This window comes from Paenibacillus sp. O199 (assembly GCF_001636635.1).
Taxonomy (GTDB): domain Bacteria; phylum Bacillota; class Bacilli; order Paenibacillales; family Paenibacillaceae; genus Paenibacillus; species Paenibacillus marchantiae.
Genome location: NZ_LGRP01000008.1, coordinates 258,756 through 316,426 on the forward strand (window position 1 = coordinate 258,756; position 57,671 = coordinate 316,426).

Annotated in this window: 56 protein-coding genes and 1 pseudogene (1 of these 57 only partly in view); 48 read left to right on the forward strand and 9 right to left on the reverse strand. The window is 37.7% G+C overall.

All coding sequences use genetic code 11. The features are described from left to right. Positions 1-1,904 (forward strand): S-layer homology domain-containing protein (locus A6049_RS33750; RefSeq protein ID WP_205412018.1); only part of this gene is annotated, 1,904 nt, incomplete at its 5' end. A 116-nt stretch (positions 1,905-2,020) separates the two neighbouring features. Here A6049_RS33750 and A6049_RS33260 read toward each other — a convergent pair. The 3 genes from A6049_RS33260 to A6049_RS15090 form a co-directional block, all read right to left on the reverse strand. Further along, positions 2,021-2,197, reverse strand: coding sequence for a hypothetical protein (locus A6049_RS33260; RefSeq protein ID WP_161490592.1), 177 nt, complete (start codon positions 2,195-2,197; stop codon positions 2,021-2,023). Positions 2,198-2,227: 30 nt separating this feature from the next. After that, the gene (locus tag A6049_RS15085) at positions 2,228-3,064 is read right to left on the reverse strand and encodes a sulfurtransferase (protein ID WP_063565436.1); all 837 of its coding nucleotides are present in this window, start codon (positions 3,062-3,064) and stop codon (positions 2,228-2,230) included. Between the two features lie 100 nt (positions 3,065-3,164). After that, a complete protein-coding gene (locus A6049_RS15090) occupies positions 3,165-4,109 on the reverse strand; it encodes a DMT family transporter (RefSeq protein WP_063565437.1) in 945 nt (314 codons plus the stop codon). A 229-nt stretch (positions 4,110-4,338) separates the two neighbouring features. Between A6049_RS15090 and A6049_RS15095 the strand changes: the two genes are divergently transcribed. The 3 genes from A6049_RS15095 (at position 4,339) to A6049_RS15105 (ending at position 6,966) form a co-directional block, all read left to right on the forward strand. Then, positions 4,339-5,241 carry a polysaccharide deacetylase family protein gene (locus A6049_RS15095; protein WP_240321431.1) on the forward strand — a complete coding sequence of 301 codons (903 nt, stop codon included), beginning with the start codon at positions 4,339-4,341 and terminating at the stop codon, positions 5,239-5,241. A gap of 41 nt (positions 5,242-5,282) precedes the next feature. Then, the gene (locus A6049_RS15100) at positions 5,283-5,936 is read left to right on the forward strand and encodes a YkyA family protein (RefSeq protein ID WP_063565438.1); all 654 of its coding nucleotides are present in this window, start codon (positions 5,283-5,285) and stop codon (positions 5,934-5,936) included. A gap of 142 nt (positions 5,937-6,078) precedes the next feature. Beyond that, positions 6,079-6,966 (forward strand): hypothetical protein, encoded by an 888-nt coding sequence (locus tag A6049_RS15105; RefSeq protein ID WP_063565439.1) that lies wholly within the window; start codon positions 6,079-6,081, stop codon positions 6,964-6,966. 137 nt (positions 6,967-7,103) lie between these two features. Here the strand turns inward: A6049_RS15105 and A6049_RS15110 are convergent, their stop codons facing one another. Then, positions 7,104-8,276, reverse strand: a complete 1,173-nt coding sequence (locus A6049_RS15110; protein ID WP_063565440.1) for a mannitol-1-phosphate 5-dehydrogenase — start codon at positions 8,274-8,276, stop codon at positions 7,104-7,106. Positions 8,277-8,323: 47 nt separating this feature from the next. Beyond that, entirely contained in the window at positions 8,324-8,992 is a 669-nt protein-coding gene (locus A6049_RS15115; protein WP_063565441.1) for an HAD family hydrolase, read from the reverse strand. 406 nt (positions 8,993-9,398) lie between these two features. On the opposite strand from A6049_RS15115, the gene A6049_RS15125 reads away from it, so the two are divergent. The 6 genes and pseudogenes from A6049_RS15125 (at position 9,399) to A6049_RS15160 (ending at position 14,836) form a co-directional block, all read left to right on the forward strand. Beyond that, positions 9,399-10,322 (forward strand): ADP-ribosylglycohydrolase family protein, encoded by a 924-nt coding sequence (locus tag A6049_RS15125; protein WP_063565443.1) that lies wholly within the window; start codon positions 9,399-9,401, stop codon positions 10,320-10,322. 25 nt (positions 10,323-10,347) lie between these two features. Continuing rightward, complete coding sequence (locus tag A6049_RS15130; protein WP_063565444.1) at positions 10,348-11,598, forward strand: MFS transporter; 1,251 nt, start codon at positions 10,348-10,350, stop codon at positions 11,596-11,598. A gap of 59 nt (positions 11,599-11,657) precedes the next feature. Beyond that, on the forward strand, positions 11,658-12,824 hold the full coding sequence (locus A6049_RS15135; protein WP_063565445.1) for a DUF3298 and DUF4163 domain-containing protein: 1,167 nt from the start codon (positions 11,658-11,660) through the stop codon (positions 12,822-12,824). Between the two features lie 407 nt (positions 12,825-13,231). After that, complete coding sequence (locus A6049_RS15145) at positions 13,232-13,411, forward strand: hypothetical protein (protein WP_063565447.1); 180 nt, start codon at positions 13,232-13,234, stop codon at positions 13,409-13,411. Positions 13,412-13,541: 130 nt separating this feature from the next. Continuing rightward, a pseudogene (locus tag A6049_RS15150) lies at positions 13,542-13,742 on the forward strand (RNA polymerase subunit sigma-70); the annotation flags it as partial. Positions 13,743-14,572: 830 nt separating this feature from the next. Further along, positions 14,573-14,836 carry a hypothetical protein gene (locus tag A6049_RS15160; RefSeq protein ID WP_063565450.1) on the forward strand — a complete coding sequence of 88 codons (264 nt, stop codon included), beginning with the start codon at positions 14,573-14,575 and terminating at the stop codon, positions 14,834-14,836. Between the two features lie 519 nt (positions 14,837-15,355). Here A6049_RS15160 and A6049_RS15165 read toward each other — a convergent pair. Together A6049_RS15165 and A6049_RS15170 are read right to left on the reverse strand one after the other, a co-directional pair. After that, positions 15,356-16,198, reverse strand: a complete 843-nt coding sequence (locus A6049_RS15165; RefSeq protein WP_063565451.1) for a helix-turn-helix transcriptional regulator — start codon at positions 16,196-16,198, stop codon at positions 15,356-15,358. A 266-nt stretch (positions 16,199-16,464) separates the two neighbouring features. Beyond that, the gene (locus A6049_RS15170; RefSeq protein ID WP_063565452.1) at positions 16,465-16,683 is read right to left on the reverse strand and encodes a hypothetical protein; all 219 of its coding nucleotides are present in this window, start codon (positions 16,681-16,683) and stop codon (positions 16,465-16,467) included. Positions 16,684-16,840: 157 nt separating this feature from the next. On the opposite strand from A6049_RS15170, the gene A6049_RS15175 reads away from it, so the two are divergent. The 8 genes from A6049_RS15175 to A6049_RS15210 all read left to right on the forward strand — a co-directional run bounded on the left by A6049_RS15175 (position 16,841) and on the right by A6049_RS15210 (position 21,381). Next, positions 16,841-17,320: a hypothetical protein gene (locus A6049_RS15175; protein ID WP_063565453.1), complete on the forward strand. Its 480-nt coding sequence runs from the start codon at positions 16,841-16,843 to the stop codon at positions 17,318-17,320. A gap of 174 nt (positions 17,321-17,494) precedes the next feature. Next, complete coding sequence (locus A6049_RS15180; protein ID WP_063565454.1) at positions 17,495-18,571, forward strand: hypothetical protein; 1,077 nt, start codon at positions 17,495-17,497, stop codon at positions 18,569-18,571. Positions 18,572-18,698: 127 nt separating this feature from the next. Then, positions 18,699-18,896: a hypothetical protein gene (locus A6049_RS15185; protein WP_063565455.1), complete on the forward strand. Its 198-nt coding sequence runs from the start codon at positions 18,699-18,701 to the stop codon at positions 18,894-18,896. Continuing rightward, positions 18,883-19,167, forward strand: a complete 285-nt coding sequence (locus A6049_RS15190) for a hypothetical protein (protein WP_063565456.1) — start codon at positions 18,883-18,885, stop codon at positions 19,165-19,167. Before A6049_RS15185 ends, A6049_RS15190 begins: the two co-directional genes overlap by 14 nt. 67 nt (positions 19,168-19,234) lie before the next feature. Further along, positions 19,235-19,591: a hypothetical protein gene (locus tag A6049_RS15195; RefSeq protein WP_063565457.1), complete on the forward strand. Its 357-nt coding sequence runs from the start codon at positions 19,235-19,237 to the stop codon at positions 19,589-19,591. A 75-nt stretch (positions 19,592-19,666) separates the two neighbouring features. Then, on the forward strand, positions 19,667-20,047 hold the full coding sequence (locus A6049_RS15200) for a hypothetical protein (RefSeq protein ID WP_063565458.1): 381 nt from the start codon (positions 19,667-19,669) through the stop codon (positions 20,045-20,047). A 60-nt stretch (positions 20,048-20,107) separates the two neighbouring features. Next, positions 20,108-21,142: a tyrosine-type recombinase/integrase gene (locus A6049_RS15205; protein WP_063565459.1), complete on the forward strand. Its 1,035-nt coding sequence runs from the start codon at positions 20,108-20,110 to the stop codon at positions 21,140-21,142. Further along, positions 21,142-21,381: a hypothetical protein gene (locus A6049_RS15210; RefSeq protein WP_063565460.1), complete on the forward strand. Its 240-nt coding sequence runs from the start codon at positions 21,142-21,144 to the stop codon at positions 21,379-21,381. Before A6049_RS15205 ends, A6049_RS15210 begins: the two co-directional genes overlap by 1 nt. A 14-nt stretch (positions 21,382-21,395) precedes the next feature. Here A6049_RS15210 and A6049_RS15215 read toward each other — a convergent pair whose 3' ends face one another. Together A6049_RS15215 and A6049_RS33265 are read right to left on the reverse strand one after the other, a co-directional pair. Continuing rightward, positions 21,396-22,253, reverse strand: a complete 858-nt coding sequence (locus tag A6049_RS15215; RefSeq protein ID WP_063565461.1) for a hypothetical protein — start codon at positions 22,251-22,253, stop codon at positions 21,396-21,398. 103 nt (positions 22,254-22,356) lie between these two features. Further along, positions 22,357-22,506 carry a hypothetical protein gene (locus A6049_RS33265; RefSeq protein ID WP_161490595.1) on the reverse strand — a complete coding sequence of 50 codons (150 nt, stop codon included), beginning with the start codon at positions 22,504-22,506 and terminating at the stop codon, positions 22,357-22,359. 1,593 nt (positions 22,507-24,099) lie between these two features. Between A6049_RS33265 and A6049_RS15220 the strand changes: the two genes are divergently transcribed. The 30 genes from A6049_RS15220 to A6049_RS15365 all read left to right on the forward strand — a co-directional run. Beyond that, the gene (locus tag A6049_RS15220; protein ID WP_342671828.1) at positions 24,100-25,566 is read left to right on the forward strand and encodes a DEAD/DEAH box helicase family protein; all 1,467 of its coding nucleotides are present in this window, start codon (positions 24,100-24,102) and stop codon (positions 25,564-25,566) included. Between the two features lie 483 nt (positions 25,567-26,049). Beyond that, the gene (locus tag A6049_RS15225) at positions 26,050-28,734 is read left to right on the forward strand and encodes a hypothetical protein (RefSeq protein WP_063565463.1); all 2,685 of its coding nucleotides are present in this window, start codon (positions 26,050-26,052) and stop codon (positions 28,732-28,734) included. Between the two features lie 402 nt (positions 28,735-29,136). Next, the gene (locus tag A6049_RS15230; protein WP_063565464.1) at positions 29,137-29,937 is read left to right on the forward strand and encodes a hypothetical protein; all 801 of its coding nucleotides are present in this window, start codon (positions 29,137-29,139) and stop codon (positions 29,935-29,937) included. Then, positions 29,934-31,637 carry a terminase large subunit domain-containing protein gene (locus A6049_RS15235; protein ID WP_063565465.1) on the forward strand — a complete coding sequence of 568 codons (1,704 nt, stop codon included), beginning with the start codon at positions 29,934-29,936 and terminating at the stop codon, positions 31,635-31,637. The genes A6049_RS15230 and A6049_RS15235 overlap by 4 nt, the downstream gene beginning before the upstream one ends. Before the next feature lie 53 nt (positions 31,638-31,690). Next, entirely contained in the window at positions 31,691-33,187 is a 1,497-nt protein-coding gene (locus A6049_RS15240) for a phage portal family protein (RefSeq protein ID WP_095206111.1), read from the forward strand. Beyond that, a complete protein-coding gene (locus A6049_RS15245; RefSeq protein WP_063565467.1) occupies positions 33,188-34,186 on the forward strand; it encodes a hypothetical protein in 999 nt (332 codons plus the stop codon). It abuts the gene before it with no gap. A 17-nt stretch (positions 34,187-34,203) separates the two neighbouring features. Next, complete coding sequence (locus A6049_RS15250) at positions 34,204-34,686, forward strand: hypothetical protein (protein WP_063565468.1); 483 nt, start codon at positions 34,204-34,206, stop codon at positions 34,684-34,686. Positions 34,687-34,714: 28 nt separating this feature from the next. Beyond that, positions 34,715-35,833, forward strand: coding sequence for a hypothetical protein (locus A6049_RS15255; RefSeq protein ID WP_063565469.1), 1,119 nt, complete (start codon positions 34,715-34,717; stop codon positions 35,831-35,833). A gap of 64 nt (positions 35,834-35,897) precedes the next feature. After that, positions 35,898-36,365 carry a hypothetical protein gene (locus tag A6049_RS15260; RefSeq protein WP_063565470.1) on the forward strand — a complete coding sequence of 156 codons (468 nt, stop codon included), beginning with the start codon at positions 35,898-35,900 and terminating at the stop codon, positions 36,363-36,365. Positions 36,366-36,383: 18 nt separating this feature from the next. Beyond that, complete coding sequence (locus A6049_RS15265) at positions 36,384-36,773, forward strand: hypothetical protein (protein WP_063565471.1); 390 nt, start codon at positions 36,384-36,386, stop codon at positions 36,771-36,773. Between the two features lie 32 nt (positions 36,774-36,805). Beyond that, on the forward strand, positions 36,806-37,984 hold the full coding sequence (locus A6049_RS15270; RefSeq protein ID WP_063565472.1) for an Ig-like domain-containing protein: 1,179 nt from the start codon (positions 36,806-36,808) through the stop codon (positions 37,982-37,984). Between the two features lie 14 nt (positions 37,985-37,998). After that, positions 37,999-38,508, forward strand: a complete 510-nt coding sequence (locus tag A6049_RS15275) for a hypothetical protein (RefSeq protein ID WP_095206112.1) — start codon at positions 37,999-38,001, stop codon at positions 38,506-38,508. A gap of 2 nt (positions 38,509-38,510) precedes the next feature. Further along, the gene (locus A6049_RS15280; RefSeq protein WP_063565473.1) at positions 38,511-38,981 is read left to right on the forward strand and encodes a hypothetical protein; all 471 of its coding nucleotides are present in this window, start codon (positions 38,511-38,513) and stop codon (positions 38,979-38,981) included. Positions 38,982-38,992: 11 nt separating this feature from the next. Beyond that, a complete protein-coding gene (locus A6049_RS15285) occupies positions 38,993-39,712 on the forward strand; it encodes a polysaccharide deacetylase family protein (protein WP_145921927.1) in 720 nt (239 codons plus the stop codon). Between the two features lie 8 nt (positions 39,713-39,720). Further along, entirely contained in the window at positions 39,721-40,530 is an 810-nt protein-coding gene (locus A6049_RS15290) for a hypothetical protein (protein ID WP_063565475.1), read from the forward strand. A 67-nt stretch (positions 40,531-40,597) separates the two neighbouring features. Then, a complete protein-coding gene (locus A6049_RS15295; RefSeq protein ID WP_063565476.1) occupies positions 40,598-40,858 on the forward strand; it encodes a hypothetical protein in 261 nt (86 codons plus the stop codon). A 116-nt stretch (positions 40,859-40,974) separates the two neighbouring features. Then, positions 40,975-41,430: a hypothetical protein gene (locus tag A6049_RS15300; protein WP_145921928.1), complete on the forward strand. Its 456-nt coding sequence runs from the start codon at positions 40,975-40,977 to the stop codon at positions 41,428-41,430. A gap of 59 nt (positions 41,431-41,489) precedes the next feature. Then, on the forward strand, positions 41,490-48,131 hold the full coding sequence (locus A6049_RS34410; protein ID WP_063565478.1) for a phage tail tape measure protein: 6,642 nt from the start codon (positions 41,490-41,492) through the stop codon (positions 48,129-48,131). A gap of 44 nt (positions 48,132-48,175) precedes the next feature. Further along, positions 48,176-51,727 (forward strand): phage tail protein, encoded by a 3,552-nt coding sequence (locus A6049_RS15310; RefSeq protein ID WP_063565479.1) that lies wholly within the window; start codon positions 48,176-48,178, stop codon positions 51,725-51,727. Between the two features lie 74 nt (positions 51,728-51,801). Beyond that, positions 51,802-52,590, forward strand: a complete 789-nt coding sequence (locus tag A6049_RS15315) for a stalk domain-containing protein (protein WP_063565480.1) — start codon at positions 51,802-51,804, stop codon at positions 52,588-52,590. Between the two features lie 259 nt (positions 52,591-52,849). Then, positions 52,850-53,017, forward strand: coding sequence for a hypothetical protein (locus tag A6049_RS33270; RefSeq protein WP_161490597.1), 168 nt, complete (start codon positions 52,850-52,852; stop codon positions 53,015-53,017). Further along, positions 53,017-53,433, forward strand: a complete 417-nt coding sequence (locus tag A6049_RS15320; RefSeq protein ID WP_063565481.1) for a type II toxin-antitoxin system PemK/MazF family toxin — start codon at positions 53,017-53,019, stop codon at positions 53,431-53,433. Before A6049_RS33270 ends, A6049_RS15320 begins: the two co-directional genes overlap by 1 nt. 318 nt (positions 53,434-53,751) lie before the next feature. Next, positions 53,752-54,138, forward strand: a complete 387-nt coding sequence (locus A6049_RS15325) for a type II toxin-antitoxin system PemK/MazF family toxin (protein ID WP_095206113.1) — start codon at positions 53,752-53,754, stop codon at positions 54,136-54,138. Between the two features lie 411 nt (positions 54,139-54,549). After that, positions 54,550-54,999, forward strand: coding sequence for a YkyB family protein (locus tag A6049_RS15330; protein WP_063565482.1), 450 nt, complete (start codon positions 54,550-54,552; stop codon positions 54,997-54,999). A gap of 299 nt (positions 55,000-55,298) precedes the next feature. Beyond that, on the forward strand, positions 55,299-55,808 hold the full coding sequence (locus A6049_RS15340; RefSeq protein ID WP_063565484.1) for a hypothetical protein: 510 nt from the start codon (positions 55,299-55,301) through the stop codon (positions 55,806-55,808). Between the two features lie 47 nt (positions 55,809-55,855). Further along, positions 55,856-56,593: a hypothetical protein gene (locus tag A6049_RS15345; protein ID WP_063565485.1), complete on the forward strand. Its 738-nt coding sequence runs from the start codon at positions 55,856-55,858 to the stop codon at positions 56,591-56,593. 47 nt (positions 56,594-56,640) lie between these two features. Continuing rightward, the gene (locus A6049_RS15350) at positions 56,641-56,874 is read left to right on the forward strand and encodes a hypothetical protein (protein ID WP_063565486.1); all 234 of its coding nucleotides are present in this window, start codon (positions 56,641-56,643) and stop codon (positions 56,872-56,874) included. Between the two features lie 55 nt (positions 56,875-56,929). Continuing rightward, the gene (locus A6049_RS15355) at positions 56,930-57,190 is read left to right on the forward strand and encodes a hypothetical protein (protein WP_063565487.1); all 261 of its coding nucleotides are present in this window, start codon (positions 56,930-56,932) and stop codon (positions 57,188-57,190) included. A 44-nt stretch (positions 57,191-57,234) separates the two neighbouring features. Continuing rightward, positions 57,235-57,477 (forward strand): hypothetical protein, encoded by a 243-nt coding sequence (locus A6049_RS15360; protein WP_063565488.1) that lies wholly within the window; start codon positions 57,235-57,237, stop codon positions 57,475-57,477. Between the two features lie 25 nt (positions 57,478-57,502). After that, positions 57,503-57,671, forward strand: the 5' portion of a protein-coding gene (locus A6049_RS15365; RefSeq protein ID WP_063565489.1) for a hypothetical protein. 242 nt of this gene lie beyond the right edge of the window; 169 of the gene's 411 nt are visible here — the first part of the coding sequence; the start codon lies at positions 57,503-57,505; the stop codon falls past the right edge of the window.

Below are 57,671 nucleotides of genomic sequence, written 5' to 3' on the forward strand. Positions count from 1 at the left end.
CAGCGATTACACCAGCAACCAATGCGATTTTTGAAGTCTATGAGGCGAATGGAATAGACTTAGCTACCACATTAGAGACGGGGAACAAAGTCATTGTTACAGCACAGGATACAACTACGAAGACTACGTACACCGTAACGATGCAAGCAGGTGCTCCAGCGGTACATTTGTCACCTGGGACAAACGGTGGCACAACGCTTTTGGATGGTGTTACTGATGCGATGGAATACAAAGTGAATAGCGAGAATTACGTTACCATTGCAACAGGCGATACCTCAGTGGATAACATTAGCGTACAAGCAGGAGATACAATCACTGTACGTACAGCAGCTACACTGGATACACTGCCATCCGTGGAACAAGTGTTGACTGTTGATTTAACAGACATCAAGCCCAAAAGCACAGAGTCCACGTTAACTTCGACCATTGGATTGGTGAGCACAGGTGGCACACCGAATGAAACGATCACGAATATTGCTTACGGAACAACTTTAGCCACGTTTAAGGCAGCAATCACACTCGCAGCTGGTGCAACATTTGAAGTCTATGAGGCGGACGGAATCAATCCAGCGGTCACCTTAGCGACAGGAGATAAGGTCATTGTTACAGCACAGGATACAACCACGAAGACCACGTACACTTTAACGATGCAAGAAGATCCACCAGCTTCAGTATATTTATCACCAGGAACCAACGTGGATACAACGCGTTTGAATGGTGTTACGGATGCGATGGAGTACAACGTAAATTACGAGAGTTATGTTGCCATTGCAACGGATGATACTTCAGTAGATAACATTAGTGTACAAGCAGGGGATGAGATCATTGTACGTACAGCGGCCACACTGGATACACCGGCATCTGCTGAGCAAGTATTGACGGTTGATCCAGCGGACATAAAGGTCAAGAGCAGAGTTTCCACGTTAACCTCAACCATTGGAACGGTGAGCACAGGTGGCACATTGAATGAAACGATTACGAACATTCCATACGGAACAACGTTAGCTGCGTTGAAGGTAGCGATTACACCAGCAGCCGATGCGACATTTGAAGTATATGAGGCGGACGGAATCAATCCAGCGGTTACATTAGCAACGGGGAACAAGGTTATTGTTACGGCACAGGATACAACCACGAAGACTATTTATGTCGTGAGAGTGGAATCAGCAACGACACCAACGACACCAACGACACCAACAACACCAACAACACCAACAACACCAGCACCAACGGTACCAACGCCGACACCTACTGAACCAACGCCAGTAACAACAGAACCAGCGCCAACACTTGTCGTAAGTAAACTTATTTACAGTGACAAAGTGGATAAAAAAGTAGTAGCTGAAATTAAACTAAAGGCTGAATTAGCAAGTCCAACATCCTTTAGCGATGTGAAAATGACTTCTTGGAGTTATGCTGACATTGATTACGCTACACGAGCTGGAATCATAAAAGGGTATAAAGACGGTTCATTCCGAGGTGAGAGCAAAGTAACACGTGGGGAATTTGCTCAAATGCTCGTAAAAGCACTGGGACTCACAGCTACAGGCGATGAAGTGGTTACAGATGCAACGGGTCATTTTGCTGAAAATGCGATTCGAGCCCTGCTAGAAAAAGGAATCATGACTGGATATGCAGATGGAAGTTTTGGACCTAATCGTAACATTACACGAGCAGAAATCGCAGCACTACTAGCTAGAGTACTTGAAGTAACCCTGCTAGATACCAACTCAAAATTTGAAGATATCGAGGGTAACTGGGCAAAAGATCAAATTAACGCATTAGGTAATGCCGGAATTATTAATGGCAAGAAGGCACAGGAATTCACGCCGAATGCCAATGCTACCCGAGCAGAATCAGTCGCGATGATCGTGCGACTTCTTAAGCTGGTAACTACGGAATAAACAGTAAAGAAATATGATCGTCTTTTAGCAAAAACAATTTAAAAGAATTTAATAAGAACGCAGCCCGTTTAATAAGGCTGCGTTCTTTTAATGTACGGCTGGCAGGGTCACCATTTCTACAGTGATAGCTTGACCCAGCTCTGGTCGCTATCGATGGCTTCCTTTTGAATAATCGGTGATGCTTTTAAACCAAACTTGCCATAAATAATGTCTCTACCCCTACCCAAGCTGCCGTAGGCATAAAATTCTTTGGCACTTCCCGAATCAAAGATCGAAACAGTGCGATCAACCACCGCTTGTCCTTTTTGTCACTTTCCTATACGTTATACCTCTCCAGTCGCCACCGGATTCCCTTCATAACTAATCCAGTCACTCCAGCTTCCAGAATACAACTTCACATTTGAGTATCCCGCTTCTTCGAGCGCAATCACATTCGGGCATGCGGAGACACCGGAACCGCAATACACGATAATTGCACCATCCTTGTCCAGCTTGCTGAAACGTTCTTCTAACACCCCAGTATCTGTCCAACGTCCATCCCAATCCAACACATCTTTCCAAAAATAATTCACCGCACCCGGAATATGTCCGGCCTTGGCATCAATCGGTTCCTCCAGACCCGCATAGCGGCGAGCATCACGGGAGTCGATTAGTACAGCTGGGCCGTCAGCAGATGCTTGCTGCACATCCTCAACACTCGCCAACAGTCCTGACTGCACATTCACCTCAAACGAAGCTGGAATCTGAACCGGCACATCCGTAGTCACTGGAAACTTGGCATTCTGCCAGGCAGAGAAGCCTTCGTCCATGATATACACCTGTTCATGTCCCAGATAACGAAGTAACCACCACAGCCGCGATGCGTTCATGCCGCCTTGGTCATCGTAGGCAATAATGCGTGCATTCGAGCCGATGCCAGCTTTGGAGAGACGACTTGCCAGTTCAGTCGGATCTGGAAGCGGGTGACGCCCTCCGTGCGTAGATACAGGAGCGGACAGATCCTTTTCCAAATCGAGATAAACGGCACCTGGAATATGTCCAGCCTCATAAGCTTGTCTTCCGGCATCCGGTTGACCGAGCAGGAATCGGCAATCGGCAATGACGACATCTGGTTCATACATTCTGGCGAGCAGCCAGCGCATGGATACAATATTTTTCATGAAAACACACCGCCTTATATGTAGTGGGATGGATTCAACCGGAATCTGCGTGATGCAGGTCCCAGTTGTTTTTTTACAAATATCCTAATACAAACGCAAGTTACACCGCTGTAGGTTCGACTGGTCCTTTTCCAGCTACAGGAGCATCTGAGAGGATGGGCTGTGGTTTGGTTTTGCCATACCGAATGAAGATCCATACCCCGAAAATAATGACAACCCCGGCAGACAACTGAAGCCCGTTGAGGGATTCACCGAGTAGCATCCAGGCCAGTAGAGAGGAAAATACAGGTTCCCCCAGTACCCCCATTGATACCGTCGTAGCATTCATATATTGAAGCAGCCAGTTGAAGAGATAATGTCCAAAGATCGTTGGCACGATTGCGAGCAACAGGAAAATTCCCCACTCAGAAGCTGCATAACCACCAAACGGGTGACCATTAACCAGATTATATACCGCAAGCGTACAGGCAGCTACGAAAAATACCCAGAAGTTATAGGAGAATGCACTCAGTCCGGCACGTAAAAACTGTCCTAGCAGCATGTGTACCGCCACAGCGATCGTTCCGAGTAAAGAAAGAATATCCCCTCGCAGCGCTGTGCCTGCCAACTGGAAATCTCCAGCTCCAATAGCGATCGATCCAAGCAGGGCAACGCCCATACCGATGATCATCATACGGTTGATTTTGGCTTTGAACAGCCAGACGGAACCCGCAAGAATTAATATAGGCTCCAAAGCGAGAATGACCGTTGAACTGGCTACACTCGTAAGCCTAAGCGATCCCATCCAGAGCAGGAAGTGTAGCGCCAGCATCACGCCGGATGCGAGAAGTAAAGCCCACTGTCTAAAGTTTAAACGCATCATCTCATGCCGGTATTTCCAGACAAAAGGCAGCATTAGCAGATTGGTGAGGAACAATCGGTACATCGCAATGACGGCGACGTCCGCTGTGGACCAACGTACAAAGATGGAAGAAAACGAAATGGCAATAATGCCGACAAAGAATAGCAGATAGATCGACCTGCCGGCACGGTTCAAGCTAGTCATGGATGTAGCTCCTTCTTGAAGTCAAATGGTGTAAATCAATTTATTATACAGGAGAATGCATCTGCAGGAAAAGTATAAGAGAAGAAATAGATAAGTAGATTGTAACCGGGCTTGTAACTATTCTGTCATTCTCCAGGGCCATTTTTCTATTAATCTTCTATATAGAGACATGAAACGATATAATGTACCAATAATCGGGAAAAAATGAAAGTAAGGAAGTGGCCTGGAAGTGAGAGTTCAACAACAGAGAGCGGGAGAGAGTGGCGGCATTCCGCATAGAACAAGCCGAACCAAGACGCATGGAAGAAGAAAAATCCGGTATGGGAGACTGAGTGCTGCGCTGGCGCTTCTGGCACTGCTCATTATCGGTTTAACATATGCATTCATTGGCATGACGCACTGGATCAAGGATTATGTAGCACCTCCGCCAGTAGCTGCGATTGAACAGCCAACCAAGCTTGGCATGATTGACATGACACCGGAGTCCAAAGAGGAACCTGCGCGGTTCCAGGGTCAGGTGCGCAAGCTGGCTTACATAACGTTTGATGATGGACCAAGTGTATATACCGATCAACTGCTGGATATTTTGAAACAGCATGAGGCAAAGGCAACCTTTTTCATGATTGGACGTCAGTTGAATCAACACAAGGAAGCAGTGGAGCGGCTTGTCAAAGAGGGCAGTTATCCTGGGCTTCACAGCATGACACATAACTATAACAAATTGTATAAGAGCGGAAGCTCCTCTAACTTTGTGAAGGAGTTCAAGAAGGAGCAGAAGATGGTCAAGGATCTGATCGGTTTTACGCCGCATCTGATTCGTGCTCCGTATGGCAGTAGCCCACAGATCGGAGAAGACTTCAGGGGCGACATTGCTGCGGCCGGATTCAAACTGTGGGATTGGACCACCGACTCCCTCGACTGGAATCTTCCAGGTCAGCCGGACAAAATCGTGGAGCGGGTTAGCAGCAGTGTGCATCGGGATAAGGAAGTGATTCTGATGCATGAGCGCGAGCAAACGGTACAGGCACTGCCACGCATTTTGAAGCTGCTTGAAGATCGGGGTTATGAGTTTGAGGTCTACGATCCGAATGCTCATTGGGTATCCAATTTTAGCGCAGACACCCGCCTGTAAGAATAACAACATAGCAGTTGTAAGAGAGGAGGCACCCCGAGGTGCTTAGAAGAAAAAAGATAGCTCTGGCCGGGGTCAGCATATTGCTGGCTCTGCTTGTCAGTGCTTGCGGAAAGCCGCAGGAACCTGCGGCAAATCAAGTTAATCAACTGATTCTTACCGATCAGGAGATGAACCAGAGCCTGAAGGAACTTGTTCATCATGAACGGGAAGACATGGAATTATACGGATCGATACTGAGTAAAGGAAAGAACAAAAACAGTAATCTGGAGGCCTTGCTCGATCAGGCAGACGGACATATTGCCGAGCGAAGAACACTGCTGGAACAAGCTGAAGCGGTGATGAGCCGGACTAAAGAACAGATGGAAGAGCTGCGAACTTCGTTGGATCAGTTATCCTTTGAGAAGGAAGAGAACCTGGCTCAAGCCCACACGGTATTGGATCAGTATGAGCAAAGAGCTGCGTCATTTGAAGCGTTTGTTGCCTCCTACAGGCAGAGCCTTGATGCGGACGAGCAGTTATATGGATTGATGAGAGGCAGTGTGGAGCCCAATCTGGTCAAAATCAAACGTGCGATTCGGGAACGGAACAGCCAATATGCCAAAGTTGCCGAGTTAAGACAGCAGTTTAACAAGCAGACAAAAGCTTTTAACGGAGCCAACGCGAAACTTGTGCAAATGGAGCAAGCTGGCTGACTATTCATGGTGTCAAAGAAGCATTGAACACTTTCGATGATTGAGCGACGGGTCAGCCGTGTAAGTAATACTAAGCTGTCAAGTTAACAAGTCAGGCAACATGGACAAACATCATTGCGTATAAGCTAACGGAGGTGTTCATATGCGAAATACTATGAATATTAGTGCATCATTACTTGTTTTGGTTATGGGATTCTCGCTTGTGGCCTGCGGCAACAGTAGCCCTACTGCTCAGCCACCCGCGAATAATACAGAAGAACAGACACCGGCACCAGGGAAGCAGCCTGAGAAAAGTGCTGTGATTGAAGCCGAAGGCATTTTGACCGGATGGGCAGATCCGCACACGGTTGAAATTCGTGTGAAAGAGGAACCGATGTCTTTCCAGGTGGGTGAAGATCTGCAGAAGTCTTTGGATGACATTGACGACGAAGATTCCGTTCAATTCAAATATGTAGAGAAAGCCATCGAAGGCGATACAACGATCAAACAGTTGGTGCTTACGGAAATCGCCAAGGTCGAGTCCGATGACGATAACGGTACGAATGCAGGTGGTAATGTTACATCTGATCGTGCCAAAACATCTGAGCTGGAAGTGGCTGTGGAAGGCATGACCGAAAAGCGCCCGGTTACACTGGCTCAAGGCAAAGGATACTCATTATATGTGTTTGAACCGATGGTTTACGATGCGGATGATCATGAATTGACCATGAAGATTGATCCGGATTACGAGGTAGAGATTGACAAGCTGCCTTCGGATTATAACCTGAAGGAACTGAAAGTGGATGCGAAGAAAGAGCTGTCAGAAACCGGAGCGGTCAAGCAATTAAGTGAGGAAAAGCTTAGCAACGGCCCGATGAAAGAGGCAAAATTGTTCATGATGTCTCAAAACAATAAGAAAACAGAGTATTTCATCGTAAAAGAGCTGGATGGCAATGGCTTCGCTTTCCATATCCATGCACCGGTTGGCGAACCTTCAGAGGGCTTCCTGCCTATGGTTTATGCCTCCATCAATTCCATCATGAACGAGTAAGCGTGCTTCGATATTAAATAGGCATGCCGTGAGTTTGAAAAGCCGGAAGGAACGATGCGATAAGCATAGGTTCCTCCCGGCTTTTTGTTCGTATGTCTATTCAGTTTGCGGGATCAAACTCTTTGACCTATTGTTAATCAGGTTAAAATGGTTGATTCCTGTCGCCCTTTGAGCTCTTCATAACGGGCAACGGCATGCTGATGGACGGGATGTTCGTCGGGAATTCCCATGCGCTCACGAATGAAGGCAGAGACGCCATCTTCGCGAATCAGGTGTTGGAGTTTTATGGCTTCCTCGTCATGTTCATGATTGAACAGCATCGCGGCTGCCATAGCGGAAGTTAAATGAGGAATTTCAATTCCGAATTCGCAGGCCTGCATCGCTGGGCGAACAAGCCGGTCATAAGGCGATAACTTGCGAAGGGGCGAACGTCCGACCCGTGTTACCTGATCCGTCAGGTTCGGATTGGCAAAACGTTCGAGAATCGTATCGATATATTTGTTGTGTTTCTGTGGATTAAAACCGTGCTTGGCGATGAGCATGGCTCCGGTTTCTTCCATCACTTTGCGTACCTTGGCACGAAGAGGTGCATGACTCATAGCTTGCCGGATCGTCTTAAATCCTTCAAGATATCCGAAGTATGCGGCAACGCAGTGACCGGTATTTACCGTAAACATTTTGCGCTCAATATAAGGTTCAAGAGAGTCCACGTAGTGCACACCTTCAATTTCCTTAAATCCTTCCAGCAGTGCAGGGCGATGAACGACCCATTCATAGAAAGGCTCAACGGTAACTTGTAGCGGGTCTTTATGATCCTGAGCGGGGACGATGCGGTCAACCGCTGCATTGGGGAATGAGACATAACGTTCTGCTTTTTCACGGGTTGCTTCATCCAGAAACGGATAAACCCGTTTTTTAAGCCGAGTGCTGCCTCCGATGGCATTTTCACAAGCGATAATATGAAGTGGTGCAGAATTATTATTTTTCATACGCAGATAGATGCCTTTGGCGATCGGTTCAGCGATATCTTCCAGCGCCGATACACCGACGGCTGTTGTGATCAGATCTGCTGAAGCAATCACTTCAGCAACGCGATCCTGTTCGCCGACACTAATGGCGGTTACGTTATTCACAATCGTTGTATCCTGATCCGCATTTGCGAGGGTAATGGGATATTCCTGCCTCTTTTGAAGCATGGCGATTTTCTTCGGGTTACGTGCGACAAAGCAGACTTCATAATCGGAAGCGGACAACATATGACCGATAAATCCGCGGCCAATATTGCCCGCACCAAAATGTACAGCTTTCATGTGTGAACTCCCCCTTTAAAGTTTGAAATGCGAAATTCGTTTAGTCCTTAGACCGTAGTGACGAGTGGTTTCGAAATCAAATCGTTAAATTCGAGGTCGGTCAGGCATGACAGCCGTTGGTGAGGCATATCGAAATCAAGTGTCCCGGTAATGGTATTCGAGATGACTACGCAGTGAATACCAGCCGCAGCAGCTGCACGCGCGCCGTTAGGTGAATCCTCAATCGCTACGGCTTCGTCTGCAGTTACTCCAAGGGCTTCAAGTGCTTGATTGTACAATGCAGGATCAGGCTTCACATGGGCAACATCATCTGCGGTGCGAATGACGTCAAAGTAATCTTTCAGCTTGAGCTGTTCCAGATGCTGTTCAACCCACTCTCGTTTGGAGCTTGAAGCGACAGCAAGTTTCAATCCAGCTTTGCGTGCAGCTTCAAGGTAGTTCTGGATACCGGGTCTTACCTGTTCTTTGTTCATTAAGGCTGCATGATGCAGCTGAACGGATTCCTTGAACGCTTCCCGATCGATCGGAAGATTCAAATCTGTGATGAGGTACTCATAAGGATTAAATGTTTTCAGACTGGTACCGATGCATTGCGAGTACATCTCCAGGGTTAAGTCTACGCCGTGTTCCTTGTAGGCATCACGAAAAGCAACATACCATGCTGTCTCCGTATCAATAATCGTTCCATCGAAATCAAAAATCAGTGCCTTAATCATAAATTTGTTCCTCCTGTTTCAGAATTAGTTTTGGGATAAAGCTAAATGAATTTCTCTGCAAATACACACCGTAATCTTTTAACTTGCGGTACATTAGTTGACGTGAAAGCAAAGTTATAAATATTAATTTGGGAAAAAACAGGTGTATAAGCTAATAAAACCGTAACATAGGACAAACGGAAGGGTCAAGCGCGTTATGATTGTTTACATGGAAAATTTGCACATGGATGAGATGTTTTCAGAAAATGATAAAAGTGGAAAAGCGTTATACCCTTTGCGTGTAAGCGGTGTACTGAAAAACCTGTATTTTCAGTGTGAACCTATTAAAATTCTTTACGCCATATCAAGCCATATGGGAGAATGGAAGAAGTTATTTGAGAGTTAAATCGCGGAGGAGGGATCGACGATGCTGCATAAGGATCGTTTCCAAGGTTGTTTCATTGGGCTTGCCGCGGGAGATGCACTGGGAACCACAGTGGAATTCAGCAGTCCCGGCACATTTGAGCCTGTTACCGATATTGTGGGCGGCGGGGTATTCGATCTGGCGCCTGGACAGTGGACGGATGATACGTCGATGGCCCTGTGTCTGGCAGAAAGCTTGGTGAGAAAAGAGAACTTTGATCCCGGGGACCAGATGCGCAGATATACGAATTGGTATCAGGTGGGTTATATGAGCAGTACGGGAACCTGCTTTGATATTGGCGGGGCTACTCGGAGTGCCCTTGAACGGTTTGCAGCAACCGGTGAAGCGTATAGTGGTTCAACTAACCCGATGACTGCTGGGAATGGATCAATTATGCGGCTCGCACCTGTAGCTATGGCATATGCCAACCAGCCGGATCAAGCAGTGCGGTATGCTGGGTTGAGTTCCAGAACGACACATGCTGCTGTTGAAAGTGTAGAAGCATGTGAAGTACTGGCGGCAATATTGGTTGCAGGACTGCGCGGAGCGGACAAGGATGTCATGTTAAGGCCTGATACCTGCCGTCAGTGGAGGGAAGAGAAATCTTTTTCGCCAGCCATTGAAGAAATTGTCCAAGGATCATACCGGGATAAAGTACCGCCTGATATTCAGGGAAGCGGCTATGTTGTTCGTTCACTTGAAGCAGCGTTATGGGCATTCCATCGATCATCGACCTTCGAAGAGGGTGCGCTGCTCGCAGTGAATTTGGGTGATGATGCGGACACCACGGGAGCGGTATATGGGCAAATCGCCGGAGCGTATTATGGATTAAGCGGCATTCCGGCACACTGGCGAGAGAAGCTGGCCATGCAGGATACGCTGGGCGAATTGTCAGAGGCATTGTGGTCAAAGGCGGAAGCTAGATAGAAGAGACAGGAGAAGAGAACATCATATGCGTAAGACAGATTCATCTCAAACGGAATCGCAAGTTACGAAATCTGCTAAACGAGGGGCGTTTCCTTTATCCCTTTTATGTCTGACGGTAGGGGCTTTTGCCATTGGCATGACAGAGTTTATTATTATGGGCCTTCTGCCCAATGTAGCGACGGATTTGAATGTGAGTATCCCCCAAGCAGGGCAGTTAATTACGGGCTACGCGCTTGGTGTGGCGGTGGGTGCGCCTATACTAACCGTGTTCACGCACAAGATTCCCCAGAAAAAACTGCTGGTACTGCTGATGTGTATTTTTATCATCGGTAATGCATTGTCTGTTATTGCACCAACTTACGGGCTGCTCATCTCGGCACGTATTCTAACGGCATTTGCCCACGGTACGTTTCTGGGTGTAGGCTCGCTGATGGCAACACGATTGGTTGCACCGGAGAGAAGGGCAGGGGCAGTATCCGTAGTCCTGGCTGGATTAACGATTGCCAACATTATCGGTGTGCCGTTTGGTACCTTCATTGGGCAGCAGCTAGGATGGCGGTCATCGTTTGGAGCTATTACCATTCTGGGCATCATCTCATTGATTGGTATCATTCGTTTCATTCCGGTGATTCAGCAGGGACCGCCAGCAAACCTTGGCCAGCAATTCCGGAATCTGGTTCGCCCCCAAGTGTTATTAATATTGCTGATTGGTGCGCTGGGCTGTGGAAGTCTGTTCGCTGTATTCACCTATATAACACCAATGCTTGTCGATATTAGTGGTTTTGCTGAGCAGAGCGTGACCTGGATTCTGGTGCTGTTCGGTGTCGGCGTTACATTGGGTAATATGCTTGGTGGTCGTCTGGCAGACTGGAAGCTGATGCCTTCCTTGATGGTTAACTTCGGTATATTGGCAGTTCTGTTGGCGGCCTTAACGTTGACGCTGGATAATCCGTATCTCGCGGTAATCACCATCTTCTGCTGGGGCATTGCGGCTTTTGGTATTATGCCAAGCCTACAAATTCGAATTATGAATATGACTCGCGAAGCACCGCTGCTGGCGACAACGTCGAGTCACTCAGCCTTTAATCTGGGCAACGCAGGTGGTGCCTATTTGGGCGGGTTTGCAATTACGCATACGGGGCTCATCTCGGTACCGTTGTATGCAGCAGTTATTGCAGCACTTGGACTTGTGGGATTATTCGTTAGCGTGACAATGGAACGCAAAACGAGGGTACCGGAAATCGCCGATGCTGTAGAGCCGGCACCAGTGAATTAAATATAGACAGGTAGATGCAGCCTTCACTCCGCATTAACGTGTGGGATGGAGGCTGTTCTATGGAAGGATTACAGTTTCAACTAGAAAAAGACAAACCAGCCAAGTTACAGTATTATTGGTATATCATAATAATTAGAAGGAAGGATTTCAATTTGAACAAAACATTTGCTATGTTAATAAGCTTCTTATTGGTGTTTCTATTTATAATCCCAATAAGTGATGCGAATGCAGCCGGGTCGAGCACAGTAACGACAAAAATTTACTCGTATAAAGGGCAAAAGTATGTTCAAATTATTGGCGGCGAACAAAAGGTAATTGATAAAATAAATAAAACACTCAAAATCCATGCCGTAAATGCCGCTATACAGAATACATATCTAAAAAAACAGCAAGATTACTTTTACTGGAATACCACTGCACAGACTAAATACAATCAAAACAACCTACTATCTATTGTATATACAGATTATAATTTCAGAGGCGGCGCGCACGGGTATGAAGAAGTAACGACTTATAATTATGATCTAACAACAGGAAAACGCCTCTACTTGAACCAGGTGGTTCAAACCAATAAACAAGCTGTTAATCTAGCTGAGGGTATTGAATCAGACCTAAAGAGTAATGAGAATGTTTTCCCGGAAAGTTTTTATAACTTTCCCTTGTCGAATACATCTAGCTTTTACTACCAAAACACAGGAATTGTCATGGTATTTAACCCATACGAAGTTGGGCCTTATGCAGCGGGATTTATAGAAGTAAAAGTTCCTTTCTCTAAAATTCAGTCTGAACTGAGCAGACCATTTTTTGATTTAAATAAAAACTCCATTCAAGAGTTGAAGAGTGGGAGAATACCGGGGTTTGAAAATATAAGTTTTGGACAAACGAAAGCAGAAGTATCAAAAGCGCTGAAAAGTTCAGATCGTGAACCCTATTATGAACCGGAAATGGGAGGACTTTTCTGGATATTTGAAGGGGTAGAGTATGCTTCCTTTAATTTTGGGGAGGGAGACACAGACCGTCTTAACCATATTTATTTGAGTTGGAAAACTCTCCCTATGAAAACCTTCAGTGACATTGAGAAGATATTGGGAAAAGGTCAAAAGGGTGTGAACCCTGATATTCAAGAAGAATATTTACTCTCCTATCGTTTTGGGGATACCCGGGTCCATTTCGCCTCCAATTCAACCGAGGGAATCATTCATGGCATAACAATCTCACATTACTAGAAAAAGATGCTGATTTTGTACTCTCCAAGTGTCGGGGCGGAAACATTGTACCATAGAAAGTCGCTAATCTAGCGGCTTTTTTACTTTCGTTGTAAGAGCTGCTATTTATTATTTCCAGTTTCCACTCGAACCTGAAAGGATCGTTACTGTGAGAAAAATAATTAATTATATTCTGATCTTGCTGATCATTTGGGTAGCGCTATTGTATCCTATTCGTTCTGCATGGTTTGAAGGTGTAAATCAGATTCCTGAAGATCTTCATGGTATTTATTTACTTTTCTTGTTCTTTGGATATCTTATTTTTTCATCTGGTATGGGGCTTATGCTTTACAAGATGTGTTTTAAACGAAAAGAATAGTAGTTACAGTAGGTGAGATCATTCATTTTTCCAAGGAGAAGGTGACAACTTGTACTACTACAAAGGTGCGTTCAGAGAAACGGACAATTTTATTTATTTCAAAAGCGATGTTCAATTAGCCGAGAATGATGTCGTGATATTTGGTGAGAAGAAGTATTTTATCGATAGTGTCGAGAAAGAATTCCTCATCCTTCAAAAGGTGGGCTCCATCGTTTCAGTGAGTGTATGAAATCTTCGCGGAAACATTTCCTTTTTCAAGTGTACGTGCACTTCTGGGCACACGCCTACATACAATAAATCGACCCTGTTCCCACATGTGCTCAGGCCAGATCGTTGTAAAACTGCAGGAGGTGTCATCTGTGCCCGGATTGTTTACCGCAATTGCCCTGTTCATTAAAGAGTTAACGTTACTCGTCTCGTATGTCAAAAATAATGCATTTCCCCAGCCACTGGCTGAGGATGATGAAGCCAAACATTTACGCCTTATGGCTGAAGGCAACGCACATTCACGTAATTTGCTTATCGAACACAATCTGCGCCTCGTCGCGCATATCGTCAAAATGATGTAAACTCGAAACAAGGTACAGTAGAAAGCGGATCAACCCTTATTCTTAAAGGGAATTTGAAGCTTGAGGAGTTAATTAGAGGATCAACTAAGCCTAGAAAAGTCATTGAGAAAACTTCTTTGGTGTCATTGGTGTAAGTAATTAGATAACTTCCAGTATGTTGTTGTAAATTGGAATCTCAACATTATGACATGGTATAATATCCCTATAAATATCAAGGAGATGAACAACATACGCACAATTAGATTGGACGCAATCAAATATCTATTTATACTTGGAACCGCGGCATTAGCAATTTTACTCTACAAGTACATCCCAAGTTTCAGCGAAATCAATCTTACAATCTGGAACGGACTAGCTGATCTTGTTGAGTCAACTTGGAGAAACTTAATGATTGAGTTTGGTTACATACAACCTGACTTCTCAAATACAGCCCCTTAGAGGGCTTTTTTATTTGTGCTTAACATTGACTATGTGGTTTCAATCCACACCGTCTTATATAAATTATCCATAAGCAATCAGGGGGGGGTTATCTTATGGTCGAAGTGGACCATATGATAAACGTTTCCTTCCAAAGAGAATCGTTCACTCTAGGACACAATGTCCCATAGATCATTCCGAGGACATGCTCGATATGGTTTAACACGGCGTTAAACGGTTGTACAATGCGCACAACGCAAGTTCACCATGAACGTCAGTCTTAAAATTGGACACAACGTCCAACCAAAGGGTGTAGGTTCAACCTACTACCCTAAACAGTTACCCTCAGTTTGAGGGCTACTGTGATATAATATAGCTCATCACTGACATAAGGAATGAAATCAATGCACTCTGAAGACAGCATGTTTGAGCAGATAATGAAGTTGAAACGTACTCGTGCAATAAAGGGTAGAAAGCCCAAAGTAGCACACAAACCAATTATCCCAAAGGGAGTAGCTGAAAAGGAATTAATCGAACTGAACTTACGTTACTCCCGCTTAGTAAAAGAAGCTGAGAACCGCGCAATACCACTTGAGCGCGTATTAGCGATTAGGAAGGAATTAACCGAAATTAGACGGTTGAAAAGGGATAGAGATTCAATTGAATAGGTATATGGGTTCTGCGTATTGAAGGATGCTATAAATACAGGCTTTTTACAATATGTCAAAACCCTCATTTACCTTTAGCAGCCATCCAAACTGCCACAATTAACAGTATAAGAGCCGTAACAAGTACAGCATACACATACTTCAAATCCACTCCAAACCTCTCCAGAATGAATCCTACTAAGGCTAATAAGTCACCAGCTAAAAGAACATACGATCCCTTTTTCATATTACAACTCCAATTTATTACATGTATTGTAATGTTATCTTAGATTATGTATGCTAGAGTTAGTTGTTACCCATAGGGTAACAGAATGTATACATAGAAAATGGCTCCTCAATTTTTGAGGAACCACATGTAGTATTATGTTGGACAACAGGGGATGACAAGATGAAAAGAGTAAAAATACGAACTATATTGATTAACAGCTTAATTGTTATTGCAGCAATCGCTGTATTATATTTTAAGATATTTATCCTGCCATGGTAAATGGAAAAAGACCCCAAAAGGGTCTTATTTTTTTAGTATGGAGGTTTCTTCATCTTGGCTCTGTGTTCAGCTTCTTTAATAATAGTATCCATATTTTCCATTATAACTTTCATGGTAATATCTTTAAATTGATTTTTAAACTCTTCACGGTTTGTATCAATAACCAAATCTTTGTTACTATTTTCAACTTTATAGCCCGCATGACCTTTTCCTGTCATTAACCATTCTAGGGATATATCAAAGTATTCAGAGAAGCCAATCATGAAAGAAGCTTCTGGATCTTCATGACCGTCTTCTATTGATTGGATATAAAGTGGAGGAAACTTTCTATGCGTTAAATAGTTTTTGTGTTTAATTATTCCAGTCATCTCATTTGAAAGTCTGTTTATAGACACACCATACAACACTCTAACTAATGTGATCCTCTCTCCAATGGTTTCATTTATCGTTTTTGAAACAGTTTCCCATTCTTTAATTGGTTCATGTAAGGTAAAATCCTTCAAAGAGTCAAAATATTCATCAGAGTTAGTATCTGTTGCGGTATAAGGCTCTGTAGCATCAATGCTTGCCTGAAGAGCATTCATTAGTTCAGTCACATTTAACTCTGAGTGTTTATTTTCTACAAATTCCCCGTATCCTGCTTTGATCATCAGTAGATTATAAGGATAATTATAAGCAGCAGCTAACTTTTTAAGTTGCTCTGGTGATGGTTTTATTGGATTTTTTGATGATGAATGTATACCATTCTCGAAATTACTTATTGAAGGATAGCTTATTCCTGATTCTTCTCCAGCTTTCCTAACACTCCAACTTTTTGCAAGCCTTAATTCACGCAGAAGTTCTCCTAACTCATTATTAGATGACGATGTTTCCATATAATAAACCTCCGTTAACGATAGTTAGAAAAATGTTAACAATGTGCTTGACTTAAATAACATCTCTGTTTTATAGTACTATTATAGCCTGTTAGCAAATTTATAACAACTATTAACAACTAGAGATTTAATACATATTATTCTTCAATTCATCACGATTCGACATATTTCGTCCCTTTAATCGACAAAATCCCACCTCTAAACCATAGAGGAGGGACTATACTTACGTTATACGATTCATTGGTAGAGTTGTTAAGTATCAAAAGCTATTGTTCATTATCTTTGACAACTACGCTGAATCCTAAATGTTCAGCAATACGCAAAAAATCTTTGAGTCGAAGAGATTCATTTGTTATTGCAGCTCGAAGAGTTGTATCTTTTATACCTAACTCAGTTGCTAATGCTCCTACACTGGAACGAGATCGTGCGGCAAGCATCTGTCTAACAGAGTTAGTTGCTTGATCTGAATGTAGTTTAAATTCCACTTGAACACCCCCATCATTATAATAGTACAAAAAAGGGGTGCAAGTAAATCATTTGTTAAAACGATAAATATATTGTTGACTCGATAATATAATTGTCGTATAATAAGATTATCAAGTAAAGCACAACACAAACCACACTTAAAGGAGACTAATACATATGACACTCATGAACAACAAACCATCTATCTCACAAGCAGAGGAGCAAGCTACAATGACAACTCCTTCCCAATTAACTTGGACGTTTGAAGAACTCTTCACAGATTGCAATATAAACAAAAAGGCTATTCAGTTGATTGCTGACATTAAATCAATATTGGTCACTGAAGAACTCCGCTATGAGTTCATGATGCGTGTTCCATTTGATCCGACAGGGCATCAGGTATTTAATCTTGTGCATAAAATGAGGGAAGAACAGCTTCTTATCAACCCGATGCCTGATGAATCCTTCCTCGACATGTACCTACTAAATCCACTCCAAGCATTGCGAGAATACTTTAAAGAAAGCGTTGTTCTTGTACATTTGGAGCGTATCAGGGAATGGAACATCGACATTAGAGAGATAGTCAAGTTGAAACAAAATGACAACACTATTCATCTGAATTGTGCATTGCAGAAAATTCATGTAACAACGTTTTAAGTTAATCATATATATTGCTCTCTCTGTAAATACCATCTCCCCAGATGAAGAAAGAGCAATATATATGAACTCATTGAGTATAGCACATTTAATTCCGATGCAATATGTATCATAAATTCATATAACAACAACGCTGAACTGTGACCAAAAATAAACCACTTAAGAGGTGCAAAGATGAAGAGTAACAAATTTAATGCTTTTGTGAGTACTGATTATGATAAGTATGGCTATTTAATTTCAAATCAAGACAATAATCAAGTACTTGCTTTCAATTTTAGCGAAATCCACAATAACATTAAAAACCATGAAAGAAAACACTATGCTTCTTTAAAAGCAATTTTAGCTGTAATGAACAAAATGCTTGCTATGAGTATTGATAATGCTAAAATCACTGTTGATAATAAGCTAGTTGTAGATTTATTAGGCAATAATCTTGACATCAAGCCTTTCTCTCTAAACTTCAAAAAGTGCCTACAAAAGATCAAAAATACAGCAATATTCTTCAATTCAATTCAATTTGAATTCAGATATGACAACCCACTTAAAAAAATTGTTTCTGGTACAAGCATTACTCAAACGACAAGCTCGGATATTGTCTCAGAGAAATGGAAGGAAGCCAACGGAATAGTTTTAACTAAAAAGGTAGTAGTACCTCATTATCCTGATGAGCATACTATTATTCCAAATGACTCACTTCGTGTTTATACAGGTGGAGATGTAAATAGGTTCCAGTTAATCATACGAGATGATTCTGAACAAAATGTCTACTCTGAATTTGAAAGGATCAAATTTGAGAAAGGTTTCATGACAGAGGCTCAAAGTATTCAGATGGGCATTTTACAGACATCTCTAAGAAGATTGATTGCAAATAACTTTAGCAAAGTTATAATCTATTTTTCTGATGAATCAATGATAAAGCAAATATATGGAAACGCAAAAGTTGATCAATATATCCTACCTTATATTGAAGAAGTAAGGAATTTGCTTAAACAGTTTGCTCATGCTGAAATTATATTTTTCAGAAAAAAGAACAGCCCGGCATATGACTTTTCTGATTTTGATAATGCAGAGCATATTGTAACAAGAGGTGAAGATAAAAAAATTGAATATTTCGTTCCAATTCTTGATGACAACACTAAAACCAAACCAAGAGAAGAGACACTCAAATCTATCAATATATTGTCTGAGCTTAACAATATGATGGTTAATTTCATTAACAAATTTAAGAGAGCGTCAAATCCTATGAAATGACACTTTCATTGCCACTTTTGGCAACGTATCAACATTGTACTGGAATGAGCAACATTGTATTCGGATAATTCACTTAACAACGATTTAAATAGTTTCCCCCTTTGAAGGGGAAAAGAGGAGGATAACCATGAACAAACTTTTAATACTACTTAACAATGTCATCCTGTCCATCCTTGAGCTAATGATCAAGTATTTGCCACCATCAATCCACAATATGATGGTCCCAACTATGATTACTGATTCCCTTGTTGCACTAGCTGAAAAATTAGTAATAGTAACCAACAACTCTAATGTAGAAAAGGAGGTCGAACATGGAAGAGCCTGAAGAGTATTATGAAGCTCATGAACGTGTGAAGCAAGCGATGTATCAATATGAGAACGAGAATCCTGAAGTGGAATATCTATGTGCTACTGAATATGAACTAGAACAGGGAAAAGTCCTCATTAAGTATATGAGAGACAAATATTACCTTGTAGTGATTAGATGCTATTCATGGGTACACGATTTCAATGATCAGATTGACATATCAAAGTTCAGCATATCTGATTTCAATGTGTTTTCTAAAATGATTGATGAAAAGAAATTAAAATTGTAACTGATCACTAAAGAAAACTCAACGGCGAATCACCTGTGACATGAATCTGAGACAGGAGAATAACAATATGAATGTAAGCGAGTTGTACAAGTTGGATTACAGGAACTTACCAGCAGATGAAAAGTCAGCATGGAACTATGACCACTATCGGCGTACTCGTGCAGCCATTGATAAATATTTTGTTTCCTATGGATTGGATATAGCCTTGATTGTCGGAATGATGGAGAGGGCTAAAGAAAATGATATAAGGTATGACACCATGATTCGTGTGATTGATGCTAAATTGCTACCGCCTTATAGTCAAGAATTGAGTGAGATAGAATCATTGTTTGCAGATTTATTTGATGAGGTACTTAGACCACTACCACCCGAATTTGAAGACGAACAGAAGAATAGGAGGATTGTTAACATTGGACATTTTTAAAGGTAAATTATCCTATATTGCATATGCTCTCATGGTTGTTGGACTCTCTTATCAATTTTTCTTTGGAATTATAAAATGATGACTATAAACAATATAACACCCAGTAGGAATCTGTTCGAAAATATAGAAAAGTTGAATATAACAGCCGTTCCCGGTATATCAAAAAAAGATGTGAAAATATCCGTTGATTACAGTTCTCTCGGAAACAGAATGCATGAAGAGCTGTTAGCATCCGAAGATAAACTAGAATCAAAATATAGAGAGTTGATAAAGAAATTATCAAGTAGAGATGACTCTGCCGATCACAGAATGAGGTTAAAGGAAAGATTGACCTTTGTTCGTAGATTAAAAAAGAGAGTCAGAAAACTAATGGATATCGTCTTTACAACAAATAAAATTAATAAACTACATTTCGATAAACTGATGATTGACATTGATATCTGTATTAAGAATTAAAATAAGTATTGTTTAAGAATAAAATAATATTAAAATGGATAATAGAAAGGAGTAATACATATGAGTACATTGTTTAATGTTACTGGCCTTCATCATGATTCTGTCTCATCGGATATACGAAGGTTTATCAACTCATTTACTAGTAAACACACTCAACGAACATATGAACGTAATATCTGTACATTCATGATGTGGTACGCTAATAAAATGCCAGAGCAACTTGTCCCAGAAGATTTGCCAATAAAGAATGCTCAATTTGTTGAGTATCAAACACATCTTAGAAATCATGCTTTAGAGTATGAAAATACAACCATCAATAATATGGTTGACGCAATACGCAGTTTATATGTATTTTTGCAGAAAAACGAATACAATGTTAAGTCGATTAACCTTGATATAAAATCTCTTATAGAGAACCCTCAACATGCAGGATCTTTGTTTCCAGATGAAGCTGAAAATATGGCTCAACTTGTAGTTAAACAGCGCAAGGGAGTAGAGAAGGCAGCGCTAATCCGAATGGCCTATACTACATCACTACGTAAATCATCCTTGCTTGATATTTGTTTTAAAGATATCACGTACAATGACCAGTATGGATATTATGAATTTAATGTGTTAGTTAAAGGTGGAAAGAAGATCCCTGTTAGTATTCCCACTTGGTTATATGAAGAGTTACTTACCATCAAGGAACAGGATTATTATAAGCAATATACAGATGATAAGGTATTTCATCTTAGAAACAAAGCGATACAAGCCATGATGGATTCTTTACGTGTAGAAATGAATATACCAAAAGAACGAAACATTGTATTCCACAGTTTCCGTAACGTTGTTGTTAAAGTTGGCTCTATTCAAGAAGCCAAAGAACAGCTAGGACACAGCAATATTGCTACAACAGATAAGTTCTATAAGCATATGAATATGGATCTATCTAATAGACCGAGTATGAGAATGCACAACAAGATACCAGACAATGTATTTCATTCATTGTCAAAAGAGGAATTGATATCGCTAATATTGAATGATGAAGCAGGGACGATAATGAGAATGAAATTGAAGGCAGATGAGATTGTCAAACAGAAAGAGGTGTTATAGTGGATATTAAAGTATCTAGTGCAACAGTAACGAGTAAATTTACAAATGGATTCAGTGTTGATTTTACATTGCAAGGCGATATTACAGTACATAGTGGAAGATTATATGAGAAGCATGGAGCCAAAGGGACATATGAGATGGCAGTGTATTTGACTGAAGCAATGAGGAAGTATACGAATGAGCCGCATAGTGAAGTCACAGATGAAATTGCAGCACAGATAGTAAAATTGATTGGATAATAAAAAAAGAGGACTCATTTTGAGTCCTTTTTTGTTTGTGTTTTATGTTTAGACTTATCTGAATCCGATTTTTCTTTGCTAACTCGGAGCTGTTCTTTTTGTACCTCTAACATCTCTCTACTGATCTCAACCTGTTCCTTGCTGTGTTGCTCTATAACAGCATTATGTCGCTTGGTTTCGTCCACTAGATCATCGGTTGGATCTGGTATCAACCAATTAGGTACATAGATTTGAAATAATAGTACGAGAATATACATGAATATATTTATACTAGTTTTATTGAAACCTGTTTTACTAAAATCAATTTCTGCTCCAACCTGAGAAGATAATACTTCCTCCATACTGTCTAGTATTGGTTGAAAGTGAGCCTTAGTTTCTGGGTCATTCTCTATTTCGTTTTCGATATTTTTGATATCTGAGGAAATATCTTCAGGAATGGTATCTATAAATGTTTGTATGGAATTATAATCAATGTTTGAAAATGCGTTAATCATTGCCTTATACGAAGGTGAATCATAGAAAGTTTGAGCTGTATATTTTAAAACATCCCCAAGTTTCTGTAACTCGTGCATTGTGCTCAAATAAGAAGGTGAGGATGTTACTTTAGAAAGTTCCATTAATGATTTAGAGAGTGGCTCATACTTAGACATATCTAATCCTATTGAAGAAACAGCCAACATAGAATTTGATAATCTATCCAAAGCCCTTAGACGATGAGAATTATTAACCATATTAATCTGTTCCACCATCTTAGTTACCGAAGATGTATGAAGTGCCCTTGCAGCCTTTGAAATTGCACTTATTTGTTCGCCCCTTAGAACAGACATACTTTTACTAAGTTCTTTTAATTTCTCATAATCATTATTCGTCATGTAACACCTTCCTTAGTTTATTCGTATATTACAGTATACCACACACTACCATAAAGAAATAAGCCCACATGAAGTGAGCCGAAGGTTATGTATACTTGAGATTCTATTTTCGTTTAGCATATATAAAGCCAGAAACTAAAGCATACAGCCCAACCAATGATACAATAACAGTTGCAGTTGTATTGGTTAAGAATACTGAAGTACCTAAGAAGATGGCAGCAATAGACAGTCTCAATGATGCTTCCTTATTCATTTGTTAACACTCCTCACATTAGAATTACCTTCACACATTGACTATAGTCAACAACTATTATATACTTTACTCAATTACTTTATAGGTTAAGGGAAAGTGGAGAGGTGTTTGTTTCCTCTCCGTCATAGTCATCAGGCTTGGGTGAGCCTGTCCATCATTTGCGCTTACGTTTCTGAGAAAAACGTTTGCGCTTTTTTTGTTTGGCTTTCTTCTTACGATCAGCTATGTATTGCTTGATATCGTGATACACTAGCCGTAAGAATGTTAGGATAGATACGATGATTGCTATCTTTTGCCAAGGGTCCATGGTCTCAACTCCTTCCCTTAACCTATCTTTATTATACTATTATTTTATCATTATTGCAACCATATCTTTATTCTTAAAAGTGTTTTATTTGTTGTTATGTGAAACAAAGTTAGAATAGGAAGTGATGAGATGGCTAGGTTAGATAGCTACTATACTGATGGTGATACACTTGTTATGCACATGCACATTAAGACAAGAAACAAGTTGAGATATGATGTTGTAGTACCAGAATACATACACAGCAATTGAAAATGGATTTGAAGAAAATGAAATCATAATTCGAAATGAGAAGTTGAAACCAGAATATGTGGAATCGGAATTGGCAAACTGTATTCAAGAATCGATATTATCAATTTCAACAGAGGAAAAAATGATTGAGAATTTCGATTTAGAAGAACATGTAAACAGCATACTGGACTGGTTATAGTGTAGATAGGATGGATCAGGTGAGTAGTAACCAAGCTGGTTAGTGCTGACTGCTGAGAGTTAAGCCATCAGTAGAGGATAGAGTAGTAATCAAGTTGACCACCACTGCATGTATAGTTGAATAGAGTATAAGATTATACAAGATATAAGTTTAGAATGAGTCTAAATTGAATACTTCCCCTCCGATTTTACTGTTACCCTTTGGCTGAGTCCACTGTATTATAACAGTTAAAAACAGCTTCAAAATTTCGATTACCTGCCAATTATTTTCCAATTTTAAAATAGATTCTGGATCATTAATGTGGTTCAGCTCACAGTATGTCTATGCCCATCCAATACACTCTAAAGACTATACAAGGTATCTTATGTGCACTTTAGAAACAGGGTAGGGGGGTATTAAAAATCCAAAAAGGTGTCAAAATTTCCAGAATATCCTCTAGCACTTCCACTCCGAGACTCAGAATTATTCATCACCTCAAATTTGCCCTAGTTTTACCTCACTCCAGTCGCAATTCCAGTCGCTAAACTCCTTATATATCAACACTTTTTCCACTCTGATTATCACCAAATTTCACTCATTTTCCCCTAAAATTGCACTAAAACAGCTCAAAAACATTGATATAACAGCCCTTTCACGACTCTACTCACCTCATTTTATCCATATATCCTTTATTGGCTTGGTTTCTTGCACTTTTAACCTCAATTTACGACTGGAATTTTCTCTTCCTTTATATAAGAATAAAAATACAGATTGACATATGTTATTTTATTACTTATAATGGGGTTACGGTGATCATACCGAATACAAAAAGGAGGATAAAGTTATTGCTCGCAAAAAGAAGCTCACAGTAACAGACATTATAGGTAACGAAGTTGAACAATGGCAGCAAGGCGAGATTGTCACGATTGAAGCTGGTACAGGAGTAGGTAAGTCATACTTCATCAAGAACACTTTATATGAGAAGGCAAAGCGTGAGGGAACGAAGATACTTTTTCTACTTAATCGCACACGACTCAAGGATCAGTTTAATGAAGAAATACAGAAAGATGGTAAGAGCGATATAATTGACATCTTCACTTATCAGAAAGTTGAGAATAGGCTAGGCAGAGAGAATAACGCTACGCTGAAAGATGAATATGGATATATTGTGTGTGATGAGTTTCATTACTTCCTTACTGAGTCAATTTACAATTCAAGAACCGAAGATTCGTTTAAACTGATAATGTCACATTCGAACAAAACAAGAATTTTCATGTCAGCTACAGCAGATATCACGATAGACTTTTTCAAATTTAAAGATATAGAGTATAGAAGTTATTATGTTCCTCATGATTACAGTCACATTAAAGAATTACTATTCTATAGAGATGAAAAAGTATTGGAAAAATATCTGAGCAAAGTTCGAAAAGGTTATAAAGCGATTGCCTTCTTTACACAGGCAACTAAAGCATATGAACTACATAAGCGCTTTGAAGACTCAATGTTCGTTTGTGCAGAAGGAAATGCAGAGTTCAAAAAGTATATCAACAAAGATCAAATTAGATTGATGCTTACAGAAGAAACTTTTAATGAGAAATATCTATTTACCACTTCTACGCTGGACAACGGAATTAATCTACGTGATCAACAATTAAAATACATAGTATGTGATATTCAAGATGTTGATGTGCTTATTCAGTGTTTAGGTAGAAAACGTATCATTGATACAAAAGACAAAGTTACTGTAGTAATTAAGAATATTACCGATAAAGAGATTGGTCAAAAAATAAAAGCTAAAAATCAGATCATAAACCCAACTCAATATTTATTGGAAAATGGATCAATGAAATACATAGAGAAATACCCTAGATATTATAGCAATCCTTTGGTATACGATAAATTAAACAAAGATAAAACAGGATATGATAAAGCTGTTAATGAGTTGAGGTTTTTCAAAGAATGTTCAGATAAGAAGAACTTGGAGCTATTACTAGAAAATCAGGATGGATATCTAAATCACATAAAAACAAAATTACAAAAGGAGAATTTTATTATGTTGGATGAAAAGTATGAGAAGGCTACATTAGAAGATTATTTGGATGAGCGCATTGGTCATAGACTCTATAAAGAAGAACAGATGAAGTTAGCAAAAAAAATTAATTTAACTGATGGGAGAAGTAGGCTTCAAAAAAGCTGTAACTCGTTTAATACATATTTTTATGATAACTGTCTTCCATATACAATTAAGGATAAGAATATTGATCAAAGAAGAGTCTTAGGGGACGGAAGCAACAATCCCAACTATAAAAAGTCGTACTGGTTAATAGCAAAGTTTTCAGTTAATTGATCAAATTTTTTAAATGGTCTAATCAAAAAATCCCTTGATACATAAGGATTTATGACTGTTTTGTGAGTTATTTTATTGGAATTATTCTTATTATAATAAAGAAAACTAGCACAATATAGAAATGAGAAAGTGTTGATACATCAATGTTTCTTGAACATCTGATACATTACATGAGTTAATTTATTGGATAAATTTTAACACAACTGAATCGGAAGGTGAATTGGCGTAGCCAAGAGGAAACGCGATAGGTCGGTAAATACCGATTACGAGCGATAGCGAAGTGGTTTTTATCGAGATGGTATCGTTTCCTGATTTACTAATTGAATTATCCACTCAGTAATAGGTGGCGAGATCCATTCCGTTTCACTCCATGGCTGTCGCTCACCTTCATCCACAACTTACGTTGTGTCTGTCATTTAGATTTAATTTTTACTATATAAAATAATACTGGAGGTTTTAATTATTAGTCTTGATAAACAGTTCATGATTTACTCTTTTGACACTAAAGATTTCTATAATAAAGAAGAGAAGAATATTTCAGGTGGGATGGGACAGCTCAGACAACTTATCACGCAATTAGAATCACAAAAAGAATTCTATGAAATGTCTAGAGAGGATCAGTTCAAATTTTTAAATAGTCTTGAGCAAGATATGAATAAGTCACTTAAAAGCGGATATAAACCTAAAAAGTACATTTATCATTACTACATAGATGAATATGATTATAAAGAAATCTCGAAAAATCTTACATATTATAAGAAAATGAAAGAAGTTTTAAAAAAACAATTCAAACAAAAACTAGCGATGAACTCTTCGACGAGAGTATTGAGAGATGATGCTATAAAAGATTACAATTTGATTAGTGTATTTGATTCTGTTCTGACAAGGACTTTAGGTTTAAATCAAAAAGAAATCTCAAAAGATATAATCATCGTGGAGACAAAATACTTTGAAGTGTTGGACAGTTTAATTGAGAATGGGTTTATGTATCAAGACAAAAAATACATATGCTACACCGCATCTGCTGGTCAGATCCGAGCAAAAAAAACTGTCTTTATTAGAGAAGATTTGTATAAACTGCACCAGAACAGCTTAATGTGTGGTTTGCTTTGGGAAGATATCAACAAAATTGGCGGGATTAATGTTAACAAGTACCTTGCATATCTTGCTTTATCAAACTCAGCTACGGACGAATGGAAAGGTTTTGATATTGACAAAGTAATTGTAGTAGATGATTTCGCATCTCTCGTTAATTGTGAAGTAGACTATATTGACCACGAAACATTTGAAATTGAGCGTAAATATATGGATGTTCCAATTGAACATACTGATGGTTGTGGGATGATGCTACCCAAAGTCAGCCGGAAAGCGTTCATGTTTCGTGCTCCATGGATGAAAGGATTGATTGTGCCATTCCCATTTGATAAATTTATTCGAGAAAAGAATAGAGAAATTGGATCGGGTCTATATGGTAAGGTAAAAGACATCTATGGTAAAGAGTATCATCTTTTAAAAGATGGAATAGAAATGATTTTAACCAAGAGTCAATTTAAGAATTGGAAGTATTATAAAAGTTGGGATGATTACAAGACGAAGTTTAAGATGTACAACTGTCAAGTTGGAATCTGTAATTTAGAAGAAGATCACCCTAAGAATGCTAAACTAAATTATCAAATGCTCCAGACCTTGACTGATATGACTGAAGAAGAATTGATTAGCATAAGCAAAAAGACTGTCGATAAAATTAAATCGATTGGCTCTGATAAGGATACAATGTTAGAGGTTCTAGGAGTTACAAACCAAAATACAAATAAGAATAACTATCAGCAAGCACTAGAGATTTATCCTGAACTACTCAAAGACGTACATAGTAAAGAGACTCTAAAAAAAGTTAAAAAGAGTATCATTCAGAAAGCAAAGGGAGGAAAATTACACATAGATGGTAAGTATACGTTTATCTCACCTGATCTATATGCATTCTGCGAATTTCTAATTTTAGGGGATAAGAATCCCAAAGGGCTGCTTCAAAATGGGGAAGTATTTTGTTCAATCTACGGGGACAAAACTAAACTAGACTGTCTAAGAAGTCCTCACTTGTATCGAGAACATGCAGTTCGTATTAATAAAATTGAGAAAGAAATGACACGCTGGTTTATCACTAAGAGTGCGTACACAAGTTGCCATGATCCAATCAGTAAACTTCTTCAATTTGATGTTGATGGAGATAAATCATTGGTCTGTCGTGATGAATTAATTGTTGAGATTGCGGAACGAAATATGAAAGGTGTTGTACCATTATATTATGAAATGAAAAAGGCAGAGCCAGAGCTTTTAAATAGTAGAACGATATATAGGGGACTTGAAGCAGCTTACAAGAATGGGAACATTGGAAAGACAAGCAATAACATATCTAAGGTTTGGAATAGTGAGAAAGTAGATATAGATATGATTAAGATTCTTGTTTGTGAGAATAATTTTGTTATTGATTACGCTAAAACGCTATACATGCCAACTATTCCAGATGAAATTGACAAAAGGAAGAAGGAAATCACGAATCAAAAAGTTCCTCATTTCTTTAAGTATGCAAAAGATAAGAAAGTAAATGAAGTACAATTGAAAAATGGAAGTATTGTAAATATGCTTGATCATGTAATTCCAACTACACGATTAAACTTCAAGGCCACAGATTTAGGTAGGTTTAACTACAAAGTTCTTACAAGTGGAAAAATACATAAAGAAAATGCTTTACGAGATGAAATCATCAAGGTTTACACCGAAAGAGATTTAAAGAAGTATAAAATGGATTCCGATCAAGCAAATGGAGATTGGACAGGGGATAACCTACCAATATACCAAATCATTAGAAATGAAATCATTAGTGTTGGTCTAGATGCGGAATACATAGTGGATGTGTTAGTTGAATATTTATATGAACACAAGCAAAGCAGCTATAAAACAACATTGTGGTCGTGCTTTGGAACTGAAATACTTGAAAACATCAAAAAGAATATTAAGGATATCTCGGTACAATGTGAACGATGTGGTGAACGAACAGAACTTAGAGGAAAAAAAAGTCTATACTGCACTGATTGTTCAGACATTATAAAAAGAGAGAAGGCAAAAGCAAGAAAAGAACGATTCAACAATAAAAATAAGAACGCTTCTTAAAAACTCTGTAACGCTTGATACATAAGGGTTTAAGGCTACTTTTAACCACTAAAAATAATAAAATAACACACGAAACCCTTATGTATCAACGGTTTTTCAGCTTTTCCTTAATGGTGTTTAAGGGAATAAGAAAGGCTACTTTACAAAAAAACAAAGCATGAGTAATATTCCCTACCTTTTTTATTCATGAATTTTGCAATTAGTAACAACCCGCCTAGCATAGCGGATCTTTTGTTAATTTTAGACATGTATCAATAATTGCTTTAGATTTACTCAAACATCGAGCCAACTATCTCTCCTCCAAGAATAGTTGGCTCACCTTATTTCTATTGTTAGTTGAATGTTTTCTACTGAACACTGACCTAACAATAGAATCATTACTGAAGAAAAGGTGATCCTATAATGAGAGAACAAGAAGATAAATTAAATCCTATAAAAATGACATGCATCAGTTGCAGGAAGCCATGGACAGTAAGCACAAAAACGTATTATGAGCACAACAACCAGTTAGTTGGTACTAAATACTATCCTCTTTGCAAGACATGTATTGGTGACTACCTCGGAGAAAAAGATAATGAGAAATATATTAGTCGTGTGAAAGAAATTCTGCAACATCTTAATCGCCCATGGATTTATGAGCAATGGGTAAAGAGTAATTCTGATTGGGGTAGGTATGTACGACACGTATCTTCTTTGAACAATGGACATAAAACATTTATGGAGAGTGAGTTTGAGACTGAAAAAATTCAACACTCTGTTACAACATTTGAGATTGAAGAAGATGCAAGAAGATTTTGGCGTGGTTACTCAGATGAAGAGATTGATGAGTTGGAATATCTATTCTCTAATCTTACAGATGGGTACGAATCAGAAAGTTTAATACAAGAAACGTTATTGAAACAGATTGCAGTAACTCAAATGAAGGCTAATCACTCAACAAATACAAAAGAGTATACAGATCTGATTAGTACATTAAGTAAATTGATGAATGACGCTAACATAAAGCCTACTCAAAAGAGCAACACAAATCAATCTGAAGAGATTTTTGGTGCTTGGATTAAAAAGATTGAAGACGAAGAACCTATTCCCGAACCGTTAGAAGAGTTTAAGGACGTTGACAAAGTAAAGAAATATCTTAACAAATACTTTATCAATCATTTTGCTAAATTGTTTGGGCTGAAAGATGTGAAGAGTAAAGAATGAGAAAAAATAAACGAAGTAATAAATCCGAAGTCACAAAAGAGAAAGTCAAACTATGGGCTTCATTTTATAGAGAGAATCCACACAGATTCGTTCTAGATTACTTGGGTATAAGGTTGAAATTATTCCAATTCATCTTATTCTATATGATGAACGCTTCTACATACTTTATGTATCTTGCAGCAAGGGGACAAGGGAAGTCTTGGATTATTTCTCTCTACGCCTGTGTCAGATGTATATTGTATCCCGGTACTCAGGTAGTAATTGGTTCTGGTACAAAGGGACAGGCAAGCCTAATCATAAAATCATACATAGTAAAAATGAGAAATTCTAGTCCTAACTTAAACAGAGAAATCAGACTTATCAATAGTGGTAAAGATGAAACTAAAGTTTATTTCCATAATGGATCTACAATAGAAGCAGTAACATCAAATGATAACTCTAGGGGATATCGTGCAAACATTCTAATCCTTGAAGAATTTCGAATGATAAAAAAAGATATCCTTAATACGGTTCTTAGAAAGTTCAAGGCAACACCCAGACAACCGAAGTATTTGGAGAATCCAAAGTATCAACACCTACAAGAAGAAAATAAGGAAATTTACATAAGTTCTGCATGGTATAAGAATCATTGGTCGTGGGATAGAGCCAAAGCATTTCAAACAGCTATGTTGAAAGGTAAGAGCTATTTTGTATGTGGATTGCCTTATCAATTGTCTGTTGATGAAGGACTATATCTGCAATCTGCGGTTGACGAAGAGAAACAGGAAGATGACTTTGATCCTGTAAAATGGCTAATGGAGATGGATTGTATATTCTTTGGAGAATCGGAGAAGGCGTACTTCAAAATTAACGATTTTGAGGAGTGTAGAACTTCAAAGGTTAAGCCATTCTATCCAACGACAACAGAAGATTATGTAAGCAATAAACGAGTTCTTTACAAGAGAGCCAAAGACGAGGTAAGACTTATTGGTGTTGACGTAGCAATGATGGGCGGCAACGAAAACGATAATACAATCTTTACTTGTTACCGTCTAATTCCTAAAGATTCTTATTATGAACGACAAATTGTATACATAGAATCAATAAATGGACAACACTCTCAGGTGCAAGCTATTCGCTTGAAGCGATTGTATGAAGATTTTGAAGCAGACTATGTAATCATAGATACTCATGGTAATGGATTGTCACTGTATGATGACTGCGCAAGATCACTCTACGATGAAGAACGAGATGTTGAATATCCAGCATGGAGCGCCATGAATAATGAAGAGATGAGAGATAGAGCACTTGATAAAAATGCATTGCAACTTGTCTATTCATTGAAACCCACACTTCAGTTAAACCATGAGATACATGTGAGTTTTAGAAGCGCACTAGAAAAAAAGAAACTTCAACTAATGGTTAATGAAATACACGGTAAAGAATTCTTAGAAGAAAAATATGATTTCGAAAATAAAACCACAGAAGAACAGGCTAAATTGCTCTATCCATATTATCAGACTTCAATGTTAATCAATGAGTCTGTGAGTTTGGAGTCTGAGATTAGAAACGGATTTGTGAAGTTGTCCGAGACTGGATCAAATCGAAAAGACAGATATTCTAGTGCAGCATTTGCGAACTACTACGCTGATGAGATGGAGAGAGAAAGATTCTCTAATGACACAGATTCTGATTACGAGTTTGTGTTTTTATATAACTAGTGAAAGGAGTGAGTTAACTGACTGAATCAGAGAAGAGTTATGAATTTAATTCAATGTATTCCATCGACTGGATTGATACGGGAAAGAGACAATTCAGAGCATCAATTGATGCTTTAAATACTTGGATGAGAAATCATCAAGCATACAATAAAGAGATTAGAGATTTGTCAGATACCTTGTACAATAGTTGTGGTGCATATGGTCGAGTGGTGGATTACATTACTGCAATGCCAACCTTAGACAAAATTGTTTATGGTAAAAATACACGACACAGGAACTATAAATTGAATAAACAAAAATTCGAAGAGTCTCTTGAAAAAATTGATCATATAGGACTAACAAGAGACATTTTAAGAAAGCTTGCAAAAGATGGGGTGTATTTTGGATACTTTGAAACCGATTCGCCCACTCAATTAAAAGGCTCGTTTTCTGATTATGAATTGGACCAATTAACAGAAATCAATAGCGCAGAAATGAACTGTGCTGTAATAAGTTTACCAACAGACTACTGTCGTATTGCGTCTATTGAAAACTCTTCATTTGTAGTTGCGTTCGACATGAGATATTTTGATCAATTCTTATCTAATGGACTTTCTCATAAATTGAAAGGGTTCCCCAAAGAAATTAGAGAAAAGTACAAAAAGTACACTTCAGACAAGAGTAAAAACTGGTTTGCTTTAGATAGTTCGAAAACAATAGCGCTCAAGGTTAGAGCAGATTTATCTGAAAGATGGGGAAGGCCAATTGGCTTAGGGGCGTTTGTTGATATCTGTTTTGAGCAGGATTATGTGGCTGTTAAACGTAACACCCTCGAAGAGTCCAATGGTGCAATCATCTATCAGACATATCCTGAAGGTAAAGAGAAGGGAATTTCAAGCCTTTCATCTAAACAGCAAGTGGGACAACATGATCACATTCGCTCTTCATTGTTTGACAGGAAACGAACAAGCGGTATAGGCTTTATTTCCGTTGCAGCAGGAACAGAATTGAAACAGTTGAAAATTGATCACAGTATACTTACTGCAATTAAAGATGACGACTTAATGAAGAAAATTTCTAACAATTTAGGTGTAGCCAGTTCGCTTTTAACAGGTGAAGGTTCAAACTTCTCAAGTCAAGAAAACAACCTGAATTTGATTGCTTCTGAACTATTCACTTGGCTTAGTCAAATTGAACGTGAGTTTAATAAAGTTATTAATGCCAACATTGTTAAAGACAGAGAATGTAAGATATACATAGATTATCTTGATATTACTCATCACAATAGAGAAAAAGTTAAGAATACAGCCAGAGAACTTTACACGAATGGTAAAGGTTCCTTTAAAGCTTGGGTTGTTGCCGCTGGCTTTAATTTAGATTCTTATATTGGTCTAATGGACGAAGAACTTGAAGAAGGCTTCGAAGAAAAATACCCCGTACATCAAACCTCATATACTCAATCCTCAACGGAAGATAAAAAACCATCTGAAGATAATCCAACAAACGAAAATACTATTAAGACAAAATCAAATAACGCTAATAACAATCCTTCACCCAAAGGAGGTGAATAATTGAGTTACAAGGCTATTATTGAATTAAATACAAAAGATAAAGTAACAGGACGTACATATATTAAATGGGTTGTTCATGAAATTCACCCTGATACCAGTCAGTACAATTTGAACGGCATCACTTGGAAAGAGCAATATGTGTTGAACAATATTGATTCTGTTAGAGGTATGCCTATTTGTGTCGAGTTTTTAGATTATGACAAATCAGAGCCATTCGGACACGGAATGACTGATGTCACTGATAAAGAAGTCAAATTCGAAAATAGTCAAGTTGTAGGTGTTACAGAGAATGGATGGATTGACACCATTGAAGTCAATGGAAGAACCATCAAGGCATTGATTGCTGAAGGCTACATTTATGATCAGAGATATCCAAACTTTGTATCATGGTTAAAGGCAAAAATGTATGATGATGATTTCCCTGAAACTTCTGTTGAAATCTGCGGAAAAACATCTGATGGTCATCCAAAAATAGTTTATGAATCTGGAGATATACCAAAAGGTAGGGTTCCTATGATTTATGACTACACAGGCGATGCAATTCTTGGAATAAAGCCTAGTGATGATAGTGCGGTATTATTAGAACTAAACCATTATGTCAATAAGAAGGAGAAAGAAAAAATGGATGAAGAAACACAACAAAAAATTGCTGAGCTAAATCAGAAGCTTGAGGATGCCAAAGCGACAATTCAAACTCTAACAAAATATAAAGAGGATGCAGAGAATAAAAATCTCGTTGCCGAACTGAATAGTAAACTTAAATCTTATTCTCAAGAAGAACAGGATGCAGCCAAAGAAAAAATCACAGAGTTTAACTCTAAACCTACTCAAGAAGGCGTTCAATCTATCTTGAATGAGATCAATTCATTTATTGCTAATAAGATTATTGAATCTCGTAACAGTAAGACAGATGTAGAAGTGAACAGTCATTCTAATATCTATAGTGACATGTACGAAGTAAATAAAAAAGATGACACAGATTATTCTGACATCTACTAATTAGGAGGAAATTATAAATGTTTAAGTTTGGAACAATCGGTGCGTTTAAGCAAGTCGGCAACAATCCACGCACAAAAGCGGTAATCGACACAAAGAATGGGTATGTTGTTATTCCTGATGATGTCACTGGACTTTCACCTACACCAGCTACACCAACTATTGCACAATCTAAAGATGTTTATGTAGCAATGAACATTATTGATAAACCAGAGATTCGTAATTCTAGCGATTTCTACATTGCTAAAGACGAGCATATTCGAGCGTTTAAATTGACAGATTTGGCTGATAAACTTTGCGACTTCTCCTACGATATCGTAAAAAATGATTATGCTTCTGTTGCTCTCAACAGTTATCTCGTTCCATGTGATGATGCCACAGATCCAGACCATAAAGGTAAATGGAAGGTATCGACAGACACGGATTACAACGTACGAATTCAGATTCTAGAGAAAACTACATATGGGGATAAAGGATTCCATGGAAAAGTAGTAGTAAAATAATTATACATATTAAGGGGTAAAAATATTAATGAAAAATTTTTATGAGTTTAATTCAGCAAAAGTAACGAGCAAATCGAGTGATTTTAATTTTTCAATGCGAGAAACGTCTCCTATCGTAGAGATTTTCAATGCAATGCGAAATGGCGAAGAAACTTCACGGTTTAATGCAAGGCATGTAGATATGGTTCATTCACGACTCAAGGAGTTGGGAAGTCAAGCTCAGATGGGAAATTTGGGCGCTAAGGCAGAAATTAATACAATTGTTCGATATGTATTGGAACCTAAGCTTCAAGAAATGATTCAGTTGGCAAACTTCGTAGGTACATTTAGGAACATTGGCTACGATGAACAAGCTATGATGCGTACTTATAAGCACACTGGAATCAAAAGTAACTTTCAGGCTTCTCAAGGTGATGTAACTTTTGGAGCAACTGAATGGAGAGAGTACCCTATCAACACTCAAACGATTAGTTCAGGTTTTGCTGTTAACTATCGTGAAGTTGCAAGCGGGAATCTAGATAAGATTAGCGAAGGTATGCAACAGGTAGAAGTAGATATGCTGAATAAATATGCATACTTTATTGTCTACAAATTGTATCATGCCATCAAAGATGCTAAAGGTATCAAGTATTTTTCAGAAGCAGATGGGATTAATGAGACAGCTCTGAATGATATTCTCAAAAAAGTTCGGCGATTTGGTCGAACATCTATTACAGGTGATTATTCGGTAGTGTCTCAATTGAATGATTTCAGTGGATTTAAAGCTGATCCTTCAGATGCAAAACGGACATTCCTGTCGGAGTCTGTTATGAATGAAATTCGTCAAACTGGATTGCTTTCAACATACAATGGAAGTCCTGTAGTAGAACTGACCAACCAATATGATATGACATCTCTTAATGCATCTGGAGATAACTTCAAAACATATCTGCCAGAAGGTCTATTGTTTGTCATTCCTCAAGGAAATGTGTCTCCACTTCAAATCTTCAAAAAAGGTGGAATCACTACTATGACAGCACAAGATATTACAACAGGAACAGAACTTACTCGCTTTGATATGGAAGTCGGCGCAGGCGTAGCAGAAGGACGTGAGCATGAGATTGCAATGCTTTCGGACACTAGATTTGATGCACCCGTAATTAAGTAATACAACATTACATTTAGGAGAACGGTTTTTCGTTCTCCTTATTATATTAATGGAGGTAATAAGGTTGACTATTGATGAAAATAAAAAAGTGAAAGTCTCCAATATTTGCACTTGGGATTTGTATGTTAAAAGAATTGAAAGTAATGGAGATTTTAAAATTGCAGCTAAAAAGTCAGTAAGTGTTCCTGTTGCTGAGATTATTGCACAGGTTAACAATGATAATAAATTGTTTGCTGGAGATGACGGAAAAGGTTCAAACGCTAGGGTTTATATTGAGGATAACGAGTTGCGTGAGTATCTTGGATTTGATTCTGAAGAAGACAAAGAAAAACAACAGATTCTAACAGAAGATGAGATTGAAAGAATTCTTGGTCTAAAAACCTTTTCTAGCTTCAAAGAGAATATTGAGAAGAAGGTTCTATATTCTTTTCAAAAGGCTCTATTGATGGAAACTGCAATTAAACTCAAACTCAATGATCGTGCAAAAGTTAACTTTATTGAGGATTATACTGAATTGAAGTTTGAAGGATAAAAGGATGTGCTGTGTTAAATGACAACATATCAAGACATACTGAATTCTTTTTACTCTAGGTTTCAGTCTACAAAACTACTACCAGAAGGATTAGTGAAAGAATTCTTCAATCAGGCTTTGGGTGATTTTGAGATTGATCTTTATCCATTGGGATGGAATATTGAATCACAAGAGTTTGACGAAATCTTGGAGAGGTCAATAATCAATCTGCTAGGCAGATTGATGTATGCATCCTATCTAAGCAGAGAGGTTGACAGGATCGTTAAACTAACTAATATTGTCGGCAAAGATATTTCTCTAACTGGAATGGGCGACTCAAAACGTTTTTCAATGATGAAACTGGCAGAAGAAGAGTCCAAGATTAATGAAATGAAAAGCAAACTTAAAACAAGCAGCTACTATGAATAGGAGGTGAAATTATCGAGAGTCCATGGTATTTAATGAATGGCGAAAATTATTATTCAGGTTTTGAGCGTAACCACTTTGATGAATATGCTCAAAATGGGTTTAATGAATTACTTGATATTTCACCTGAATCATATGTAGTTGATATCAATAATCAGAAACTGAAAGTTATCATCCAGCAGACTACAAAGGATAACATTCTTCAAATACTAGGCAATGAAAATTCATTTGATGCCGGGGATATTGTTAATCATAAGAATGATAGATATCTTATTATGCTAAAACCTCAATTCAATCAGATGTATCAGAAGAGTAAAATGGAGATGTGTAATATTGATCTAAAGTGGATAGATGATGGGGGAGAAATCAAATCATATCCCTCAGTGTTCTATTTCAACACTAGGTCAAACTTTGGGGTTGAGGAAGATAAAACCTTGTCTCTTCCAGATGGAAGACGACAAACCGTACTTCCTGAAAATGAAGATACGGTGAAACTCAAAAGAGATGCCAGATTCATCATAGGTGGAGAAGCTTTTAAGGTTATTGATAATGATTATGTAAGTGATCAAGGTTTGGTGAATTTAAGTTTTAAATCAGACTCAATCAATACAACTACAGACAATGTGGAACTTGGCATTGCTGATTACCATAAGTTAGCCAAGTATGAAATTTCAATTTCGAATGGCGAGATGCTTGCTATTAAGGTAGGTGACACATTACAACTCAATGTTAAAACTACGAAAAATGGAACTCCGGTTGAAATACCTCTTTTATTCAGTTCTTCAGATGATTCAATAGCTACTGTATCTGATACAGGGCTTGTTTTTGGTATCCAAAAAGGCAGTTGTAGCATCCAAGTTTCAGGAAAGGGTGTTTCGGCAAGTATCGATTTGAATATCATTGAAGATTTGACTCCGAATTACACCGCTGAAATCATTGGTGAAGATAGTATTTACAATAATAGAACCTCTACATACACAGTTACATTTAGAAATAATGGATCTGAAGTAGCAGACACTTCTAGATTTTGGATTACTGCCGTAGATGGCAAATCTACTGATTTAGCTGTAATTGAATCACAGAATTCGGCAAATAGAACTTGTGTGATTAAGAGTAATAACAATCGAAAACTTGGAAGTTTTACTTTGCATGTCGAGAATTCTAATGGGCTTTCGACAGGTAAAAAAGATATAAGAGTTAAATCACTAATCTAGAAAGGAGATGTCATTTGAATACAATTCTAAGATTCGGTGAAATGAAGGCCGAACAATTTGTTCAAGGAGTAAATAACAATTGGATTATTTTTAGTCCACTTCTATATGCAAAACAACACTCTTCAGGTATTGATAATATGGTTATCATTAACAATCTAGTTACAAAAGAGATTGTAGATGCTGATTTGGATGTGACTATTGATTCACCGTATGACTATGTGTATTCCATCTCAACTGATAACAGGCTAAAGCTTTCTTTTAGTAAATCAAAGCACACAGATAAGACAAGTGCATTAGATGCATTGAAATGCGTAACTATCATATATACCCTAGGCAAACTTAAGCCCAATGGCGAGTATTATAGAGTTGTTGCACGTAACAGTCTTGGAGAGGAAGTTCATCGTACTACACCACTAACACTAGATAAGGTTGATAAAGTTATTTCAACTTTTGATGACACACGAGATGTTGGAACAAGCGGATTTTTGAGTTATCAGATTGTACGTGACTATATTGTGGAGTAGCCATGTCTAGATTCTCAGAATTATCTAAAGATCGACTTGAGGTATTGGATAGGTTACTTTCTGACACAGAGATTCTTAAAGCTGTTGTACATAACGATACAAACTTTCTGGATAAGGAAATTCCGAACGTAGACGATGTAGTGTATAAACATATCTATCCTCACCGTTTTATCCCTAAGACATCTGATGAAAAGAAGACTTATGTCACAATTTCCTTTGGTAAATTTCGTCCTGTGGGAACATCATTTAAAAGTGGATATGTCACATTTACTGTGATTTCCCATCAGGACTTATTTCGTACTGATTATGGATGTATGAGAGTTGATTATATCATTCAAAAAATTGATGAGTTGATGAATCAAACCAGAGGAATAGGAATTGGTAAGGTTGAGTTTAGCGAATCCGATGAAGTAAGTTTAAACACTGACTATCATGGGATGTACGTCATGTATAAGCTATACGATTCCAATTGAGGTGATGTCCATTGAATAATGATGACATCCAATACAATTTACTTGGTAACCTTCCTATTCACATTGATGGTTTGGGCTATGTCAAGATTCCTTGTATAAGAGATATCTTTTCTATGGGTATGAGTAAATACAATACATATTTATCAACTCTACTGATTGATAAGTCATTATTCAAAGATGATACTATGTCTGAACAAATAACGAATTTTGATTTATTTATGAGCAATTGCTTTCATGATGAGATGTATAGAATTGTGGCATTTAAAGCTTTGGAGTTGTTTTTTGGAAAAGAACCAAGACTTCATCTTGAAGAGAATACTTTAAAAATTCTCATTGGAGATGAAGAAATTACTGATTCTAATTTTGCATTGATTCAGGACGTAATAACGTTAGGAAATAACGTGAAGATATCAAAAGAACCGGAATACAAGGCTGCCAATAAACATGCTCAAAAATTGATTGACATGATTAAGAAGAATAAATCCAAAGCACCTCCCAAAAAAGAGAAGATGGACTTACATAGTATTATTTCAGGCTTGATATGGAAAGAGAATGGTCAGAGTTTAGATAGCATTTTAAACATGAACATCTATCAAATTTACAATGGATTCAATACCACCAATAGCATTGAAAACTATCATCACACAGTTTCTGCTTTATATGCAGGAACAATTGATGGAAAGAAAATTAAAATGTCTGATATTCATTGGGCAAATAAAAATACGGAGTGATTTATTAAATGTCTACGCCAAACGTATGGGCAATTCGTGAGGTTGCATTGGCAACGTTCTACGATAAGAAAACAAAGAAAGCAAAGATTCAGCTTACAAACCTGAAAACATCAGGAATTGAGAACACCGCCGATATTTCTTATGCTTTAGGTGGTCCCGGAAACAATAAGATCGTAGGATTTTCGGGTAATCGTGGTGGTAAAGTTGCTTTGCAAGATGCTGTATTTACCAATGAAGTTATCGCTATGATGACTGGTAATGATATTAAGAAAGGTCAAACACCAATTATTTATCGTGATGTTATGAAAGTAATGAATGATAAAGCTACACTCAAGTATACTCCTGCAACCCCAGTGGCTGGTTCCGCTACATTGAACTCGGTATATACTTTGAATCCTGATCAGACACATGAAGAAGAAATTATTGTTGCAACTACTTCTACTGCTGGTAAAGGGGAATATGCAATTGTTGATAAAGAACTAACATTTAATGCTGGCGAATTTGCAGATGGCACCGAGATTGTAGCTTATTACACAACTCAGAGTGGTGCATCAGCTAAGACGATCACAGTTTCCTCAGATAAATTTGCAGGTACATATGAAGTAGTATTGGATTGCTTAGTTAGAAACGTAATTGATAAAGAGGATTATGCTGCACAGATTCATATTTTTGACGCAAAAATGGAAGATAACTGGAATCTTGATATGGCTGCTGAAGGTGACCCATCTGTATTTGACATTCCAATGGAAATTCTCAAGCCTGTTGACCGCAAAGAATTGTACACAATGACAATCTATGATTCAGAAGAACTAGCGTAAAAATAAAAATACATATAGCGAGGGATTTATTTCCCTCGTCTTTCTTTATGAATGAGGTGGAACAGTTTTGAGATATGTTAATATGGATCATTTTTATGAGAACCAAGGTATGCTTATAACTTGGATTAGGAATGAACTTGGAGCCACAATTGAAAGTATCAGTAGATTGTCAATGTTGAGAGTGAATGAAATAGAAGAGTTTGAGCAAGGTTACACAAGCAATAGTGCATATGACAAATGTCTCAAGGCATTGATTGAATATGCAAATGAAACAGATCAATCATTTACTGAATTGATGTATCGATTATATGACGTAAAGTCTAGATAAAATCTAAATTTGATGAAGACAGAAGTTACCTTGTAATGGGTGCTTCTTTTTTGTGTTTAATCGACTCTGAAAAGGAGCTTCGATTCGAAGATAACTTATACGGGAGTGAATATGATATGGCAAATAAAATTACACTGGAAACACTTGAAAACCTAAAGGAAATTAAGCAGAAAAAGGACATTCAAGTTATTGATGTTCATGGGAATACGTACGATGTTCAATTGGATACGTTTTTCTATGAATCTAAGGTTGAGAAAATTGCATCAGATTATCTTGAACTACTGATTGAATTAAATAAAATGACAGACGTAGACAATGACATGGTACGGCAGACCTTCAAATTGATTTATGTAATGGTACTTAGGGAATTCACTGATATTCCAATTCCACCTAAAACAACAATCACTGAATTGATGGGTCTATCTGTTTCATTGGGTGATAGCGGGATCACAAATGAAGTTATGAAGTCAATTCCCAATAAAGAGTTTAGAAAAATTGAAAAGAAACTGAAAGAAGTGGAGAAACAGTCCAGCAAAATTATGGCTGAGGTTGTTGTAAAAGCTTCTATTTAATCCTTGGGGGTGACATTAGTCATCCCTATTTTTTTTATTAATATTAAGGACGTGTATATATGAGCGACATGCGCATACTCATTGACGCAGGGTTGAGCTATAGTAGTTCAATTAAGAACATTAACGATGGAATTAAAGCACTATCCCAATCTAAATCCCTTCAAACATTGAGCTTAAAAGTTAATATTGATCCTAGTTTTGTGAAATCTGTAGATGGATTCATTAAGGCGACACAGCAATTAAATAAGGCATTGGAACAACAGAACAAAGTTGTTAACGAAACAGTTAAGACGACTAAAATGTTGGATGGTTCCATTGAAAAAGTTACTGAACGTCATTTGGCTAATGGTGAAGTAATAACAAAAACCAATAAAAAGATTGATGAGAATATTAAGCGTGTTCAAGATGAAACCAAAGCTTTTAATGACCAAGCCAAGACACTCAAGCAACTTGAAAAAGAGTTAGACGGATATGGTCAGACTAGATCAAAGGTTAATAAGAATAAAACTGGAGAAGTCACAGGTTATTCGAATACATATCAGAACACTACCGGACAAAAAGTAACCGTAAATACTGATGCTGAAGGCAATATTAAGAATTATAATCAGCTTAACGATTACATAAAACAGCAACAAGAAATGACTCGTGTTGCCAATGAAGAAAGTAAAATCAGAAAACAAATTTCTGATAACGAAATTAAGGCTGAACAGAAGGCCGCTCGTGATCGGTTAGCTATCGATAAAGCGCATGGCGAAGCGATTAAAGAGAATCTTAATAGACAAAAATCTATGGCAGACATGCAAGCCAGAATTAGCGCGGCTCAATCGAGATACAAAGGGAACTCTTCAGCTGTTGCTGAGCTTACTGCGTTGAATGCTCAATTAAAAGATGTAGGAAAGGTTAGCAATTACAAAAATGCTCTAACTGAGTTGCAAACCAAACTTACACAGATTACATCTCAGGCTAAACTCAGCGCACAAAGTGTTAATGGTCTTGGTAGTCAATTTGGTCATGCAACGCAAAAGGTTGCTCTATGGCTAGGAGCTACAGCAGGAGTATTTGCTCCAATTAGAATGCTGAGAAGTGGCCTGCAAGATATCTATGATATGGATAAAGCTATGACTGATTTGATGAAGGTGACAGATGAGACAGACGCAACTTATAAAAAGTTCGTCCAAACTTCTTCTTCATTAGGAGATTCAATTGGTAATACTACTCTCAATGTTATCAAGTCAAGTTCTGAATGGGCAAGGCTGGGATATGATATACAGACTGCTCAAAACATGGCTAAACAAACACTGGTTTATCAAAATGTCGGAGATATTAAAACACCTGAAGATGCGTCCAAACAACTTATTTCATCAATTAAAGGCTTTGGCATTGAAGTTGACAGAGAAGCCAATAATGTCGCCAAAGTTGTAGATATTTATAACGAAGTTGGTAACAAGTTTGCTATCTCAACTGATGGCATTGGTCAAGCAGTACAACGCTCAGCATCATCGTTGTCTTCGGCGGGAAACACTATCGAAGAGTCAGTGGCACTTATTACTGCCGCCAACACAACCGTACAAGACCCAACTAAAGTAGGTAACGCTCTTAAAACTTTATCGATGCGTTTACGAGGTGTTGATGAAGATGGTTCTGCTGTTGATGGCTTACTTCCTTCATTAGAAGAAAAATTCCAATCAATCGGACTCACCCTTAAGAAAGACGAAAAAACATTTAAGAACACATACGAGATTTTTAGTGATTTGCACAGTGTATGGGACAGATTGAGCGATATTCAGCGTGCTGATGTCTTAGAACTAGTAGCAGGTAAAATGCAGGGTAATATTGCATCCTCTATGATTGAGAATTGGAACGATGCAGAGGGTGCCTTGCAAGCAGGATTAAATTCTTTTGGATCAGCCGCCAAAGAAAATGCTGCATTCTTGGAAAGTATGCAGGGTCACATTGCGAAGTTTAAAAATGCTGTTTCAGACTATTGGGGAAACAGTGCAAGTAGAGATTTCTTAAACAGTATCATTGATGCAGGAACTAAACTGATTAAAACTTTGGGGAACGTAGGTAGAACAGTTGGTATTGTAGGTGGGCTATTCATTGCTTTTAAATCAAAAGCTATAGTCGATACTACAATAAGCTTGTATAAATGTATTACGGGTTTATTTGCAACAAAAACTGCCATGGATGGTGCTGGCGATTCTGCATCTCGCGCTGCGACAAAAATGACAATTTTTCAACGTTCATTAGGCATACTGGGTTTAGCTGTAGGGGTGATATCTACTCTTGTTGCAGTCTTTTCGCAACTCGACAATGCAACCGAAAAAATGAATGATACTATTGACAAGACAAATAGTAAACATGAAAAATTGTCCGGAGAACTCCAAGATTCAACATCATATTACAAAGAGAATTACAATGAAATCTCAAATAATGCCGATGTTAAAAATAAATTATTCGAACTTCAAAATAGATTAATTGATACATACGGGTCTGAAGCAAGCGGAATCAATCTAGTCAATGGTAGCTACGAAGAGCAAATTGCAATCCTTGAGAAATTAACTCAAACTCAACTGAAAAATAAGATAGCTGAAGACCAAATACTCGTTAATTCCATTCAAGAACGTAAATACGCTTCTCCCGTTCTTTCTGGAGGAGTTTTTAGTAAGAACTATAAGGTTGATGAAGATTTCAGCCAAAGAAAAACCAAAGATTTGAGTCTAGAACAATATTATCAAGAGTTACTGAATATGCGCGATAATCTTATGAGCAGTGATTTTGATAAGATAACCTTCGCTGGCTTATCTAAAGCACCTAAAGATGCAGAATCTCTCCAAATAGCATTGGAATCAATCAATAAAACGATTGAAGATCTTCAGCCTTCGATGGAAACAATTAATCAATTAGAAGCAGACAAGAAAAAAGAGATTGAAGCTAATACTTCTGCTCAACAGAATTACAATGATACACAAAAAGAACTGTTCAATACAGTAAGCAAATCTCTGTCAAAGCTACCCACTGAACAATTCAAAAATGTAATTGCAGAAGCATCAAAAGAAATTAAGAACTTCGATGGATCAAATCTTGAAAAGACTGTAAATTCCATTGCAATGTTTTCAAGTTTAGATGGGAATAATGAAGTTGTTCAAAGCCTTTATGATATTTTCAGCAATGCCACTAAAGCCGCTGATGGAATGTATATGTTCGGTGGATCTGCAAGTGAAGCAACTGAAGACACTAAAAAGTATGCAGAAGCTGTAAGTGATACTATCAGTGATATTGGCGAGTTAAATGACACCATGTACAACTTATCTAAAGGTACGGTTCTCTCTGCTAATGAGATGACTAAGTTGACTACGAAGTATCCAGTGTTAGCCAAAAATGTTAAAGAGTTAAAAAACGGATATACAATTGAAAAATCAGCGCTAGAAGCATTGAAGAAAACTAAAATTGACTACTTTAAAACTCTTGACACTCTTGGGCAAAAAGAAGTCATTGGCAACAAACAGGCACTCGTCGATAAGATGAAAATTTGGGGAATTGAGATTGAAGCCTTGTCTACTATGGCTGAGCTGAGCGCCGCAAAAGCTCAAGTAGATATGAATATCGCTGCTGAAGTGGTAGTTGAAGATTTAACAGGTAAAGGTATTGAAAATCAAGCAGTAATAAATCAAGCCAAAAAGGCTCAACAAGCTGCTGCTGGACCATACAAAGAACTTTTAGATCGAATCTATGACTTGAACACTTCTTTTAAAACTATGCTCGGTTCACTTGATGATGTTGGATCTGCTAAAGATAAAGATAAAAAGACTACAGAAAAATTAAATAACACATATACAGATACCAATGAGATTCTGACCGAAACTCAGAAGAAACTTATCAAACTAGCTGATGCTATCAAGAAAGTTCAAAATGAACGTAGCACAATGGTTAAGGGTTCTAAAGAGTATATTGCGAGTTTAGAAGAAGAGAAAAGACTACTTGATGACAAAATAGCTACTCAAGAGAGAGCTCTTCAAACTCCATCTGAATTAGTTTCGACTAAGGTTAAGACAACCACGAAAACGGCATCTGGTGAACCTGCACCAACCTCTTCAGTATCAACATCCTCTTCTTCTACTGCAACATCTAGTGGCAGTTACTCTGGTAAATATGCAGATATAATCAACAAATACGCTTCTCAAAATGGTGTCGACCCTAAACTGATCGCTGCTATTATTAAAACTGAAAGTACATTTAATCCAAATGCAAAATCTGGAGCTGGAGCCGCAGGATTAATGCAACTTATGCCGGGCACCGCAAAGGGATTAGGTGTTAAAAACTCCTATGACCCAGATCAAAACGTGGCTGGTGGTACTAAGTACATAGCAAGTCTCCTTAAGAAATACAATGGTAATTTGGAATATGCTCTTGCGGCATACAATGCTGGCCCCGGCAATGTAGACAAGTGGATTAAAGCTGGTAAGATGGGGAACATTCCTTTTGCTGAGACTAAAGCTTATGCGCCTAAAGTTTTAGCAAATTATAATGAAATCTCAGGTTCAAGCTCCCCTACTTCTAATACTAGTTCAGCAACAAAAGTTAAAACAACTAGCTCTGATGGTAAGACTACAACAGAAGTCGTTAATGCTACACAAAAAGAAATCGACGATGCTAAACGTGATACAGATCTAACAAACTCATCGGATAAGGCCCAGTCATATCAGTTAGGGATAGAAATTGTTGAAGGCGTAATTGCTGGATCAGAAAGTGCAATATCAGCTTTGCAGTCTAAACGTGAATTGTCGGCCAATAAACAAAGTCGATTTACACAAGACAGTCCAGAGTGGCGCAAAGAGGAAATGGCTCAGAGTAGTTATCTTCAACAAGAACAGAAACTAATTGAGCAACAAAATAAAGATATTCGCCAACAATTAATTGATAAAAAGATTACTCAAGGTGAGTTTGACGCTAAGCTTGCCGAGAATAGCGCCAAGTGGTGGGATTATCAAGCTCAAATTGACGAGAAGCGTAAGAATGTATTTGATAGTCAACTATCTTCTTATGACAAACAAATTAAAGCTGATGATGATGCCCTAGCTGTATCTGATGCCAATTTGAAACTGATGACTGAGGGTTCTGTTGAGTACAATAAAGAGTTGAAAAGTCAGATTCCAATTCTTGAACATAAGAGTTCAGTTTTAGCCAAAGAGATCGAGTATACCAAGTCTCTGCTTGCAAGTGGTAAATTGAATGCTGAAATGACTGCATACTATAATGATAAACTTCAAGAATTCAATTTGTCGTTACTTGGAACGAACTCTGCATTAGCTGATGTAAATAAGACCCTTAAAGACTTACGTGAGTCTGCTGCTGACAATGTTATTGAAGAGTATAAGAAAGTAATTGAAAAGCAACGCGATTTGGCTTTGGAAGCTCTCGATCAGGAACGTGAGAAGGAAGATAAGCGCCACAAGGAACGCACCAAGAACATTGACGATGAGCAAAAACAATTCGAAAATTATATTAATGCTCGACTCAAAGCATTTGACCGTGAGAATGCTGGTGTTGACTACGAAGAAGAACTTAAGAAGAAGATGGAAGAACGGCAAAAAGTTCAGGACAAATTTAATAGATATTCTATGGATGATACTATGGAAGGTAAAGCTGTTCGTAAAGAACTGCAAGACCAACTAGATGCCCTAGATGAAGAAATCTTTAAATATCAACGTGACCGTGAACGTGAACTGATTAAGCAGGGCTTACAAGATCAACTCGACGATAACAAGAATTACAACGACAAGATTAAAGATGAAGAAGATAAACTTCATGATGATACGCTTGATAAGATTGACGAAGAAAAGAAAAAGACTGAGCGTAAATATAAAGACATCCTTGAAGATCAGAAGAAATTCTACGAACTCAAAAAGGGCTTGATGAGTAACGATGCAATTGTTGTAACTGCTACACTTGGAATCATCGGTGGAGAGTATGACAAGTTATTTGCCAACATCAAAGACCATACATTTGAGACATCTCAAGAGATGCAGAATATGATTAATGAAGTTCAAACTTCTTTGGAAAATCTGAACAAATTCAAAATTGGGGATTATACAAATACTGAAGCAGGTAGTGGCGGTAGTGGAAGTAATACTACTAACAATGGATCAACAGGAACAATTAAAGGAACGCCTGCTGCACGACAAGCTTGGACTGAGTATCTGAGCAATAAACAGCAAGCTGAGAACATGAAAGAGGAAATGAAGAAGTTTGAGAAGGGCTCAATGGAGTATAAAGGTTATGAGCAACAATTTAACCAACTCAAGTCTAAGAATGACCAACTTCGTTCCGTGTATGGATTCCCTGACGGTAGTTACAAGGACTTAGTGAGTCAAAAGATATTCTCTGCTGAAACTGGCGGTATGACTCCTGCTTGGGGATCTGGTGGCAAACTTCTACTAGCTCATGAAAAAGAAATGATTCTCAATAAGTCTGATACAGGGAACATGTTAAAAGCTGTTGATATTACTCGTAGTATCGTTGATAACATCTCCAAAGTTAATTTATCCTCTATTATTCCTTCATTTAACAATAAGCAATCCACACCTGAACAAAAGATTATCAAGTATGAAATCACAAACAATATCACAGCACAACCACACCATAGTGTTAAGGACGTAGCTTCAGAAGTTGCATCAGCAATTAAGAAAATTAAACTATAAGGAGAGGGTTAATTCCCTCTTCTTTATTTGTTAGGAGAGATAGTTTGTTAGGAAACATAGACCGTAATAAAAAGCCGATCCAACCGCAATACTTCCTCGCTAAACCCAATCGAGAAATCATTAGTAAACTGAGCGAAGCATTTAACGACAATATTTCAATGGATTTGAATGGAGTAGGAGAATTAAACCTCTCGCTGCCATACAAACTTGATAAACATCACTCTTTAAAAACAAATAAGAACATCGAACTTATTAGAGAAAGATACCTGATCAACACTGTTACAGGCAATAAGTCTGAATGGTACATCATACATAATATTGAAGATTCCTTAGACAACAGTGACATGTTGAATGTGTCTTGTTATTCTCTTGAGTACGAATTAAACAATACCCTGATTAAAAGCTATTCTGTTGAATCGTATGGGGCAGACAAAGTAATGATTGATATATTGGCAAATACACTTTGGAATATCGACTATATCGATGCAGATTTCAAGCTGAGTAAGAGAGCATTTGAATTTACTTCAACAAATGCGTTGGCTGCCATTGTGGACATTGCGGACAAGTATAATGCAATTTTGAAATTCGACTCAGAGAGTCGACTTATAAGTATGACTAAGCCTGAGCTTACAGGCATCAATATGGGTCTTACTTTTGGTTATGGTAAGTTAATGAAGAGTATGAATGTTCATAGTAATGCAGAGGACATGGTGACTCGTCTATATGCATATGGAAAAGATGGACTTGGTATTCAGAAAGTTAATCCGACTGGACAAAACTATATTGAAAATTTTGGCTATTGGATGTATCCATTCCAACGAGATGCCAATAAAAGTGTGATTTCATCAAGTCACTATATGACTGATTCACTTTGCCATGCTCTATTGGACTATGAAGCGCTAATTGAGAGTAAAACAGGATTGTTTAAGCAGTACTTGGATAGTTTGGAATTGTACGAGAGAGAGCTAAACGAACTCAAAGTCGATTTGAATAAACTCCAGAATGATGAAAAAGTTATTCAAGAGGTTAAGGTTACTCAACAATTTGGCGATAAAATGTTCTTTGAGAAGTATAGTCATAGCGGTAGTACATCGAGAACTTTTAAGTTAAACAAAGGCTACAATTATGCTGCAATGATTAAAGTTGACTCCTCTTCAGGTTTAACTGTTGCGTTGAATGGATCGGTTAAATCAGTAACATCGGGTAGATGGGTAATGTTGGGCAAGTTAAACAATCTTGATACAACAACTATTACAGTTAATGGCTCATCCACAGGTGTGTTTATGCAGGTTGCAACTATTAGCATCGAAGAGTATCAAATGGCTGGCAATGATAATGCAATAGTTGAACGATACAGTTTGGATAATAAAGAGAATCAGATTAACCTCAAGCAAATTGAGATTAGTAATAAGTTAAATCAGATTACAAATGTTCAGAGTCAAATAAGTAACTTGAAGAACATACTTGATTCAGATAATAATTTTACAGACGAGCAACTCACAGAACTGAAGGATTACGTGATCGAGAAAGAATTCAGCGATGACGTATACATAGATGAAAAAGATTTATATGAAGCTGCACAAGAGAAATTTAAAGAGTTGCAGATTCCAGAATTATCTGTTGAGGTAGATATCGTTAATTTCCTAGAGATTATTGAAGAACAAAGAAATTGGAAGAAACTAAATCTAGGCGACTTCATCAATATCAAATATGAACCATTAGGTAAAGCTTTGACAGCTCGAATCATAGGAATTAATTTTGACTTTAGTGGATCGAGTATTAAGTTAACGTTGAGTAATGCTAAAAATGTTAATGATGAAGCGAATCTTATTGAAAAGTTGATGAGGGATTACAAAAATACTAGTGTAATCGTGGATACAAGTAAAACCAAATGGGGTCAAGCTGTCGTTGATTCTTCTGATATGAGTCGTCTTTTTGAAAATGTATGGAACAAAGTAACAAATCAAATTAACATGAGTATAAATAATACAGTTGAACTAAATAATCAAGGAATAACAATCAGTGATGATGAAGACCCTCTTAGATTCCTTCGTCTGACTCATGGTCAAATAGGACTCACCCGCAGCGGGGGACTCCGATTCGAAACAGCGATTGATGCCAGCGGGGTCATTGCTGAGATGCTCTATGGAAAAGTCATACTTGGACAGCGTGTCGTAATTGCCGATACGACTGGTGTATTTACCATTGAAGGTTCAAAGTTAATGATCGATGACCGTTGTGGACGACCTGTTTTAAGATTGGGGCTCACATCAGAGTTACCAGACGTATTTGGTATGCACGTAAATCGATATGCTTCAAGTAATTGTAACGACAAGACTATCACAAACGTATCAGGTATAGATAATGGTCGTGGATTCTACATTGATAAGATTCGTAACGGAGTAACAACCAATGTATTTGGATTGTCTCAAGAAGGCGATTTGCGTCTACGTGTTGGCGACAACAATGAGCTTATGCTCCTTACCTCAGAGGGTCTTTCCCTAGGAGGAAATACGTGGGCAAGCAGCCCAACACGTTTTGATTTCCTCGGGAACGCATGGCTAAATTCCTTGTTTGCTGATCGTGCAGTCATCAAAAACTCTAAGTTTGGAAATGGTGAAATTGATGAATCGTCTCTAACGTTGCGTGACGGTGACGGCATATTTCGGATTTTTCCCAAGGTTGGTATGTGGGGAGGAAAAATTTCAGAGGGAGCAGAAGATTTTGATAAAGGTAATTTTTCAGTTGATATGTATGGTAATCTTAAAGCTCACAACGCTAAGTTTTACGGTAAAGCTGGCGAATTGTTAATTGACACTGATGCAGGAGTAATTGACCTAGACAAGTTTGATATGATCAACGTGGGTAAACTCATGGCTGAAATGCTTGAGGTTAACACAATCCTTGCAGATGATGGATATGTGAATAATCTGACTGTAAATAGGCTGAAAACCATTGGTAAGGATGCGGAAGAGGGTCAGTTTATTGATTACATCGATATCGAAGGTAACAAGATACAGTTCATTACTGCTCAAGTATCAGCTAAAGAACAAGCTAAGGATTCACGTAACAGGCTTCTGTTTTGGCAGGACAGTGAGAAACGTATCCTGACTACAGAAAACACAGGTATTATTGCATACTCTTACACCCTTCCTAAAGACAAAATGAAGATCAAACGTGAAATAACCTTTGAAGGATCTGGTGATGCAGCTCAACCAGTCGAGAAGATTGGAACAGGTGATGGTGGAGCTAATGATAGAGCCAAGATGGTTAACACTAAATATAACGGTGGATATAAGCAGGAGTATAAAGCTAGTAACAATGCGAGAGAACGTAGCATTGACTTTAAGGACACAGGGATTTATGTCAATTCAGAAGGTGGAGCTTTCACAGCGCAGAGCAAAGACTTTCAATTTATAGCTACAGAGGGCGGTTCTTATAAGTTAGGTCTCGCTAATGGTTCGATATTTGAACTTTCCTCAACTGGATTAAAAATAGATGTCCAAGGAAATATTGAAATGAAGGCAACAGGCAACATTACTAGAACTGCTGGCGGTAATATTAAAGATCAAGCAACACGTATCGATTTGAACTAAACTATACCATTTAAATTGCCGATAGTAATGGTATAGACTAAATATGAAAACTATACCATTATTGGAGGTACATAATGAAAAAAATGATTGGTAAATTGTCTACGTTTACATTAGGAGCAATTGTTGGTATCACAGTTACAGCAGGAACAGCAGTAGGTGCGGCCGCATATCTTAAAGCTACTCAAAGTAATGTAAAGATTGTTGTAGATGGTACTCAGGCAAAATTATCTGATAGTCCTCTCAATGTTAACGGAAAACTTTATCTTCCAGTACGAGACACAGCAAATGCCATGGGCTATTCAGTAGAATCAGTTACAAGTTCTCAGGTTTCCTTGAAAGAGGGAGTTTCGGCAAGCAGTACAACAGCTAGTAATGGTACAAAAACGGATTCAAACAATGGCTCATCTGGAACTATTGTTACCACTCCAAGTGTCAGCAATAACTCAAATTCAACAAATACTTCAAGCAAAAAGGTGAGTAATTTGAAAGAAACATATTCAACTGATGGTAAATTAGATGCCGATAAGTTGCGCACTGCATTAAACAATGGAACCCTTGGGGTCAATGATCAAGATTCTAATACAGGCAAAACTCTTCTAATGTTCGTTATTGAAGAGAATAATTATGAAGCCTTTAAAGCAATTAATAGAAACGCACTTGATGTAAATGTTCAGCAAAATGATGGAAAAACTGCTTTGCACGTAAGCGTTATTGAGCAAAATGATTTTTATTTTGGTGAAGTCCTTGAACGTAAACCAAACGCTAAGATTAAAGACAATAATGGTAAGATTGCATTTGATTATGCCGAAAAAAATTCATCTTTTAATATGGCTCTCAATGCTTACATGCTTTTCAACAAATAAACAATAACAAATCCACTTAAGCGTCTAGACTAATTCTAGGCGCTTTTTCTTTTACCAACTATGTTCAGATAGCAGCAACTATTACCAACTAAATGTCGCATATACATTGTATATGTTATATGAAGGTGATATGATAAAGGTACGATCTTCCAGTTCTACGTTGGGTAATAAGGGTATATACCTTTTAATAAAAAGAAATACTTTTACCAACTAAAGAACAAAGGGAGATGTTTGTAATATGTGTGAGGAGGACAAAGACATGTCTACAATCCAAGAAAACAGAAAATCTGCATCGAAAACTCCTGAAGGCATTAGCATGGGATTTCTGAAAACTGCTAAAAGACTTCCGAGAAGAGATGGTAAAATTGTATTAGATCGAAATAATCCAGAACACGTAGCTTGGGCAGAAGGGTATGAGCGTAAATAATGTTGATTTTGCCTAAAGACATATATGAAGTTTATCGTGAGTATAGCGATGATCCAAGTGAGGGCAAACGTAGGCCAAATTTAGTCATTTATGTGGACGATGATGATGTTTATTGTTTGCCTATCACTGGTACATCTCCAAATAAACCACCTAGACACAAGGATGACTATTGGAAACTAGAGATTGAAGGCTGGAAAGACTCACAATTAACTAAGAAATCGTGGTTACTTGTAAATCAAGCTAAGATAATTAATAGAGAAGATATAGAGAAAACTCACTACATAGGCCCTCTTCAAGATGAAGATTGGGAAAGATTACTCCTGAAAAATGAAGAGTATGAGAATTATTTAATAGAGTTAAGTAAGAATAGGCGTGTACGTTCAAACAAAAGAAATAGAAAACAACAAGTAGACTAACAACGGATTGGGCAAATGAAGCCTGATCCTATTTTTTTCAACATTAAAGATAAAATAACAGTTTCAATTATTATATTTACGTTTAATATGAAGTATCCCAAGTTTAAATTCACATACCCACATTTTTACTTGTCAAGCTTTTTTAGTCGGGGACTAAAATATTGTTGGTTGTCACGTTTTACATATTGACTGTGATTCATATTTGTGAAAATGGAACGTGTGTTCTCTTGTAAGTGACTCAAATTAAGGTATAATCAGTTTAAGAGTAAAAATAACACTGTGTCGTAAAGAAAAATAAGACTAAGGAGTGGATGCATTATGAGTTTGGTAATGGAGCGTAGAGGAGCTGAAGCTAAGACAATAAAAAGGATGGAAGTTTGGAATGTTGATTTAGGTAAAGGTGAGGATCATGTTCAGGGAGGAGTTAGACCGTGCTTAGTGGTAAGTAATGATATTGGTAATAGGTACTCTCCAGTTGTAATAATAGCACCTTTAACATCAAGCAAAATTAAGAAACCAATGCCAACGCATGTTTATGTTGATGCCGAATCTTGTGGAATGTATAGTGATAGCACTATCCTATTCGAGCAAATCTTAACTATTCCTAAGAAGAAGTTGGAATTTAAAATTTTTGATATGCCAAAGATTTACTTTAAGAAGATTGAAAAAGCAATGCAGATTAGTCTCAGTATGTCTCTTACATAAGCATTAAATAATAAAATAATAAGAGTAAAAATAAGTATTGACGAAAGAATATCCGTGAATTATACTTAGAGAGTAACAACAAATAAAACTTAAGGAGAAAACAAATGAGCCTGAAACTAGCACTAGAAGAAACAAGTACATATGATGATGCGACTATGCAGTATTCTCAAAAGAAAATGTTCTGAATGAAGACCTTGGTTACTTCAAACTTACTCAAGATAAATTGTATCCAGTACACGAAGAAGATGATAATCTCACCCAAAGTTCAGATTACTACATAATCAATGATGATGGTACAGCTTCTTTTATCGCACTAAAATGTGTCAATCGTAAACTATATAAATAATAAAATAATAATCCAAGATTTATTTCTTGGATAATACATAGATTACTCTGTTAGGGAGGTGATATTTGATTGGGGAGGAGATCACAAATAACGATCTTCTAAAAGAAAGCGAAGCGTTGTTTACGATTAACAAGGCAGCGAAACGAGCTGAGAAGATTTATAGGAATAGTAGTTGTAACAGTGGCAAGTGTAGCAAGAAGAAATTGGGAAAGAAATTGAATAAGCTATATGAGATGAAAAGGGAAATAATCGAGAAAGCAATGACCTCTGAACATGCTGAACTAAGAGGGATACATAGTAAATTTGATTGGTTTGGGAACAAGGAAGATCTCTTATATTATCGCTTTGGTAAATACAATTTTCATGTTCCGGTTGATTCGTTTGAAAAGAGTAATGCTCCCTATTTGGGAGAGTATGTACAGATGAAGTATGTAAAGAAGAATAGGTGTAAATATACAACAAGAAAAGCGAATATGATTTTAAGCAACTGGATGCTGGAGTATGGAGATGAATAGAATAAAACATTGGTTTAATTATGGAGATTGCTTTTTTATTGAAATTGATGACGAACATTACACTGATGCGGAATATGAGTTATTTGTTCGTGGGCACGGCGAGTATAGTGACCTGAAGGGATTCATCGATCTTGTTAATTGGCTCTCTGAAAGGAAGGTCAATATTAGACTTATTTTGAACTCATCTCATAAGAGGTTAAACAAGAAGAACTATAAGTTTGTGAAAAAGTTGCAGAGTAAACACAAATTGATACCACAGGATATTGAAGTGTTATTGATAACTGAATAGGAGGAAGTAAATGTATCAAGTAATGTTAACTGAAAAAGGTAAATTGGAATTGGATAAGTGGGATGCTCTCATTAAACAAGGAAATGAAGACTTTTCACAAGAAGAGGATTTTCAAATTATTACACCTTTGGCGATTGTGGCGGGTAAAATGTCTGCTGACTTTATGACAATCATTACTAAGTCAAAGAGTATCACTGAAGTGGTTGATGAACTAAATAAACAGATGGAGTATAGATGTGAATACACTTGTGATGGCTCTAAACTTGATCCTGACTGGTTCGCGTTTAAATTGATGGAAGATTATCGATACAATCATTTGATGAACTCTACTATTGGAGCAGACTTGTTATATGCTTTATTGCTCGACAATTCGGACTTCGAAGGCGTGAAGAATATGCTAGTTAAATCATATTCAGAAAAAAATAGCGCTCTTGGTGAGATCATTGCACAGAAAATCGAAGAAGCAAAGACACCATACGAACTGCTTAGTATTAAAACAACTTCAGAATTAATAAAATAAGGATTTCATTAAGAATTAAAATACATATAACAACGGAGGAATAATATATGAAACTGGAGCTTACCAATGGAAGTGTAATTGAAAGTGTTGAAACTACTGATGGGAAGTTGTCAAGCAAAGAAAACACTAGAGGTAAAGGAATGGGTTACTGGGTCATGGACTGGGACATGAGTAAATCAGGTTTTGAGCATAATGAAAATACATGCAAGAATGATGTGCTGAATACGCTTCTGGAAATGGCTGAACAAAATCAGAAAAGTGCAGTAGCTACAAATTCAGAAAAGTGGCACATTGAGCCTGACTGCGTAGAATTGAAGACATCAGATGATTACCATCTAGTTATCTGGAGAAATCCAATCTCAGGAGGGTTAAATGGATATGTAGGAATTAATAGAAGTCATCCCTTCTTTGCACACCAGTACGTTAAGAAACAGGTCAGAGATCTGGAGGTACATGGAGGAGCAACGTTTTCAGGGAAACGATCATTTACTGGCTTTAAGAAAAAATACTGGTACTTAGGTTTTGATACTGGACACTGTTTCGACTTTAGCCCATTCATTTACGAAAAACTTAAGACAATTGGCTTTAATTCAGCAGAGGATACTAAACAATTTAGTAGCTATAAGGATATTTCGTATGTCATCAATGAAACAGTATATCTATATGATCTATTGAAGGAAGCCAAAGCGAAAGATACTGGTTATGTACATAGCTTCAAAAAAGAATATAAATTGCTTACACAAGCAAAGAGAGCGAATAAAAGATTGAGTATGAGTTTTATCTGATGAAACAAAGACTTAAAAAAAATACATATAAATCGGAGGAATAATATATGAGTAGCTTTTATATGCCTAAGAATTTTACAACAGAAGATGTCGTGAGTTCTATAACCGGAAGCGATAAACATTTTTTTAATCATACCAATAAAGGATTGCTAATCGCTCTGAATCATCAATTGGAGAATGTTTCTTTATTACCAGATGGTGGGGGTAAAGATCTAATTATTCAGGAATTCGTAAATCCTATTCTTGAAGAGATTGATAAAAGACTTTCTCAAATGTTTTAATTTCAGATGAAACAAAGAGTTTATAAAAAATCATATAACAAAGGATGATCATTAAATGAAAACACAAGTAAACATTGATCTCGAAACTCTTAACAAATTGAATGAGGAAATTGCTACCCTTCAAAGCGAATTAAACCAATCACAATTCAGCCTTAATGAGTATCAAGGTTCTCTTCAATCAGTTCTGACGTTTGTAAAGGTTTATGGATATGACGAAGAGATGGTGGAGTGGTTGATGGACTACTCTCATCTAAAACCAAAGGAACTAAACCAAGATCAGATTAATGGTGTGAGAGAGTGCTTAGAAAATATCTAGACTTTAGATGAAACAAACATTTGATCCTGAAAGGAGGTGAAGAGTTGGAACAATACAAAACATCGTTTCAACATGAAGGAAGACAATATGAAGCAATCGCAAAGAATTATAAAACATTTTGCCCTGATGTAGGCTTTAGTTTGACTGTTTATGAGATTGATAATGGAGAATCAAATGAGATTTATGCTAACCCACACAATATTTACAATCTTAGAGATTGCGGTACTACTATTCGCATCCAACTGAAATGTAAAGGAAAGCGTATTAAGTGGGTTGAACAACAATAATACATAACAAGGGAGATTATAAAAAATGGATAGAAAAATGGCTGAAAATTTGATGACTGCAAACACGGATATGGGACGAGCATACCGCAATTATATTATGGCTGGATTGACTGAAGCACAAATTGATGAAGCTCTTGGGTTAACACCAAAACCTCAAGTAGTAATCGTAGATGATTCGGAGGATCAAATGACAA

Excerpts from the sequence above, each read along its gene's own strand:
- A6049_RS15280 (WP_063565473.1), top strand. The coding sequence starts at position 38,511 with ATGTCTAGATTCTCAGAATTATCTAAAGATCGACTTGAGGTATTGGAT.
- A6049_RS15320 (WP_063565481.1), top strand. The coding sequence starts at position 53,017 with ATGTTGATTTTGCCTAAAGACATATATGAAGTTTATCGTGAGTATAGC.
- A6049_RS15205 (WP_063565459.1), top strand. The coding sequence starts at position 20,108 with ATGAGTACATTGTTTAATGTTACTGGCCTTCATCATGATTCTGTCTCA.
- A6049_RS15085 (WP_063565436.1), bottom strand. The coding sequence starts at position 3,064 with ATGAAAAATATTGTATCCATGCGCTGGCTGCTCGCCAGAATGTATGAA.
- A6049_RS34410 (WP_063565478.1), top strand. The coding sequence starts at position 41,490 with ATGAGCGACATGCGCATACTCATTGACGCAGGGTTGAGCTATAGTAGT.
- A6049_RS15270 (WP_063565472.1), top strand. The coding sequence starts at position 36,806 with ATGAATGGCGAAAATTATTATTCAGGTTTTGAGCGTAACCACTTTGAT.
- A6049_RS15215 (WP_063565461.1), bottom strand. The coding sequence starts at position 22,253 with ATGACGAATAATGATTATGAGAAATTAAAAGAACTTAGTAAAAGTATG.
- A6049_RS15235 (WP_063565465.1), top strand. The coding sequence starts at position 29,934 with ATGAGAAAAAATAAACGAAGTAATAAATCCGAAGTCACAAAAGAGAAA.
- A6049_RS15185 (WP_063565455.1), top strand. The coding sequence starts at position 18,699 with ATGAACAAACTTTTAATACTACTTAACAATGTCATCCTGTCCATCCTT.
- A6049_RS15255 (WP_063565469.1), top strand. The coding sequence starts at position 34,715 with ATGAAAAATTTTTATGAGTTTAATTCAGCAAAAGTAACGAGCAAATCG.
- A6049_RS15125 (WP_063565443.1), top strand. The coding sequence starts at position 9,399 with ATGCTGCATAAGGATCGTTTCCAAGGTTGTTTCATTGGGCTTGCCGCG.
- A6049_RS15190 (WP_063565456.1), top strand. The coding sequence starts at position 18,883 with ATGGAAGAGCCTGAAGAGTATTATGAAGCTCATGAACGTGTGAAGCAA.
- A6049_RS15115 (WP_063565441.1), bottom strand. The coding sequence starts at position 8,992 with ATGATTAAGGCACTGATTTTTGATTTCGATGGAACGATTATTGATACG.
- A6049_RS33270 (WP_161490597.1), top strand. The coding sequence starts at position 52,850 with ATGTCTACAATCCAAGAAAACAGAAAATCTGCATCGAAAACTCCTGAA.
- A6049_RS15290 (WP_063565475.1), top strand. The coding sequence starts at position 39,721 with ATGTCTACGCCAAACGTATGGGCAATTCGTGAGGTTGCATTGGCAACG.
- A6049_RS15105 (WP_063565439.1), top strand. The coding sequence starts at position 6,079 with ATGCGAAATACTATGAATATTAGTGCATCATTACTTGTTTTGGTTATG.
- A6049_RS15200 (WP_063565458.1), top strand. The coding sequence starts at position 19,667 with ATGATGACTATAAACAATATAACACCCAGTAGGAATCTGTTCGAAAAT.
- A6049_RS15265 (WP_063565471.1), top strand. The coding sequence starts at position 36,384 with ATGACAACATATCAAGACATACTGAATTCTTTTTACTCTAGGTTTCAG.
- A6049_RS15180 (WP_063565454.1), top strand. The coding sequence starts at position 17,495 with ATGAAGAGTAACAAATTTAATGCTTTTGTGAGTACTGATTATGATAAG.
- A6049_RS15350 (WP_063565486.1), top strand. The coding sequence starts at position 56,641 with ATGAGTAGCTTTTATATGCCTAAGAATTTTACAACAGAAGATGTCGTG.
- A6049_RS15225 (WP_063565463.1), top strand. The coding sequence starts at position 26,050 with ATGATTTACTCTTTTGACACTAAAGATTTCTATAATAAAGAAGAGAAG.
- A6049_RS15175 (WP_063565453.1), top strand. The coding sequence starts at position 16,841 with ATGACACTCATGAACAACAAACCATCTATCTCACAAGCAGAGGAGCAA.
- A6049_RS15315 (WP_063565480.1), top strand. The coding sequence starts at position 51,802 with ATGAAAAAAATGATTGGTAAATTGTCTACGTTTACATTAGGAGCAATT.
- A6049_RS15160 (WP_063565450.1), top strand. The coding sequence starts at position 14,573 with ATGCACTCTGAAGACAGCATGTTTGAGCAGATAATGAAGTTGAAACGT.
- A6049_RS15325 (WP_095206113.1), top strand. The coding sequence starts at position 53,752 with ATGAGTTTGGTAATGGAGCGTAGAGGAGCTGAAGCTAAGACAATAAAA.
- A6049_RS15090 (WP_063565437.1), bottom strand. The coding sequence starts at position 4,109 with ATGACTAGCTTGAACCGTGCCGGCAGGTCGATCTATCTGCTATTCTTT.
- A6049_RS15250 (WP_063565468.1), top strand. The coding sequence starts at position 34,204 with ATGTTTAAGTTTGGAACAATCGGTGCGTTTAAGCAAGTCGGCAACAAT.
- A6049_RS15195 (WP_063565457.1), top strand. The coding sequence starts at position 19,235 with ATGAATGTAAGCGAGTTGTACAAGTTGGATTACAGGAACTTACCAGCA.
- A6049_RS15340 (WP_063565484.1), top strand. The coding sequence starts at position 55,299 with ATGTATCAAGTAATGTTAACTGAAAAAGGTAAATTGGAATTGGATAAG.
- A6049_RS15355 (WP_063565487.1), top strand. The coding sequence starts at position 56,930 with ATGAAAACACAAGTAAACATTGATCTCGAAACTCTTAACAAATTGAAT.
- A6049_RS15165 (WP_063565451.1), bottom strand. The coding sequence starts at position 16,198 with ATGGAAACATCGTCATCTAATAATGAGTTAGGAGAACTTCTGCGTGAA.
- A6049_RS15240 (WP_095206111.1), top strand. The coding sequence starts at position 31,691 with ATGTATTCCATCGACTGGATTGATACGGGAAAGAGACAATTCAGAGCA.
- A6049_RS15110 (WP_063565440.1), bottom strand. The coding sequence starts at position 8,276 with ATGAAAGCTGTACATTTTGGTGCGGGCAATATTGGCCGCGGATTTATC.
- A6049_RS15345 (WP_063565485.1), top strand. The coding sequence starts at position 55,856 with ATGAAACTGGAGCTTACCAATGGAAGTGTAATTGAAAGTGTTGAAACT.
- A6049_RS15230 (WP_063565464.1), top strand. The coding sequence starts at position 29,137 with ATGAGAGAACAAGAAGATAAATTAAATCCTATAAAAATGACATGCATC.
- A6049_RS15130 (WP_063565444.1), top strand. The coding sequence starts at position 10,348 with ATGCGTAAGACAGATTCATCTCAAACGGAATCGCAAGTTACGAAATCT.
- A6049_RS15300 (WP_145921928.1), top strand. The coding sequence starts at position 40,975 with ATGGCAAATAAAATTACACTGGAAACACTTGAAAACCTAAAGGAAATT.
- A6049_RS15135 (WP_063565445.1), top strand. The coding sequence starts at position 11,658 with ATGGAAGGATTACAGTTTCAACTAGAAAAAGACAAACCAGCCAAGTTA.
- A6049_RS33265 (WP_161490595.1), bottom strand. The coding sequence starts at position 22,506 with ATGAATAAGGAAGCATCATTGAGACTGTCTATTGCTGCCATCTTCTTA.